The organism is Tateyamaria pelophila (assembly GCF_019966495.1).
Lineage (GTDB): Bacteria > Pseudomonadota > Alphaproteobacteria > Rhodobacterales > Rhodobacteraceae > Tateyamaria > Tateyamaria pelophila.
In genome coordinates this window covers 1-57087 of the sequence record NZ_JAIMIA010000010.1, presented here as the reverse complement: position 1 = coordinate 57087, position 57087 = coordinate 1, and the positions used below count along the sequence as shown (strand labels likewise).

The window sequence follows — 57087 nt, the reverse complement described above, 5'->3', positions numbered from 1 at the left end:
GATAAAAGGGCGTGCCGCTTTTTTCGCATAGTTTGCAATTGTTTGCGAGCATCCTCGGGATCGCGCGGTTTGGATAGCAAGTCGCCCTCAAAGGACAGGACCTGATCGCAGCCGATGACCATTGCCTCGGGATGCTTGTCTGCGACCTTGCGCGCTTTCATCTCTGCAAGGGCATCTGCAATGTCGCGCGGGGGGGCTTCTTCCGCTTGCAAGGCCTGCTTAATGCTTTGTTCATCAATGCGAGCGATGATTTGTTTGAAATCAAGCCCTGCGTTGCGCAACAACACGGCACGGATCTCTGAGCCTGAGGCAAGGATGAGCGGGATAGACATGTGGGTAACCCTGTGAAGTGCTGAGGACGGCAGCCTGTGTGCTTAGGGATAAAAGACGAATTGTACCAAGCCCAGCCATAAACTTGGCAACTCTGGTGACTTTGGCCAAATATATCCTTTGCGGGTAAGGATAACTTTGCTGCCGTGCAAAAAACTGTTTATACAAAACAATCCACCAAGATATTCCAACCCTTTCCTGCATAAGAGTTACGTATGATGTTGTTATATATGGGATTTTTTGATCTATCCTCGGAGTCCGCGGTGATGATCCACGTTTGTCCACAAGGGGGATAACACGCGGTAAAAGTCGATAATCCACAGAAATTGCCGACACTACCAAATCATCATCTTTTCTATCTTATATATTTATTATTAGGGTGGGCCCGAACTTAGGGCCGTCCATCATGTTTGATCTGATCATCTCGCTTTATCCGTGGATCAAGGCATTTCATATTATGTCGGTCATCGCCTGGATGGCTGCGCTGTTCTATCTCCCGCGTCTGTATGTCTACCACGCAGAGCAGGTTGGGCTGGAAGGCCAGACTCATGAGCTGTTTCAGACCATGGAATACAAGCTGCTCAAGGTGATCATGAACCCGGCGATGGTTTCCACATGGCTGTTTGGCATATGGCTTGTCCTGATCCCCGGTGTCGTCGATTGGAGCGCAGTGTGGCCCTGGACGAAGCTTGCAGGGATATTGGCCATGTCAGGCTTCCATGGGTGGTTAGGCGCGCAACGCAAGGCTTTTGCAGCGGGTGGGCCGATCAAGTCCGGGCGCGGCTACCGCATGATGAACGAGGTTCCGACAGTATTGATGGTGCTCATCGTGCTTTCCGTGGTCGTGAAATTCTGAAAACGTTGACTCCTGTGGAATGTACCCCTATCTGCATCCATGCACCCCGTCCGGGGATCGGCATATAGCCAACATACCAGTTTGAACCGCACCGCCCCTCGAGAGGCGGGCTATGAGTATTATCATGACAACAGAACGCCTCGCCCTCGCTGAACTCAAAGCGCAAAGCCCGAAATATCTGCTGGATATGGCCGAAGAGCTTGAGATCGAAAACGCCTCGACCATGCGTAAAGGCGAAATGATGTTCCAGATCCTGCGCGAACGCGCGGACGAGGGATGGGAAGTCTCCGGCGACGGTGTGCTCGAGGTGCTGCAAGATGGGTTCGGATTCCTGCGCTCGCCCGAGGCGAACTACCTGCCCGGGCCGGATGACATTTATGTTTCGCCCGAAATGATTCGCCAATACTCCCTGCGGACCGGGGACACGATCGAGGGTGTTATCAAAGCACCGGACGATGCCGAACGCTATTTCGCCCTGACGAACGCGACGCGTATCAACTTCGAAGATCCTGAAAAGGTGAAACACAAGATCGCGTTTGACAACCTGACGCCGCTTTATCCGGACGAACGGATGACGATGGAGACGGATGACCCTGCGACAAAGGACAGATCGGCGCGGATCATCGATCTGGTGGCGCCGATCGGCAAGGGCCAGCGGTCTTTGATCGTCGCCCCTCCGCGGACGGGTAAAACGGTTTTGCTGCAGAACATTGCCAGCAGCATCGCCAAGAACCACCCTGAATGTTACCTGATTGTCCTGCTGATCGACGAACGACCCGAAGAAGTGACGGACATGCAGCGTTCGGTGAAAGGCGAAGTTGTCAGCTCAACCTTCGACGAACCCGCGACCCGCCACGTTGCCGTATCTGAAATGGTGATCGAAAAAGCAAAGCGGCTGGTGGAGCATAAACGAGATGTTGTTATTCTTTTGGACTCAATCACAAGACTTGGTAGAGCATTCAACACTGTTGTTCCATCGTCGGGTAAAGTTCTGACGGGTGGCGTCGATGCAAATGCACTTCAGCGACCAAAGCGTTTCTTTGGCGCGGCGCGGAATATCGAAGAAGGTGGCTCGCTCACGATCATTGCGACAGCACTGATCGACACGGGCAGTCGGATGGACGAAGTGATCTTTGAAGAATTCAAAGGCACGGGTAACTCTGAAATCGTTTTGGATCGCAAGATTGCGGACAAGCGCGTTTTCCCCGCCATCGATATTCTCAAGTCTGGTACGCGGAAAGAAGACTTGTTGGTCGACAAGGTCGATCTGGCCAAAACATTCGTGCTGCGCCGGATTCTCAACCCGATGGGCACAACGGACGCCATCGAGTTCCTGATCTCGAAGCTCAAACAGACCAAGACGAACTCGGATTTCTTCGATTCAATGAACACCTGACACACTCCTGGAGTGATCGGCATGGATACGATTTTTGCACTTGCCACTGCGCAGGGCAGGGCGGGCGTTGCCGTGATTCGAATTTCTGGGCCACGGGCCTTCGACGCTGCGAAAACTTTGTGTAGTACGCTACCAACGGGTCGGGCTCCGGAACTACGTGCTTTGGTTGGCGTGGATGGGGAGGTACTGGATCGTGCCCTTGTGCTCAAATTTCCCGGCCCAGGCAGTTTCACGGGCGAAGATACGGTCGAGCTACATCTTCACGGAAGCATCGCGGTTGTTGCCATAGTTTTGCGGACCCTTGGTTTGGGTATCGCAAGGTTGGCGGAACCAGGCGAGTTCACCCGTCGGGCACTGGAAAACAACAAGATGGATCTTGCCCAGGTCGAAGGGCTTGCGGATCTGATCGAGGCCGAGACCGAAGCACAGCGCGTTCAAGCGATGCGTGGCATGTCCGGCGACCTGGGGCATCGTATCGAAGAATGGCGATCCAAGCTCATCCGGGCCGCCGCTCTCGTCGAGGCGACGATAGATTTTGCGGATGAAGATGTTCCTGTCGATGTCAGCCCGGAAGTGATCGGACTGCTGCACGCTGTCCGAGATGATATTGCTCAGCAACTGAATGGTTTTTCAGCTGCCGAACGCATCCGTACGGGATTTGAGGTTGCGATTGTTGGCCCACCCAACGCTGGGAAATCGACCTTACTGAATGCGCTGGCGCGCCGGGACGCAGCAATTACCTCGCAGCGCGCGGGAACAACGCGCGATATTATCGAAGTTCGGATGGATATGCGGGGCATTCCCGTGACGCTGCTTGATACAGCTGGACTGCGCGACGGTGAGGATGAGGTGGAGGCCTTGGGAATAGAGAAAGCGATTGCCCGAGCAGAACATGCTGATCTTAGGATATTCCTGAAAGAACCGGGGGAAACGTTGCGCATAGATGTTCAGTCCGGTGACTTGGTTCTCGCTCCGAAGGCGGATCAACGAACAGACGAAGTTCCCGCCATATCTGGTGTGACAGGTCAAGGTATGACTGAGTTGATTGATCATGTGGCCGGAGAGTTGAGTAAACGGACGATGGGCGCAGGATTGGTCACCCATGAACGGCATAGCATTGCAATGCAGCAATCGTTGAACAATCTGCAAATTGCACAAGAGTGGGTTGGCGCTGGACCGGACCACTATGATATTGCTGCGGAAGAAATCCGCTTTGCGATTCGAGCGCTTGAAGCTGTTGTTGGTCGGGTGGATGTAGAAAACCTGCTGGATGAGATTTTCGCCAGTTTTTGTCTTGGCAAGTGATGGAGTGTTTCACGTGAAACAATTCGATGTCATCGTGATCGGGGGCGGGCACGCCGGCTGTGAAGCTGCACATGCGTCCGCGCGCATGGGTGCGTCCACCGCGCTCATCACGATGAAACGCGAAGGTATTGGCGTGATGTCGTGCAATCCCGCCATCGGAGGCTTGGGTAAAGGGCATCTTGTCCGTGAGATTGACGCTTTGGACGGGATCATGGGTCGTGTTGCGGACGCATCTGGTATCCAGTTTCGACTTCTGAACAGACGGAAGGGGCCCGCGGTACAGGGCCCGCGCACACAAGCAGATCGGCGCGTATATCAGCGTGAAATGCAGTATATCATGGAAAACACCGCGAGCCTTTCAGTTATCGTTGGAGAAGTTACTGATTTTCTGATGACAAAAGATCGTGTGAACGGGGTTATATTGGGCGATGGGTCCGAGTTAACGGCAGATTCCGTCATACTGACAACCGGCACATTTTTGCGTGGTGTTATTCATATCGGGGACAAATCCTACTCCGGTGGTCGCATGGGTGATAAGGCGTCTTCAAAACTCGCGGACCGGATGGATAGCTTTGGCCTCCCTCTGGGACGATTGAAAACCGGAACACCGCCGCGGCTGGATGGTCGTACAATTGCATGGGATCAGCTATCAGTTCAGGCAGCTGACGACGAACCGGTTTTGTTTTCTTTCCTTTCTGAGAGCGCGCCGCTGCCACAGGTTGATTGCGGGATCACGCATACAAATTCCCGAACTCATGATATTATCCGTAAAAATCTCGAACGTTCTGCGATGTATGGCGGACATATAGATGGAGTCGGTCCAAGGTACTGCCCGTCCATCGAAGATAAAATTGTCCGGTTTGCCGATAAAGACTCGCACCAGATCTTCCTTGAACCTGAAGGGCTTAATGACCACACGGTCTATCCCAACGGTATTTCTACCTCACTCCCTGAGGATGTGCAGGTGGACTATGTCCGCTCGATTGCGGGTTTAGAAGCAGCTGAGATACTTCAGCCAGGTTATGCAATAGAATATGATTATGTTGATCCACGCGCGCTGGAGGCGACGCTAGGCGTTCGCGCTGTTCCAGGGCTATTTCTAGCCGGACAGATCAATGGAACAACTGGGTATGAAGAGGCTGCCGCCCAAGGGATTGTAGCGGGACTGAACGCTGCAAGGGCGGCGCAAGGCGGTGAACCGGTCTATTTCCGTCGCGACACAAGCTATATTGGCGTGATGATCGACGATCTGACGACGCGCGGCGTGAGCGAACCCTATCGCATGTTTACCTCGCGGGCAGAATTCAGACTGTCTTTGCGCGCGGACAACGCAGACCAGCGGTTGACAGAATTTGGTCTTACACTGGGTTGTGTCGGAGAAGAGCGACGGACAGCCTTTTTGAAAAAGAAATCGTTGCTGGATGCAGGAAGGGCTCTTTTGACAGAACATCTCTATTCTCCAAAGCAAATTCTTGAATCTGGCATCCAGATTAATCAAGATGGCACAAAACGGTCGGCGTTCCAATTGTTGGCCTTCCCGGACGTCGTTTTTGACGACGTGAAAGCATTGAATTCTGATTTCTCGGACATTTCACCACAAATTTCCGAGCAGTTATCGCGTGACGCGTTGTATGCTACCTATATCGACAGACAGAAAAAAGATGTCGCGAAGCTCCGGAAAGATGAAAAACACGCGATACCAGCAGATTTTTCTTATGCGGATGTCTCGGGCTTGTCTTCTGAACTGAAAGGAAAGCTGGAGAAAGTTCGGCCGTCTGATCTCGCCCAAGCAGGTCGAATCGATGGAATGACCCCTGCTGGCTTGGCTCTTGTCTTGGGGCGTATCAAGTTTCTTGAAAAGAAGTCAGCATGATTGAAGTTCCGCAGTGGTTTTCACGCGATGTTTCACGTGAAACATTGGAGAAGTTGGAAACCTACAAAAACTTGTTGGAAAAGTGGACCCGCAAGATCAATTTAATTTCAAAGTCTACGATAGAAGACATTTCTGAGCGCCATATTTGGGATTCCGCACAGATTTACCAACAGACGCAAGGTAAATGGGTTGATCTTGGTAGTGGTGGAGGGCTACCCGGTGTTGTTCTCGCAATTTTGGCCGAAGGTTGGAATGAGCCTTTGAACCTGACCCTCGTCGAAAGCGATCAACGAAAGGCCACCTTTCTGCGCGCATGTGCGCGTGAAATTGAGGTTTCCATCAATGTTTCGGCTAAGCGTATCGAAATGATTGAAGTTCAGAATGCAGATGTCGTGTCTGCCCGAGCGTTGACGGATCTCAACAGCTTGATCGAAATGTCGTTTCGTCATCTTGCGCCGGGGGGCCTTGGGGTGTTTATGAAGGGCGCAAGATGGAAGGCTGAAGTCGAAGATGCGCGTAAGAACTGGCTGTTTTTGTGCGATGCTGTCCTGAGTAAAACCAGTCCTGAAGCAGCTATTCTGAAAATAAGGGATATTCAACGTGTCTGACCCAACGCGGCCACCAGGACCAAAAATCATCTCCATTACAAATCAGAAAGGCGGCGTCGGAAAAACAACAACGGCCGTGAATCTTGCCGCCGGACTGGCGGAAATGGGTTTTTCCGTTCTGGTCATTGATTTGGATCCGCAGGGAAACGCGTCAACCGGCTTTGGAATCGAAACGGATGATCGTACGTTTACCACTTATGATTTGTTGCTCGATGATGTCGCTCTCGAGGATGTAATCGTAAAGACGCGGTTTCGAAATATTTCGATTGTGCCAGCGACGGTCGATCTGAGTTCTGCTGACATTGACTTGATTTCAAACGAAAAACGCAGCTTTTTGCTTCATGACGCATTGCGGCAGCCAAAGATGGATCAATTCAACTTTGATTACGTGTTGATCGACTGTCCTCCGTCGCTGAATTTGCTGACCGTTAATGCAATGATTGCCTCGCATTCTGTTTTGGTTCCGCTTCAAAGCGAGTTTTTCGCGCTTGAGGGCCTGTCACAATTGATGTTGACCATTCGTGAGGTACGCCAGGCTGGGAACCCTGATCTGCGGATCGAAGGCGTGGTTTTGACGATGTACGACGCGCGAAACAACTTGTCACTTCAGGTGGAACAGGACGCCCGGGACAATTTGGGCGATGTTGTGTTCAAAACCCTTATCCCACGGAATGTGCGCGTGAGTGAATCTCCGTCCTTTGCGATGCCGGTTCTGAATTACGATACTGCATCCAAGGGCGCGATGGCGTATCGCCAATTGGCGCAAGAATTGGTTGCGAACAATACGAAAGTAGGGGTGTAGGACATGGTAAGCAATGATAAGAAACGCGGTCTGGGGCGTGGTTTGTCCGCTTTGATGGCCGATGTGAGTGAGCCGCAAACGCGACCGTCGACCGGCACTTCGTGGGATCAAATGATCCCGATCGAGCGGATAAGACCAAACCCTGACCAACCGCGCAAACAGTTTGAAGCTGCGCCTTTGGATGATCTCGTCGCATCAATCCGCGAAAAGGGTGTGTTGCAGCCTTTGATCGTGCGCCCTGTCGGTGAAAGTTTCGAAATCGTTGCAGGGGAACGTCGTTGGCGGGCGGCGCAACAGGCGCAATTGCACGAGCTGCCGGTTATCGTTCGTGATTTTACGGATACCGAAGTTCTGGAAGTTGCGATCATCGAGAATATCCAACGTGCGGACCTGAACCCGATTGAAGAAGCGGCCGGCTTCAAACAGCTTATGGATCGCTTTGGCCATACACAGGAAAAGCTGGCGGAGGCTTTGGGCAAGAGCCGTAGCCATATTGCCAACTTGCTGAGATTGTTGAATTTGCCGCCGTCGATACAGAATAACGTCCTCAAAGGCGAACTGAGTTCGGGCCATGCCCGTGCTTTGATAACGGCAACGGATCCCGAGGCGCTGGCGAAAAAGATTATCGCCGGCGGGCTTTCAGTGCGTCAGACGGAAGCCTTGGTTAAAAAATCTTCCGGTCAAACTGGAGAAGACTCGGGCCGTGCGCGTGCTTCAAACAAGACAACCGAAAAGGATGCAGATACCCGCGCGCTTGAAAGCGACCTGTCTGCCGCGACGGGAGTGAAGGTGTCGTTGACCCATGCGCCGAACGGGGAAGCGGGGCAGCTGACTCTTCATTACACCTCATTGGACGAGTTGGATGATCTGTGCCGGAGATTAAGCAGCTAAGCTCCCAATAGCTCTCTGAGAATGCCGTTTAACACCGTAAACCCTTGATTGGTAACAACAATTCGATCTTTGGTGTTGGAAATCATCCCGAGATCAACGAGATGAGCGATTTTATCCTCGTTCAGGGCGTATCCCGCCAGATTGGTGAACCGCTGTTTGCTCACACCTTCGGTGAGCCGGAGACCCATCAATAGAAACTCGCTGGCCTGGTCTGTGCCGCTCAGGTTTTCGCGAGTTTCACGTGAAACGCCTGACAGCCATGCGCTCGGCATGCGCGTTTGTTCGGTTGCCTGCCTGACGCCCTCTGCGGTTATCCTGCCATGTGCGCCGGGGCCAATTCCCACATAGTCGCCGTATCGCCAATAAACCAGATTATGCCGTGACTCATTCCCGTCCGTTGCGTGGTTGGAGACTTCATACCGCGGCATGTTGTGGGAGGCACATATATCTTGTGTGAGCGCATACATATCTGCCGACAGATCTTCATCCGGTAAACCGCGTAGTTTCCCGGCCTTGTAACGATCGCCAAAGGCTGTCCCGCCCTCGATAGTCAGTTGATACAGCGAGACATGGTCCAAACCCAACGCAAGCGCAGACGACAACTCTGTTTCCCAATCGGAGAGGGATTGGTTTTGCCGTCCATACATCAGATCAAAACTGACGCGCTCAAACGCACGTCGTGCGATATCAAAAGCGGCCAATGCCTCGCGTGCGCTGTGCTGACGTCCTAATGCGCGAAGGTCCGGATCGTTCAGCGCCTGAATGCCCATTGATACGCGGTTGACGCCTGCGTGGTGGAAGTCGGCAAACTTTGAGGCTTCGACGGAGGTTGGGTTGGCTTCCAGCGTGACTTCCAGATCATTGGCTGTTGGCCATACTGCATGAACCGTATCTAGGATGGCACCAACGGTGGCTGGCTCCATCAGGCTGGGCGTGCCCCCGCCAAAAAACACCGAACGCAAAACGCGCCCATGTGTTTCTTTACCCAAACGTTTGACTTCGTCGACAAGCGCGACGCGCCATGCCGCATGGTCGACGCTACGTGTGACATGGCTGTTAAAGTCGCAGTAGGGGCATTTGGCGGCGCAGAACGGCCAGTGCACATAAAGCCCGAACCCTCCGGCTTCCCAATCCTCAGCCAAAACAGCCTGCGATCAGTTTCTTGAAACTGTCGGCCCTGTGGCTGATCGCGTTTTTCTCGTCATGGGTCATTTCGGCAAAGGTGCGATCGTGGCCCACGGGTTGAAACATCGGATCATAGCCGTGGCCGAGGGCGCCACGCACGGGCCAGACCAACGTGCCATCAACGGTGCCTTCGAATATCTCTTCGTGCCCATCCGGCCAGGCCAGAACCAGCGTCGAGCAAAATCGGGCCTGGCGGGGGTGAGCGGCATTGACGGCTTCCAGTTCGGAGTGGGTCCGCTCCATTGCCATCATGAAATCCCGGCCATTGGGCGTCTCGGCCCAGTCGGCGGTATAGACACCGGGCCTGCCGTCCAGTGCGGCAACCTCGATCCCTGAATCGTCCGACAGTGCAGGCATTCCGGTGGCTTTCACTGCGGCAACCGCTTTGATCCGGGCGTTGCCTTCGAATGTGGTTTCCGTCTCATCGGGTTCCGGCAGGTTCATCTCTGCCGCGCCCACGACCGTTACGCCAAAAGGGGCAAACAGTTCCGTCATCTCTTCCAGCTTGCCCGCGTTGTGAGTGGCGACCAAAATCCGGTCGCCATCGAACCGGCGTGTCATGCCGAAGCCGCGTGTTGGGCTGCCACCAGTTCGCCAACGCCTTTTTCAGCCAGATCAAGCAGTTGGTTCATCTGGTCCCGAGAGAATGTGGAGCCTTCCGCACTCATCTGGACTTCGATCTGCTGGCCATTGCCGAGCATGATAAAGTTGCCGTCGACACCCGCTTCGCTGTCTTCGGGATAATCGAGGTCAAGCACCGGTTGGCCCGCATAGATGCCACAGCTCACAGCCGCAACGGGAGAGATCAGTGGGTCACTGACCACATCGCCGGCTTTCATCAGCTTGTTCACGGCAAGGCGCAGGGCGACCCAACCACCGGTGATCGAGGCACAGCGCGTGCCGCCATCGGCTTGCAGCACATCGCAGTCCACGGTGATCTGACGTTCGCCAAGGGCGACGCGATCAACGCCGGCGCGCAGGGATCGCCCGATCAACCGCTGGATTTCAACGGTGCGGCCCCCTTGTTTGCCGGATGTGGCTTCGCGGCGCATCCGCGTGTTTGTTGCACGAGGCAGCATGCCGTATTCGGCTGTAACCCATCCCAGTCCGGATCCCTTGATAAAAGGCGGCACACGATCTTCGATCGTTGCTGTACACAGGACATGCGTATCGCCTATCTTGATCAGGGCGGACCCTTCGGCATGTTTTGTGAACCCGGTTTCGATTGAAACGGGGCGCATTTCACTTAACTGTCTTCCAGAGGGACGCATGAGGTGATCCTTTTCTTGTTGCGTCGGGATACCGCCCGGACGGGTGGCGTTGCAACCCCGATTGACCTTTGATTTTCGCGGCTTTTAAGTGGGTCACATGACCGATACGCAAAAACTACTCGACGAGATGAACGACAGGTCGCGCGAAGTGTTTCGACGTGTCGTCGAAGGCTATCTGTCGACGGGTGATCCGATGGGGTCACGCACGCTCACACGTGACTTCAGCGAGCGTGTCAGTGCGGCGACGATCCGCAATGTCATGCAGGATCTGGAATTCATGGGATTGCTGAACAGCCCCCATGTCAGCGCGGGTCGCATTCCGACGCAACAGGGTTTGCGTATGTTTGTCGATGGCCTGCTTGAGGTCGGCGTACCGGACGAATCAGATCGGGAAAAGATTGATGCGACGCTTGGCTCGAACGAGCGGGATGTGAACAGTCTGCTGGATCGGGTTGGTTCCGCGCTGTCGGGGGTCACACATGGCGCGTCTCTGGTTCTGACGCCGAAATATGAAGCGCCGATCAAGCACCTGGAATTCGTGATGCTGGGTCCGGATCAGTCACTGGTCGTTCTGGTGTTTGGCGATGGGCATGTGGAAAACCGGCTGTTCCAGCCGCCGCCCGGGCAAACCCCTTCATCCATGCGCGAGGCTGCGAATTTTCTGAATGCCATCATCGAAGGACGCACGCTGACCGAGGTGCGTACAATCGTCCAAACAGAGATCGCGCAGCGGCGGCAGGAGATCGATTCGCTGTCGCAGGCCTTGGTTGAAAGTGGTTTGGCATCCTGGGAAGGTGAGGGCGAAACGCCGGATCGTTTGATTGTACGAGGCCGCGCCAATTTGCTCACCGATTCTGCGGAAGCGGAGGAGCTCGACCGTATCAGAAGCCTTTTTGACGATCTGGAACGCAAACGCGACATCGCTGAGTTCCTGAACCTGACCGAAGAAGGCGACGGCGTACGCATTTTTATCGGCTCAGAGAACAAACTTTTCTCACTTTCGGGTTCCTCTTTGGTGGTTTCCCCTTATATGAACGCGGACCGTAAGATTATCGGTGCGGTTGGCGTTATTGGGCCCACGCGGCTCAATTATGGGCGGATCGTTCCGATTGTAGACTACACAGCGCAGCTGGTCGGGCGGATGCTGACGGACCGCAGTGAAAGGTAAAACATGGCAGAGCCTAGGAATGACGATTTTCTGGACGATATTGAAATCGCCGAAGATGAAGAATTTGCGGAAGACATGGCTGAAATCGATGATGAAGCCCTGGAGTTGGATCAACTGCGCGCAGAGCGGGATCAGCTGAAAGACCGCTTCATGCGCGCACTTGCGGATGCGGAAAATGCGCGCAAGCGGTCAGACAAGGACCGGCGAGAAGCCGAGAATTATGGCGGCTCGAAACTGGCCCGCGATATGCTCCCGGTTTACGACAACATGAAGCGCGCCCTTGAGACCACATCCGAAGAGCAACGCGGCGTCGCCGGCCCGCTGCTTGAAGGCATCGAACTGACCATGCGCGAGCTGCTGAACGTGTTCAAAAAGCACGGCATCGAAATCATCGCGCCCGAGGTTGGTGATCGCTTTGATCCGCAACACCACCAGGCCATGTTCGAAGCACCCGTTCCCGGCACCAAGGCAGGCGATATCATTCAGGTCGCAGCCGAAGGGTTCATGCTCCACGATCGGCTGCTGCGTCCGGCGCAAGTCGGGGTGTCGTCTACACCTGCCGGTTAACACGTCTGTACATCTAAAGAACTCGTAGACGCGGTCAGGATTTGGCCGCGTCTTTCAGTTTGTAGATCAGGTTCAGCGCGTCACGGGGGGTCAGTTCGTCCGGATGAATCTCTTGCAGCATATCCAGCGCAGGGGAAGGGGCGTGTTTTGCCACGACCGGGGCGGGGTTCACCGAAAACAGAGGTAGATCATCGATGAACGTTTTCTGAGCGACGCCGCCTTCTCTTTCTCCGGACTCCAGTGCTTCGAGCACGACGCGGGCACGGGCGATAACGGCTGGCGGCAAGCCCGCAAGTTGCGCCACCTGCACGCCGTAGGATCGGTCGGCAGCGCCGCGCCGCACCTCGTGGAGGAAAACAACCTCGCCGTCCCATTCCTTGACGGCCACGGTCGCGTTTTCCACGCCCGCCAATTTCGACGCAAGGGCGGTCATTTCATGATAATGCGTGGCAAAGAGCGCGCGCGATCTGTTGACATCATGCAGGTGTTCGAGCGTGGCCCAAGCGATGGACAGCCCATCATATGTCGCCGTGCCGCGCCCAATTTCATCGAGGATGACAAGCGCGCGATCATCGGCCTGATTCAGGATCGCAGCGGTTTCGACCATCTCGACCATAAAGGTCGATCGCCCGCGCGCCAGATCATCCGATGCTCCGACCCGGCTGAAAATTTGGCTGACCAAACCGATATGCGCGGAAGTTGCCGGCACAAAGCTGCCCATTTGCGCCAATATCGTGATCAATGCGTTTTGCCGCAGGAATGTCGACTTTCCGGCCATGTTCGGCCCGGTCAAAAGCCAGATGGCGGCATCGTTTTCCGCAGACAGGCTACAATCATTTGCGATGAACGCCGCGCCGCCCTGATGGCGGAGCGCTTTTTCGACAACCGGATGCCTGCCGCCCGTAACTTCGAACGCACGGGAGGTGTCGAGGGTCGGCTTGCACCAGTTCTCCGTCGTGGCCAGATGGGCGAGGGCGGTGGCCAGGTCAATCTCGGCCAAAGCGCGCGCAGTTTCGGCAATTTGCGGGGCAAGATCCGTGACAAGGACCCTCAGGTTTTCATAGAGCCGCTTTTCGATCTCCAGCGCCCGTCCGCCTGCGTTCAGGATTTTGGTTTCCAGCTCGGACAGTTCGACTGTGGTGAACCTGACCTGATTGGCTGTGGTTTGGCGATGAATGAACGTGTTGCTGAGCGGTTCAGACAGCATTTTTTCCGCATGGGTTGCCGTGACTTCGATGAAGTACCCAAGGACGTTGTTGTGTTTGATCTTGAGGGATTGGATCCCGCTTTGGGTCGCATAGTTCTGCTGATATTGCGCGATCACCGACCGACCTTCGTCGCGCAGTTGTCGTGCTTCGTCCAGGTCCGGGTCGCATCCGGTTGCGATGAAACCGCCATCGCGCACCAGCAGGGGAGGTTCTGCTACGAGATCATTGTCCAGCCGATCGATGAGGCTCTCATGTCCAGCCAGATCAGCGATGGCCTTGGTCAATAATTCAGGCAGATCGGATGGCGCTGTTTCGTTGAGCACCTGTGCTTGGGTCAGTCCATTGCGCAACGCGACAAGGTCGCGGGGCCCGCCACGGTCAAGCGACAGGCGGGACAAGGCTCGGTTCATGTCCGGGACGCTGCGCAAGTTGGAGCGGGTTGTTTGTGTATAGCTTGCGTTGTTCACGCAGTAGTCCACGGCCTCTATCCGTGCTGATATCGTCTCTAACACACGGGAAGGGGACGAAAGACGCCCCTCAAGCAAGCGTGCGCCAGCGGCTGTGACCGTATGATCCATAACCGCCAGGAGCGATCCGTTTCGCCCACCGGACAGGGCGGATGTCAACTCAAGGTTCCGGCGCGTTGCCGCATCGATCTGAACCGTTCTGGCTTGCGCCTCTTGTTGTGGCGGGCGCAACAGGGGCAGCTTCCCCTTCTGAGTCATGTCGAGATAGTCAATGACGGCACCCATCGCGCCGATTTCGGCCCGGGTGAAGGTGCCGTACCCGTCCAGCGCCGATACCTTGAACAACGCACACAACCGTTCTGTGCCGCCCGTGCTGTCAAACGCCGCGCGGCCAATCGCGGTCAGAGGGATTCCGAAATCTTCGACAACGGGCCTCAGTTCCGTTTCTTTGCTGTCGGCCACAATCAATTCTGACGGGGCCAAACGTGCCAATTCAGGCCCTAACATGACCGAATCCATCGCCATTACGCGAAACTCGCCCGTGGAAATGTCGACCCAGGCCAATGCGCATTCCCCGCGCACCTCCGCAAATGCGGCCAGAAAGTTGTGGCGCCGCGCTTCGAGCAACGAGTCTTCGGTCAGGGTGCCGGGTGTGACCAATCGGACGACGTCGCGTTTGACGACGGATTTGTATCCACGTTTTTTGGCCTCTGCGGGGCTTTCCATCTGTTCGCAAACCGCGACGCGAAATCCCTTGCGGATGAGCGTCAACAAATAGCCTTCGGCGGCGTGAACCGGAACGCCGCACATGGGAATGTCATTGCCGTCATGTTTGCCCCGTTTCGTCAGAGCAATGTCCAGAGCTTCAGCCGCCGCAACTGCGTCGTCAAAAAACATCTCGTAAAAGTCGCCCATTCGATAAAACAAAAGCGCGCCCTCGTGGGCGGCCTTGATCTCGAGATATTGCGCCATCATTGGCGTGACAGTCATGACAGTCCCCGCTTTGGTCGGGTGACCTTACAAACCGTGGCAGGGGAGTAAAAGCCAAAGTCGATTGAGGCACACGGCATGCTGCGCTAAAGGGGGCGGACGCGAGGGAGGGTTTCCGCATATGAGTAAGTCAAAGGTTACGCCAGAAGAGGCGCTTGCGTTCCACATGGAGCCAACGCCTGGTAAATTCGAGATCACGGCGACCGTTCCGATGACGACCCAACGGGATCTGAGTCTTGCCTATTCGCCGGGGGTTGCCGTGCCCTGCGAGGCCATCGCCGCCAATCCCGAACTGGCCTATGATTACACCAACAAGGGCAATCTGGTGGCCGTCATTTCAAACGGGACGGCCGTTCTGGGCCTGGGGAACCTTGGTGCGCTGGGTTCGAAACCCGTGATGGAGGGCAAGGCGGTTCTCTTCAAACGCTTCGCGGATGTAAACTCCATCGATATCGAGCTGGATACCGAAGATCCCGATGCGTTCTGTAACGCGGTCAAGCTGATGGGCCCGACATTCGGCGGCATCAACCTCGAAGACATCAAGGCCCCTGAATGTTTTATCATCGAGCAGCGTCTGAAAGAGGAAATGGATATTCCCGTTTTCCATGACGACCAGCATGGTACCGCGGTCATCTGTGCGGCGGGCCTGATCAATGCGCTGCATATTTCCGGTAAAAAGATCGAAGACGTCAAGATCGTGCTGAATGGCGCGGGCGCGGCTGGAATTGCCTGCATTGAGTTGCTTAAATCCATGGGCGCGCGCCGTGACAACTGTATCATGTGCGATACCAAGGGTGTGGTGTACCAGGGCCGCAGTGAAGGCATGAACCAGTGGAAATCTGCCCATGCGGTCAAAACCGAATTGCGCAGCCTCAAAGAGGCGATGGTCGGTGCGGATGTGTTCCTGGGTGTGTCGGTCAAAGGGGCCGTGACCCCGGAAATGGTGGAAAGCATGGGCGACAACCCGGTGATCTTTGCCATGGCCAACCCCGATCCTGAGATCACACCGGAAGAGGCTCATGACGTGCGGATGGATGCCATCGTCGCCACGGGCCGCAGCGATTATCCCAATCAGGTCAACAATGTTCTGGGCTTCCCCTACCTGTTCCGGGGTGCGCTTGATATCCACGCCCGTGCCATCAACGACGAGATGAAAATTGCCTGCGCCCACGCGCTCGCCGCTTTGGCCCGCGAGGATGTGCCCGATGAGGTTGCGCTGGCCTATGGCAAGAACCTGAGTTTCGGCCGGGATTACATCATTCCGACGCCATTTGACCCCCGCCTGATTTACCGTATCCCCCCGGCGGTTGCCCGGGCGGGCATGGATACCGGTGCGGCCCGCAGGCCCATTATCGATATGGATGCCTACGAGCTCAGCCTGAAATCGCGGATGGACCCGACAGCCAGCATTCTGACCGGGATCAACGCTCGCGCCCGTGCCGCACAGGCGCGTATGATCTTTGCCGAGGGCGATGATCCGCGTGTCTTGCGCGCGGCCGTTATGTATCAGCGATCCGGCTTTGGAACGGCTCTGGTGGTCGGGCGCGCGGATGACGTCAAGACCAAGCTGGAAGCCGCTGGGTTGGGCGATGCCGCGCGGGAGTTGGAAATCGTCAATGCGGCCAACACGACGCATCTGGATGGCTACAAGACTCATCTTTACGAACGGCTGCAACGGCGCGGATTTGATGGCGCCGATGTGCACAGGCTGGCCGCGCGGGATCGGCACGTATTTTCGGCGTTGATGCTGGCCCACGGTCATGGGGATGGTCTGGTGACGGGGGCAACGCGCAAGTCTGCTCACATTCTGGACCGAATCAACCATGTTTTCGATGCGGACGCCAACAGTAAGGCGGCCGGCATTACGGCGCTGGTCCACAAAGGCCGGATCGTGTTTATCGCGGACACATTGGTAAATGAATGGCCGGACGAAGAGAACCTTGCCGATATCGCGGAACAGGCTGCCACCGTCGCCCGTAACATGGGCCTTGAGCCACGTGTTGCTTTTGTCAGCTTTTCGACCTTCGGCTATCCCGTCTCGGAGCGTTCGGAAAAGATGCATCAGGCTCCGCTCGTCTTGGACAGACGTGGCGTGAATTTCGAGTATGAAGGGGAGATGACGGTCGATGTGGCTTTGAACCCAAAGGCCCAACAGGCTTACCCGTTTTCGCGTTTGACCGGACCGGCCAATATTCTGGTGGTCCCCGCGCGCCATTCGGCCAGCATTTCGGTGAAACTGATGCAGGAAATGGGCGGTGCGACTGTCATCGGGCCGATCCTGGCGGGTGTTGGCGGGTCAATCCAGATTTGCTCTTCAAACTCGACCGCCAACGATATTCTGAACATGGCGGTGCTGGCTGCTTGCAAGGTCGGCTGATGGCGGTCTGGAACCTCGGGTCGATCAACATCGACAATGCCTATCGTGTTCCACACCTGCCTGCGGCTGGCGAAACACTGAGTGCGACGTCTTATCAGCAAGGGCTGGGCGGCAAGGGTGCCAACATGTCGGTGGCCATCGCACGCGGCGCGGCGCGGGTAACCCATATCGGGGCCGTGGGTAAGGACGGCGGCTGGACCGTCAACAGGTTACTGGAGTACGGAGTCGACACCAGCCAGATTACGACACTCGCGGGCGAGGCAACGGGTCACGCCAATATTTCGATTGCGGACGATGGTGAAAACCAGATCGTCATTTACCCAGGCGCCAATCGAATGGTTTCGGATGATATGATCGGTGCAGCCTTGTCTGCGGCATCTCCGGGCGACACGCTGGTGATGCAGAATGAAACAAGCGGACAAAACTATGCGGCCCGGATTGCCAGAGAGCTTGGCCTGAAGGTTGTTTACGCGGCCGCACCGTTTGACGCAGGTGCTGTCGAAGCCGTCTTGTCGTTCATCGACCTGTTGGTGTTGAACGAGGTTGAGGCTGCGCAGCTCAAGACGGCGCTGGATCGGGATTTGACGGATTTGGGTATTGCCAACATCGTCGTGACACTCGGCGGTGACGGGAGCCGGTGGATCGACGTTTCCGCCGGAACAGAGACGCATGTTGCCGCAGTTCCCGTCGTTCCTGTCGATACGACCGGGGCTGGTGATACCTTTACGGGCTTCTTGGTGGCGGGGTTGGATCGCGGGCTGCCAATGGTGCAATCGTTGCGGCTTGCGACACAGGCCGGAGCCTTGATGGTAATGCGGCTTGGCACTGCTGACGTAATCCCCGACCTCAAAGACATCGAGGATGCACGGTTTGGCTAGCTGCCTGCGAAAGGTGCAGCGGAGCCCCACAACTCTCTGACACGTTCGTCGCGACCGCAGGCTTCGCGATAGGCCTTGTACGCATTGGCTTTGGACTTGGGACCAAAGCGAGTCAGAACAAGACTCGATTGTTTGTAATAGTCCTGATGACCTGCATCCGCTGGATAGAACTCGGATGCGGTGAGGACAGGTGTCACCACAGTCTGACCAAGATCGGCCTGCGCCCGCGCCTTGGCTGCATTCGCAGCATCAATTTGCGAGGGAGCCGCAAAAATTGCAGTTGTATAGGAATACCCGCGATCACAAAACTGTCCGCCCGCATCTGTCGGATCAACCGAACGAAAGAACATGGAAAGCAAGGTGGCTGTCGTGACGGTGTTTGGGTCATAGGTGATCTGCACCGCTTCGATGTGACCGGTGCCGCCATTGACCACTTGCTTGTAGGTCGGGTTCTCGACAGTTCCGCCGGAGAAGCCTGATACAGCTTCAACCACGCCATCTACCTTTTCAAAATCAGCCTCCACGCACCAGAAGCAGCCACCTGCCACTGTTAGCGTTTCAAACTGTTGCGCATGTATCGATTTGCTCTGAGCGATGAGGCCAACGACGATCATCAGGCCCAGCAGGTAGGTTTTCACGTTATGAAAGTGGGTCATAGAAAAGCTCCTTCCACTTCAACGTGACTCAAGTGGTAGGTGCGCTCAAGTCACAGCACTGCGAGGTCGCGCGTCCGTGAATTTCCGTTTACGAATGTCATCTGCGCGCTTAGCGTCGGCGCCATGACAAAACGTATCGCAATGTGGTCTGGACCACGCAATCTATCGACAGCTATGATGTACAGCTTTGGCGCACGCAGCGATTGCCGCGTCGTGGACGAGCCGTTTTATGCGGCCTATCTGACGGCGACGGGACTGGACCACCCGATGAGAGATGACATCCTCGGGTCCCAGGACACCATTTACGACAATGTGGTGAAATCGCTGGATTCCCCTGTATCAGAGCCTGTTTTTTATCAAAAACACATGACACATCACATGTTGCCGGACTGGCCAATCGACTGGACCCGGCACATGACAAACGTATTTCTGATCCGACACCCGGCGCGCGTCATCGCAAGCTATGCCAAAAAACGCGAAGGGCCGACGCTGGAGGATATCGGCTTTGTTCAGCAGGCCCGGATATTTGACATGGTGGATGCGCCGATTGTCATAGACTCGGCCGATATCAGGCGTGATCCCGCCGGAATGTTACAAAAGCTCTGCGCCCGGATCGGCATAGACTGGGATGAGAAAATGCTGACCTGGCCGAAAGGTGGACATGCTGCGGACGGAATCTGGGCCGCGCATTGGTATGGCGCGGTCCATCGTTCCACGGGATTTGACGCGGCTGAAGGCCCTGTGCCAGAGTTGTCCGGCACCTATGCCCAGATCGTGAGTGCGGCGCTGCCTCATTACGAGGCGCTCGCCGCACATAAGATTACTTGAGGCGACGATCCCGCGCAGCCAGCAGCTTGAGCCGCAATGCGTTTAACTGGATAAATCCCGCTGCGTCTTTTTGATCGTACGCACCTGCATCGTCCTCGAATGTCACATGCGCCTCGGAATAGAGACTGTGCTCGGACCAGCGGCCAACCGTGCGGGCCAGACCTTTGTACAGTTTCAGACGGACTGTTCCGGTCACGTGTTTCTGGCTGTGATCGATCAGGGCTTGTAGCATTTCGCGCTCGGGCGAGAACCAGAAACCGTTATAGATCAGTTCCGCATAGCGGGGCATCATCTCGTCCTTGAGGTGCGCAGCACCACGATCAAGCGTGATCTGCTCGATGCCACGATGCGCCTCAAGCAAGATGGTGCCGCCTGGCGTCTCGTAAATGCCACGCGATTTCATGCCCACGAACCGACCTTCGACCAAGTCAAGACGACCAATCCCGTGCTTGCCGCCAAGCTCGTTCAGCTTGGTCAGAATGGTGGCAGGTGACATCATTTCGCCATTGATAGAGACTGCATCGCCCCGCTCGAACCCAACCTCGATATATTCCGGTTCGTTCGGTGCATCTTCTGGCGCGACCGTGCGCTGATAGACGTAATCGGGCGCGTCGACGGCCGGATCTTCGAGCACTTTGCCTTCGGACGACGTATGCAACAGGTTTGCATCGACGCTGAACGGTGCCTCGCCGCGCTTGTCCTTGGCGATCGGAATCTGGTTTTTTTCCGCAAAGTCGATCAGCTTGGTCCGGCTGGTCAGATCCCATTCACGCCAAGGCGCAATGAGCTTGATGTCAGGGTTCAGGGCATAGGCGGCCAGTTCGAACCGAACCTGGTCGTTGCCTTTGCCCGTGGCACCATGGGCGACTGCATCGGCACCTTCGATGGCGGCGATTTCGACCAGACGTTTGGAAATCAAGGGCCGGGCAATCGACGTTCCCAACAGGTACAATCCCTCATACAGCGCATTGGCCCGAAACATCGGGAACACGAAATCGCGCACGAACTCTTCGCGAACGTCTTCGATATAGATCGACGATGCGCCCATCATTTCTGCCTTGGCGCGGGCGGGTTCTAGTTCTTCGCCTTGACCGAGGTCGGCGGTGAACGTCACAACCTCGCAACCATATTCGGTTTGTAGCCATTTGAGGATGATCGAGGTGTCGAGGCCACCAGAATAGGCCAGCACAACTTTTTTGGGCGCGCTCATCTTGTATTTTCCTTTGACGATTTGGCTGCCGATATCGTTTTTGTTGCACAGGGGCAAGATTGACCGAAACCTGCGGCCCAGTTAGGTCGGGTAAATTGCAGAAAAGGGCCACGATATGAGCTTTCAGGATGATGCGCGCGCAGGCACGCAGGCAATGCGTGACGTTTTTCCGCCGACGCCCCTTATGCGGAACGATTTGCTGTCGGAGCGTTATGACGCGGATATCTGGCTCAAGCGTGAAGATCTGAGCCCGGTTCGATCTTATAAACTGCGCGGCGCCTTCAACGCGATGCGCAAAGTGTCAGAACCGGGCGCGATCTTTGTCTGTGCCAGCGCGGGGAATCATGCCCAGGGCGTTGCCTATATGTGCCGTCATTTTGGCGTGCATGGGGTGATTTTCATGCCAGTCACGACGCCCCAGCAAAAAATCATGAAGACCAAGATGTTTGGAGGTGCGGATGTCGAGGTCCGTCTGACCGGTGACTATTTCGACGATACGCTTGCGTCGGCCCAGTCCTACTGCGCCGATGTCGGCGCGCACTTCCTCTCGCCCTTTGATGATGAGGATGTGATTGAAGGGCAGGCTTCAGTTGCCGTCGAGATTGAAGACCAATTGGGACGTATCCCGGACCGTATCATCCTGCCCGTCGGCGGGGGTGGTCTTTCTGCCGGCACGCGCAGTTATTTCGGAGACAAGACGGCCTATACCTTTGCCGAACCCAGCGGTGCGACCTCGCTCGGTGAAGCCGTAAGGGCGGGCAAGCCGGTCGATGTGTCGCCGATCAATACCTTTGTGGACGGGGCGGCCGTTGCCAAAATCGGCCAGCGTACCTTTGCCCGCCTGTCTACGGTGGATCCGGCGGATGTATTGTCCATTTCCGAAGATCGTATCTGCACGACAATCATCGAATTGTTGAATGTGGAAGGCATCGTTCTGGAACCGGCAGGTGCTTTGTCTATCGAAGCGCTGGCGGACGTTAAGGATCAGATCAAGGGCAAAACCGTTGTATGCATCGCATCCGGCGGCAACTTTGATTTTGAGCGTTTGCCCGAGGTCAAGGAGCGGGCGCAGCGATATTCGGGTGTGAAAAAATACTTCATTCTCCGCCTGCCACAGCGTCCCGGTGCACTGAAGGATTTCCTGAACATTCTTGGGCCGGATGATGACATCGCGCGGTTTGAGTATCTGAAGAAGTCTGCCCGAAACTTTGGGTCGGTCTTGATTGGTATCGAAACAACGCATCCCGATAATTTCGCGCGTTTCTTTAGCGAATTGGATGCTGCCGGGTTCACTTACACGGATATCACGGATGACGAAATGCTGGTGCAGTTTGTGATTTGATCACGCTGCCAGACCGCTGGACAATCCTGCCATGAATACGGACTTTGATTGTTCGTAGCACTCCAGAATTGCAGCGACGTCAACGCAGGAGCCATCTCCTGCGGCGGCCTTTGTTTCGCCTTCGCCGCACATCGTCGAGAAGGCTTCAAAGCCGAGGCTCACGGCGCTGCCTTTGAGAAAATGCATGCGATCTTCGAGTTTGGCGATGTCGGGTTGCGCGCGCAACTGGTCCGTGACTTCCTCAACCTCCTCGAGAAACATTGGCACCACTTCGTCAAAATCTTCGGCCCCTATTTCTTCACGCAGCGTGTTCACGCGTTGCCAGTCAATCATTGCATTGCTCCGGTCTTTTGACGGTGAGTAGCAGCGGTTTGGTTTAAATTTCGTAATCGCTAAAGGTTTAGTAGTTCCAATTTTGTGTTTCACACGCCGTTAAATTTGTTTGCGTAGGTCGGACGGAAGCATTTTCGGAATATCCTTTTTATGAAGAAACCAACCAAAGCCTTTGACGATGTCGCGGCATCTTTTGAAACCGATGTTCCCCATCGGATTCTGATCGTTGACGACAGTCGGTTGCAACGACGGATCCTGTCAAGTTCTGTAAAACGCTGGGGTTTCGACGTGTACGAGGCTGCGTCTGGCGAGGAAGCGCTGGAGATTTGCCAGACTGTCGCTCCGGATCTGGTTTTGAGTGATTGGATGATGCCAGGTATGAATGGCCTGGAGTTCTGCGATGCCTTTCGCAAGAAAACAACCGATCGCTATGGCTATTTTATCCTTCTGACGTCCAAGAGCGAAAAGAACGAGGTCGCGATGGGCCTTGAGGCGGGCGCTGATGATTTTCTCACCAAACCTGTCGACTCGCATGAGCTGCGCGCTCGAATCGCCGCAGGTGAGCGCATTTTGCTCATGCAGCGTGAACTTACCGAAAAGAACCGCCTGATTACTGATACGCTGGATGAATTGCAGCGGCTGTATGATTCGCTGGACAGCGACCTGCTCGAAGCCAAGAAGCTGCAGCAATCTCTGATCCGCGAACGGCACAAGAGTTTCGAAACCGGCGACGTGACCTTGATGCTGCGATCCAGCGGGCATGTCGGCGGTGATCTGGTGGGTTTCTTCCCCGCAGGCGAAGGGCATTTGGGTCTCTATGCGCTCGATGTGTCCGGCCATGGCATCAGCTCTGCCTTGATGACCGCACGGTTGGCGGGATATTTGTCAGCCTCCGCCCCGGACCAGAACGTCGCGCTCGCCCGTGGCGCAGATGGCACGTACAGTTTTCTGCCGCCCGAGCAGGTCATTGAAACGCTCAACAACCTGGTTCTGGATGAGATGGAGACCGAGCATTACTTTACGTTGTTGCTGGCAGATGTGAGCCTGGAAACGGGGCATGTGCGGATGGCGCAGGCAGGACATCCGCACCCGGCGGTTCAGCGTGCCGATGGGCGGATTGAACAGGATGGTCCCGGCGGGTTTCCGGTAGGTCTGATTTCGGGCATCGAGTTTACGCAATTCGAAACGCAGTTGTATCCCGGTGACAGGTTACTGCTGTTATCCGACGGCGTAACGGAATGCCCCGCGGAAGACGGCAAAATGCTGGAAGAAGAAGGGCTTGCCACTTTTATGGCAAGCCTCGCCGATATCAAGGGCCCTGCATTCTTCGAGGCTATGATGTGGCATTTGTCTGAGTTCGCGGGCGGTAAACCCTTTCCTGACGACGTGTCTGGAATCCTGTTTGAATATCGAGGGCCGCCCTAGCTGGCGAATTGGGCAACAAACATTCGGTCACCGTCATTGTACAAGGCTTGCGTCGCACTGTCCGGTGGCATCCACACGACTTCATGGCCGGGTTCCGTCGGGTCGGACAGGCGCAGGGCGGGCCATGCGATATAGATATGGCACAGCTTTTCAGCCCATAGATCGTATTCAGGCATAAAGGTAAAACGCCGGAACGTGCCCAGCTTGCGGGGCCGGGAAATACACCATCCGGTTTCTTCGAACACTTCGCGGTGCAGCGCGCGCAAGGGGCTTTCGCCCGGGTCGATGCCGCCGCCGGGTAATTGAATTTCCGGGTCAGGACAGGTCTGACGCGTCAAAAGCAACCGACCACCCCGAGGCAAGACAGCATATGCGCCGGGGCGCATTGTATACTTTTGGTTCGCGACCGGGGCTCGACCGATACGTCGGATCATGCACCACCTCTTTCAGTTTTTGGCATCGGTCCTATATAGAAGCGCGATATGCCAAGCACTGGCGCTGAAGGAAACCCCAATGACACTTGGTTCGCAGCTCGCGTGGGACGATACAGTCCTGCCTTTCCAACTTGACGCTTCCGATATTCGCGGACGCGTGGCGCGTCTGGACGGCGTGCTGGACGGTATTTTGAAACAACATGACTATCCGCCGCAAGTCGAAGCGCTGGTGGCGGAGATGGCATTGCTGACGGCGATGATCGGCCAGACGATCAAGTTGCGCTGGAAGCTCTCACTGCAAGTGCAGTCCAAAGGGGCGGTGCGGATGATCGCAACGGATTATTACGGCCCAGAGAAAGCAGGCGATATCGCCCGTGTCAGAGCCTACGCGACCTATGATGCGGACCGTTTGACCGATGGTGCCCCCTTTGATCAGGTCGGCGAAGGCTATTTTGCAATCATGATCGATCAAGGTAAGGGCATGACACCGTATCAGGGCATAACGCCGCTTGCCGGTGGATCATTGTCCAATTGTGCCGAGGCGTATTTCGCGCAATCCGAACAGCTGCCGACGCGGTTTCAGCTAAGCTTTGGCAAGTCGACGGAACCGGGTGTGAGCGAGCATTGGCGTGCGGGCGGAGTTATGCTTCAGCATATGCCAAAGGCGTCCCCGCTGATGGCCTCCGGCGAAGGAACCGGCGATGTCTTGTCGGCGAATGACTTGTTGGACGGTGATGCATCCGAAAACTGGGACCGCGTGAATATCCTGCTGGATACGGTCGAAGATCTTGAGTTGATTGGCCCGCAACTTGCTCCGAGCGATCTGTTGGTTCGGCTGTTTCACCAGGAAACGCCCCGCGTTTTCGACACGCAGGCTGTGCGCTTTGGTTGTACCTGCTCCGAGGATCGTGTGCGGCAAAGCCTGTCCATATATTCGGCCAAGGACATCGCAACCATGACCACGGACGCAGGCCGCGTGACGGCGGATTGTCAGTTCTGTGGCGCGCATTACGATCTGGACCCGAAAACGGTCGGCTTTGAGGCGGAAACAGCATCCGGTGAATGATCTGCTCGCCTTGACCCGGGCCGCCCTTGCTCAAAGCGGCGCAGCGTCGTCCGATTTTGATCTGAACAAGGATGTGGTTCTGCCGCCGGATCGCAAATTGCGCCCGGCGGCTGTTCTCGCCCCGATCATCGAGAGCGCGCGGGGCTTCGACCTGATTTTGACCAAACGGTCATCGGCGCTCAAACACCATCCGGGTCAGATCGCCTTTCCGGGGGGAAAACAGGACGACACCGATGCGGACCTGATCGAAACCGCACTGCGCGAAGCCGAGGAAGAAATCGGCTTGCCGCGTCAGCATACGCAGGTTCTTGGCACCTTTGCGTCGCATGAAACCGTAACCGGGTTTTCCGTCACCCCGGTTGTGGCGCTGGTGACGCAGGAGTTCGAAGCCCGCGCCGAAATCGGTGAAGTGGCAGAAGTGTTTCGTGTGCCGCTCGCGCACGTTCTGGATGCTGATCAGTACGTGATCGAATCGCGTCGGTGGCGGGGCCAGCGCAGATCCTATTACGTGGTGCCATATGGCCCCTATTACATCTGGGGCGCGACCGCGCGTATACTTCGTGCATGGACAGAACAGATACCTTCAAATTAAGCGCTGAAACTGCGTTTCTCGCCGACCCGGCGGGTCAGGACCTCTGCGCGGTGCTGGAGCGGGCGGGGCATCAAGCGTTTTTTGTCGGGGGCTGTGTGCGCAATGCTGTTATGGGTCTGGCCGCGTCGGATATTGATGTCTCGACAAGTGCGACGCCCCAGACTGTCATGGAAGTCGCGAAATCAGCAGGACTGCGTGTGGTGCCAACGGGTATTGATCACGGGACGGTGACTGTTGTGGTCCGGGGTTCGTCGTTCGAGGTCACAACATTTCGCCGGGACGTAGCCACTGATGGCAGGCGCGCGGTTGTGGCATTTTCGAATGACATCGCCGAAGACGCGGTGCGCCGGGATTTCACGATGAACGCGCTTTATGCGGATCGCCACGGGGTCGTGCATGATCCTCTGGGTGGTCTGCCGGACGCTCTTGGGCGTCGCGTGCGGTTCATTCAGGACCCGGAGCAACGTATTCGGGAAGATTACCTGCGGATCCTGCGGTTTTTTCGGTTCAGCGCGTTTTATGCGGATCTGACCCAAGGTTGGGCCCCGGATGCATTGGCGGCGATCACATCCAATCTGGACGGTTTAGAGACGCTTTCGGCCGAACGCATCGGTGCTGAAATGTTGAAACTTCTGTCTGCACCGGATCCTGCGCCCGCCCTGGCCGTGATGGAGCGGATTGGCGTGCTCCAGCGCGTTTTGCCCGGCGCGACAACCACAGTCTTTGGCCCCATAGTTCATCTGGAAGCAAGTATCGGAGCAGCCCCCGATCCGATTGTCCGATTGGCAGCACTTGGGGGGCAGGATGCGGCCGAACGCCTTCGATTGTCCCGCCAGCAGCAAAAGACTCTGAAGGCGATTCAAGAAAACAGTACGTCTGTTATGGGTCCGAAAGCGCTGGGCTATATGTCTGGCATTGCCGCAGCCCTCGGAGCGATGTCGTTACGCGCGGCGATGGCGGCGCAACCACTGCCGGAGGACACATTGGGTTTGATCGCAGAGGGATCACGCGCCGTGTGTCCTGTATCCGCGCGGGATTTTCCGGATCTGAAGGGCCCTGAACTGGGGCAACGTTTGAAGGCGCTCAAAGCGTCCTGGCTCGCATCCGAACTCACAAAATCAAAAGAAGACCTTCTGGGGGCGTGACTTTGCCTGAATTCGCGGGTAAGGCAGGGGCACAGCTAGGAGGGTTGCAACATGTTTCGCGGGATCTGGTACGACATCTGAAATTGTCGTTTTTCGTCCCTTTGTGACGATCAGGCGGTCTGCCTGAGGTCACGCACGTGTTGCATTATAGCTAAACGGTCTTTCCAATGTTCAAGTTTTTCGAGTCGCTCGTCGACCCCTACACGCCCTATACCGAAACGGACGAGCCGCCCACAAAACTGTGGCCGTTCCTGCGCTCCTATTCGGAACCTTTCATCGGTGTCTTTGTCCTGGCGGCGATCATGTCCATCGTCGTGGCGGCGATTGAGGTCGGCCTTATCTATTACATGGGCCGCATCGTCGACCTGATGGGGGAATCGCCCGCAGAATTCTGGGCGGCGCACGGCACAGAGGTCATTGTCGTTGCCCTATTGGTTTTGATCGCGCGTCCGTTGCTCCAGATGCTGGACGTTCTGCTGCTCAACAATACGATTTTGCCGAACTTCGGTACTTTGATCCGGTGGCGGGCCCATAAACATGTCTTGCGCCAATCGGTTGGCTGGTTCGAAAACGATTTCGCAGGCCGCATCGCAAATCGTATCATGCAGACGCCACCCGCTGCCGGTGAGGTTGTGTTTCAGGTCTTTGATGCGATTTCGTTCTCGCTCGCCTATCTGGTTGGGGCTGCCGTTTTGCTCAGTGTGGCAGACCCGCGTTTGCTTTTGCCGATGGTGATCTGGTTCGTGCTTTACGGGTGTCTGATCGCATGGACGGTCAAGCGTGTGGGCCCTGCATCAAAGGCAGCTTCGGATGCGCGGTCGACCGTGACGGGGCGCGTCGTGGATGCCTATTCAAACATCCATTCTGTCAAGATGTTCGCGCATCATGATCTTGAACTGAATTACGCAAAAGAAGCCATCGACCGCACCCGCGATACCTTCATGGCCGAGATGCGGCTCTATACGATCATGGATGTGGTGCTTGTTGCCTTGAACGGTTTCCTGATTGTTGGCGTTGTTGGCTGGGCGCTTGTGCTTTGGACGCAAGGCGCGGCCAGCGTTGGTGTGGTTGCTGCGGCGACGGCTTTGACACTGCGCCTGAATGCAATGACAGGCTGGATCATGTGGGCTCTGACCACGTTTTTCCGCGAGTTGGGCGTTGTCGCCGAAGGGATGGAGACAATTGCCCAGCCGATTAAACTGATTGATGCACCCAAGGCCCAACCGCTGAAGCTGGACCAAGGTGCGTTGTCCTTGCATGCGCTCACCCATCACTATGGCCGCGAAAGCGGCGGTCTGAACGCAATCAATGCTGTCATTCAGCCTGGCGAAAAGGTCGGTCTGATCGGGCGGTCCGGAGCGGGTAAATCGACGTTGGTCAAACTGCTCTTGCGGTTTTACGACCCTGAGTCCGGTCGTATTGAAATCGACGGACAAGACATCACCAAGGTGACCCAGGACAGCCTTCGCCTGAACATAGGCATGGTACAGCAGGACAGTTCGTTGCTGCACCGATCCGTGCGCGACAATATCCTTTATGGCCGCCCCGAGGCCACCGAGGCAGAGATGATCGAAGCCGCCAAACAGGCGCAGGCCCATGACTTCATCCTCGACCTTGTCGATCCGGATGGACGCACGGGATATGACGTGCATGTCGGAGAACGGGGCGTCAAGCTGTCTGGCGGCCAGCGTCAGCGGGTCACGCTGGCGCGGGTTATTCTTAAGAATGCGCCGATCCTCGTGCTGGATGAAGCCACCAGCGCGCTCGACAGCGAGGTCGAAGCGGCGATTCAGGATACGCTCTATCGTATGATGGAGGGCAAGACCGTGATTGCGATTGCACACCGTTTGTCCACCATCGCCGAAATGGATCGCATCCTTGTGCTGGATGGCGGTAAAATCGTTGAAGACGGCACCCATGACGCGCTTTTGCAAAACAGAGGCCTATATGCTGAATTCTGGGATCGGCAATCTGGCGGATTCCTGAAGACAGAGGCTGCTGAGTGAATATCGCGAACTGGATAGATGCGTTTCGACATGCCGAAGGTCCGCCGCCGCAAACACTGTGGGCCTTCATGCGCTGGTGTTTGTCGGGGGCTTGGCCCGCGCTGTGGCTTGCCGGGTTGTTTTCCGCGGCTGCCGGAGCATTGGAGGCAGGGACCGCGCTGATCCTCGGCATGGTCATTGATTCGACAGTCTCCCTTGGCCCGGATGGGTTTTTTGCCATCGAGAATGTCGGTCTGATCATTGGTGCCGTGGCATTTTTCCTGATTGCCCGGCCACTCCTCTTTGGCCTGTCCTCGGCGTCGAACTCGATCATCGTGATGCCAAACGTGAACCCGTTGGTTTTGTCGCGTCTGAACCGCTGGACGCTTGGTCAGGCGGTCACGTTTTTTGACGACGATTTCGCGGGGCGTATTGCCCAAAAACAGATGCAGGCATCGCGGGCTGTCACGGATGTGGTGTCCGAGTTCATCAACGTCGTTGCCTTTGCGCTGGCGTCGCTCGTGGGATCGATCATTCTGCTTTTGGCGATTGATTGGCGGGTGGCGATTGGGTTTGCTGTCTGGCTGTTTGCGTATTTCATGCTGATCCGCTGGTTTTTGCCGCGCATCCGCAAGCGGTCTGCCTCGCGGGCTGCGGCGCGGGCCATGGTGTCCGGTCAGGTTGTGGACACGATCACAAATATCAAGACGGTCAAGCTGTTTGCACATGACGATCACGAGGATCGCGCAGCGCTGGGCGCGATGGAGGTCTTTCGTTCGACCGCCGTCAGTTTTGGTGTCTTGTCGGCGTATTTCCGGTTCGCCCTTATGACTCTGGCGGGCTTGCTGCCTGTGCTTTTGCTTGGCGGCACCATCTTCATATGGCAAGCGGGCCAAGCCTCACCCGGTGATATCGTGGCCTCCGGTGCGATTGCGATCCGGATCGCGCAAATGACCGGATGGGTCAGTTTCACGCTGATGGCCATTTACGCAAATGTTGGCGAAATCGAAGACGGGATGCGCACCCTGACCCCCCGAACCCGGCTGGAGGATGCAGGCCATGCGGAGCCGCTTGCGCGCGTCCGGGGCGAGATCACGTTTGATAATCTGGGTTTCAGCTATGGTCGCCGGACCGGTGGCATCAACAAGGTTTCCTTACGGATCGCTGCGGGTGAAAAGATCGGTATTGTTGGCGCATCGGGGGCTGGTAAATCCACGCTCGTGAATCTGCTTTTGCGCCTTTATGCGCCGGAACAGGGTCGTATCCTGATTGATGATGCAGATATTGCGTCGATAACACAGGAAAGCCTTCGGCGCGCGATCGGAATGGTCACACAGGAAACTGCGATGTTCAATCGCTCGGCGCGCGAGAACATTCTGTATGGTCGCCCGGATGCGACGGAGGATGAAATGATCGCCGCCGCCCGCAAGGCCGAGGCCGAAGAATTCATCCTGAACATGCAGGATCACAAGGGTCGCACGGGCTTTGACGCTCATCTCGGGGAACGGGGGGTGAAACTGTCCGGCGGGCAACGCCAGCGTATCGCTCTGGCCCGCGCGATCCTCAAGGATGCTCCGATTCTGGTTTTGGACGAGGCCACCAGTGCCCTCGACAGCGAGGTCGAAGCGTCGATCCAGACAGCGCTCATCCGGGTGATGGAGGGCAAGACCGTGCTGGCCATTGCCCACCGGCTGTCAACGTTGACGGAAATGGACCGGATCATCGTTATGGATTCGGGTCGAATCGCCGAGCAAGGCACCCATGATGCGTTGCTGGCCCAAGGCGGGCTCTATGCCAAATACTGGCGACGGCAGTCCGGCGGATTTATCAGTACAAAAGCCGCCGAATAGGACTGTCGCCAAGGTGCGCGGCCTTGTAAGTCCATCGCTATGACAACAGTGATAATTGAACGGCTGGGCCAACAGGGCGACGGCGTCGCCCCCGGCCCGATCTATGTGCCCATGGCTTTGCCCGGCGAAGAGGTCAGCGGAACGCTGATTGGTAACATGCTTTCTGACATCCGGATTGAACGGCCGTCGGATCAGCGTGTTTCAGCCCCATGCCCGCACTTTCGCTCCTGTGGCGGGTGCCAGTTGCAACATGCCGACGCCGCGTTCGTTGCGGATTTCAAACGGGGAATTGTCGTCACTGCTCTGGACGTGCAGGGTGTCGCAACGCAGGTGCGTCCGACGATCACATCGCCGGACAAGTCACGTCGGCGGGCCAGTTTTGCCGCTCGCCGCACCAAAAAGGGCGCGCTGGTCGGATTTCACGGGCGCAGGTCCGATGCGATTGTGCCTGTCCCGTCCTGCATTCTCGTGACGCCTGCATTGATCGCCGCTCAACCCCTGGCCGAAGCCTTGGCCATGACCGGTGCCAGTCGCAAAGCGGAATTGAGCGTCATGGTCACGAGCAGCATGGATGGGCTCGACGTTGCCGTGTCCGGAGGCAAACCGCTGGATGGTCCGCTTCGGATTGCGCTGGCCGCGCTGTGTGAAACACACAGGCTGGCCCGTCTGACATGGGACGACGAGTTGATCGGCATGCGCCATCCGCCGATGCAACCGATGGGCAAGGCGCGCGTCACGCCGCCTCCGGGGTCGTTTTTGCAGGCGACGGAACATGGGCAGCGGGTTCTCACGGATCTGGTGACCGAGATCGTTGGAGATGCAAAAACCGTCGCCGACCTTTTTGCGGGATGCGGAACGTTTGCCTTGCCACTTGCCGAACATGCAGAGGTTCATGCCTATGAAGGCGCGTCCAGCATGGTTCAGGCGCTGGATGGCGGATGGCGTCAGGCCCAGGGGCTGAAGCGGGTGACCTCAGAAACGCGAGACCTTTTTCAACGTCCATTGATGCCGGATGAACTTGCCCGCTTTGATGCGGTCGTCATTGATCCGCCGCGCGCAGGTGCTATCGCACAAATCGCCGAGCTGGCGCAGGCCCGCGTTCCACGCATCGCCCACGTGTCCTGTAATCCGCAAACCTTTGCGCGCGATGCGAAAACGTTAAGCGATGCGGGTTATATTCTGGACTGGGTGCAGCCGTTGGACCAATTCCGGTGGTCTGCCCATGTTGAACTTGTCGGCGCGTTCCGGCTTTCCCATATCTCCGCCTGAAGGAGTACTTTGATGTCCGTTCGCACCAAACTTGCCGCTTTTTTGGAAAGCTCGAATACCACCAGATTTATCATGGCGGTGATTATCCTGAACGCGATCACGCTGGGGATGGAGACATCCCCTGAGCTGATGAACTTGGCGGGGCCGCTGATCATCATGATCGATCGGATTTGTCTTACGATTTTTGTGATCGAGATTCTGGCCAAGCTTGTAGCCTATCGCTTCAACTTCTTCCGCAACGGGTGGAACCTGTTCGATTTTGTGATCGTTGGCGTCGCTCTCGTACCAGGATCAGGGGGGCTGTCGGTGCTGCGGGCGCTGCGTATCTTGCGGGTTCTGCGGATTATTTCGGTCGCCCCAAGTCTGCGCCGTGTGGTTGAGGGATTCGTGACGGCCTTGCCCGGAATGGGCAGTGTCTTTCTGCTGATGGCGTTGATCTTTTACATCGGAGCCGTGATGGCAACAAAGCTCTTCGCCAGCTCTTTTCCAGTGTGGTTCGGCAATCTGGGCCTGAGCGCCTATTCCCTGTTTCAGATCATGACGCTTGAATCGTGGTCGATGGGCATCGTGCGACCCGTGATGGAGATTTATCCCTATGCCTGGATGTTCTTTGTGCCGTTCATCATGGTCACGACATTCGCCGTCGTGAACCTTTTGGTGGGTCTTATCGTAAATTCGATGCAGGACGCGCATGCAGAGGAATCCAATGCAGCCACGGACAGCTACCGGGATGAAGTTCTCCACCGCCTTGAGGCCATTGAAGCCCGGTTGTCGGAGAAAAATCGATAGAGGACAGGCGGGAAGACGCGGCCGCTGTCCCTATATTTGACCAAAGAAAAATCTGTGCCGCAGGCCAATTGACCCTATTCAATCCTGTTCCCGGACCCTACGAACGACTGGTGGGGTCAGAGTGGGTCCAAAAGCTGTGGTAGAAAATTGATGACGAAGTTTTTCACATCACTCATTTTTGTGATGGCAGCCCTGCTCATCGGTGGCTGTACGGCGGGCCCGCCCCCAACGCAGGGCGGAGTCGATGAACTGGCGCTGGAGATTCAGCGGCTTGGGCCAAGGGTAGACCCTGAAGAAGCCGAACGTGCGGCCCGCATCGCCTTTGACTACCCGCTTCAGCTGGCCAAAGAATATCAGATCACGGACCCGCCCATCGTTCACAACGCGAAGATCTATCAGGGATATCGCGAACGCGGCCTGTGCAATCACTGGACCGAAGACATGAACACGCGTTTGAAACAGGAGAATTTCAAGACGCTGACGATTCATTGGGCTATCTCACCCCCGACAGAGCTCCGAATTATCCACCATTCGGTCATTATCAGTCAGGTCGGAGATTCGATTTATGAAGGGATCATTCTTGATCCCTGGCGCTTTGGCGGTCCGCTGTTCTGGGCAAGAACGGGCGATGACACACGCTACGATTGGCGGCCCCGGTTGGAAGTCCGCGAAGAGTTGCTGACCGCCCGGCAGCTTCCGAACGGGCAGTAACACAGCGATCCTTTCGGGGGGCGGCGGCGCGAGAGCGGTAGCCAAAGGGCTGACCGCTTAGCCAAGGCATCGCAAGTCCCGGTCGTGCGTTTGCAATCCCATTGGGTTGTTGTCATGAAGCGCCACTGCGCGGCTCAATGACGTCCGGACTAAAAAATTTCTATACGGGATTTACGAAAAAGTGGTACTGTTTCGCAAAGAATAAAAAAGACGATGGCAAGGCAGTGATTCAATGAAACGTAGACAGGTAATAGTGGGTGCGGCGGCGGCGTTCAGTCTTGCTGGCTGTGCACAGAAGAGCAAGTTCAAGACCTACAAGGGACCCGAAGTGACCTATCTCGTGGTCAACAAGGAAGCCCGGCAGATGTTCTTGCTTCACCAGAACAAAGTCCTCAAAGGCTACAAGATCGATCTCGGCTTTGCTCCGGTTGGGGACAAGTTTTACGAAGGCGACGGCAAAACGCCCGAAGGGTATTATACGATCAATCGGCGCAACCCGGATAGCAAGTTCCACTTGTCGTTGGGAATCTCGTATCCCAATGCGCAGGACAGGGCAGAGGCAAGAGCGCTTGGAAAAAGCCCTGGCGGCGACATTTTTATTCACGGTAAATCCAAACCCCGCAGAAGAGGTGCGGAGGATTGGACATGGGGCTGCATCGCCTTGCCGGACGACCATATGGAAGATGTCTACGCGATGGTGCGTACCGGAACGCCGATCAAAATCAATCCCTGACCGATCAGGTATTCGGCGCAGCAGACGCTGGTAAGTCTGGAGTTGGGTTGTCGACGCTGCTTGGCACAAGGCGCGTCGCCGACGGATTTGCACTTGGAATCATCGGCGCACGGGTCGGGTCGCCCAAGACCAGCGTCCACCAAATTTTGCCATTGGGTTCCTGATACCAGGAAAAACCCATATCACGCGCTTCGGGCGCAAGAATCGTTCGGCGTGTATCCGGTTGCGTCATCCAGGCTCCGAGCGTTTCCAACTCGCCTTCGTAGGATTCCGAGATGGTTTCGCCCACAAGAGTTCCCGAATAACCGACGCGCGCCAGCCGATCGATCGGGGATGATCCATCAGACCCAAAGTGCCAAGGCCGGTTTTGAACGGACATGTCCCGCGAATGAGTCGCCGCGGCGGCGTTCAACTGTGCATTCAGTTCCACGGGCGCAACGCCTTCAGCGGAGCGCAGTGCGTTGACCGAATCGAGCATCCGGAATTGCAGCTTTGCGGTGTCTCCAGATCGGATCCGGTATATGGATTGTTGCCGCCCATCTGATCCAATGGTTGAAGTTGGCGGCGCGCAGGCGGCCAGGGTCAACGTCGCAAAGATGAGAGCATATATATAGCGCATGATACTGGAATCGCCGTAATTGTTAGATCGCCTCGTTAACCTCTCGCGCCTTGCATTACAAACGCACAAAGACGTGACAGGGTTTGATGACGTCTCTTTGATTTGCGACTGAGGCTTTCAAGCAATATATAGAGTATTAAAGAAAGAAATCACCTTGGAGAGACATCAGATGTCCAAAAAGTTCATTAGTACGCCCAACCGCCGTACATTCCTGGTCGGAACAGCGGCCATGCTCAGCACGCCTGCAATTGCGCAGGACATTCCGGCCGGTCAGGCCGAGCGTGATCCGACCATCTCCGTCCGACGGAATATTTCGAGCTTCCGCTCGTTGTCGTGGGAGCCGTATTTTGACAACCTGCGCCGCGGCGCCATCCTTGTCGATATCGACAGCCGCGCTGTGCATTACTGGAGCGAGGATCAGTCCGTCTACAAACTCTATCCGTCCAGCGTGCCGTTGACGGACGACCTGACGCGTCGTGGGCGGACAAGTGTAACGCAAAAGGTGGATGGGCCAAGCTGGCGTCCGACGCCCTCGATGCTCAAGCGTAACCCTGAATGGCCAAGCTATATCGGTCCGGGCCCCGAGAATCCGCTGGGATCGCACGCGCTATACCTGAGCTGGACCTATTACCGGATCCACGGAACGCATGATACGCGCAAGATTGGCCGAAAATCGTCGAATGGTTGTATCGGCTTGTATAATGAGCATATTGCCGAGTTGTTCGGAATGGCAAACGTCGGAACCCAAGTGTTGCTTATTTGACGACATTCGATCGGAACGGCATCTAACCCTATGAAACATGGTTTGCATTGACCCCCCTTTGATGTTTACACAAGTTCCACGAGGTAAGTCTTGGGTGCGTGTGGCATTTTCTGTCCACGTGCATATTTTGGAGGTTAACATGAAAAAACTCGTTCTCGCCGCTGCTCTGACCGCTGCTGCTTCGACCGCATTCGCCGGCGCTCCTGCCGAGCCAATCATCGAAGCACCTGTGATCGTAGAAGAAACGCAAAGCTCTTCCGCAGGCATCATCGTTCCGCTGATCCTGTTGGCGATTGTTGGCGTTGCTGTTGCATCGTAACTGCGAAAGCTACCAATGAAAAAGGCGGTGCATTTTGTACCGCCTTTTTTTATGTGCTGATCAATCCAGCCATCCTTTGAGGTTTTCCTCAATGACGGTGCTCAGAGCTTCGATATGGGGCGCGTCATCGTTGAGGCAGGGAATGTAGGTAAAGTGCTCGCCGCCTGCTTCTTCAAAGCTCTCCTTGATCTCTTCGTTGATCTCTTCGAGCGTTTCGATGCAATCAGCCGAGAACGCGGGCGCGCAGACGGCGATGTTCTTTTTGCCCTGTTCCGCAAGACGCGCGACTTCTTCAACGGTGTAGGGCTGCAACCATTCTTCCGGTCCGAATTTGGACTGGAACGTGGTCTTGATCTCCGTATCCACCCAGCCCAGCCGTTCTTTCAACAGGCGCGTCGTTTTTTGGCATTGGCAGTGATATGGGTCACCCTCCATCAGATAGCGTTTGGGCACACCGTGATAGCTGCAAACCAGGATATCCGGGCGCGTTTCAAGCTTCTCATATGCCCGCTCGATGGATTGCGCCAAGGCTTCGATATATTTGGGATGGCTGTAGTAGGGTTCGACCGTGCGTGTGGTCGGCTGCCATTTTTCTGCCATGAGTGCGCGAAAAAACTGGTCATTCGCCGTTGCTGAGGTGGCCCCGGCATAATGCGGATACAGCGGGAAGAAGAGGATCTTCTGACATCCGGCCTCTGCCATGGCCCGCACTTTTGACGTTGTCGACGGGTTGCCATAGCGCATGCAAAAATCCACCATGACCTGATCGCCATAGCGTTTGTGCATTGTTTCCTTGATCTTGGCGGTCTGGGCCTTGGTGATCGTCATCAGGGGGCTTTCACCATCTTCATGGTTCCAGATCGACTTATAGGCGGCTCCGGACGAAAACGGCCGTTTCGTCAAAATGATCAGTTGCAGGAGCGGTTGCCAGATCCACGGGCTGTAATCGATGACCCGACGGTCGGACAGAAACTCGTTCAGGTAACGCCGCATGGACCAATAATCGTAGTTGTCGGGCGTACCCAGATTGGCCAGAAGGATGCCCACGCGTGCTGGTGGGATCGCCGGATGATCCTCTGCCGCGTGTTCGGGTCGCGTCGCGATCTTGCTGGTATCAAGCATATTGGGCCGTTTCATGTTACGTAATAGGCGTCAGATAAACGGTTTTGCCTTCAGGTCAATCGGACAGCGACGTTTCGTCCGTTCCGAGAGCGTCAGAAAGCCTTGTTTGCGCAGAACCAGGACGCAGAGGTTTTTGCTGGCTGTCGGCTGGCGCCCATCCTGTCAAAACGATCATTTCGAACGTCGCTTTGATGCCCGCCTGATCGGCCGGGTAGTTTTGCAAATAAAGGTCGGCGGCCAGATCCAGAACCGCACGTCGGGTCGGGTGCCTCAGTCGCGCGGTCATTGCGTTGGCTTCTCCCATAGCGCGCAAATCCCGCATCAGGTGCCAGGCCGATTTGTAAATGACTTCGAACGGGACGGTATCGGCCACCGGCAGCGCAAAACCCGCCCGTTGCAATAGCGCGCCAAGGTCTCGAACTTCCGCCATCGGGGCCACGCGAGGCGACAAACCACCCGTTACGGCGCTTTCGGCCTGTGCCAGACAAGACCGCAATTCGTGCAGAGTTTGCCCGCCCAGCGCAACCGCCAGCAGCAGGCCGTCCGGCTGTAGCGCCCTGCGGCACTGGATCAGTTGCCCGACCAGATCGTTGGCCCAGTGCAGACCGAGGCTGTGGATCACCAAATCGTGTTGGCCCACGCCCAGAGGCAAGGTCTCAACTTCAGGAATCACAACGGTGTCAGCGATTCGATCTGCCCAGATCGTCGGAAAAGCGGTAACGATCGCAGGGGATCGAAAGGGTTTGTTAACCATATTCACGCGATCATCGACTTCGTCGCGTGCGGCTTGTTGCAGGAACAGGGCCTGCGGGTCAGCGCGCTGACGGTTCCGCGCGAGGGCTTCTAGATCGGTGATCGGTTTCGGTTGGGTCATGGCGCGACTTCTAGGATCAATATGGGACTTTTACAAACAGCTCTGAAATCCATTTATCCGCCGCGCTGTTTGGGGTGCGGGGACTTGGTAGACAGTGATTTCGGGTTATGCGGTCCGTGCTGGGCCGATACGCAGTTCATCGGCGGTACGGCGTGCGATATGTGTGGAGTTCCATTGCCCGGGCAAATGGAAAATGGGCCGATCCACTGTGATTCTTGTTTGAAAACAAAAAGATCCTGGTCGCAGGGTCGCGCTGCGCTGATCTATGGCGGGATGGGTCGTAAACTGATCTTGCGGCTCAAACACGGTGACCGGCAGGAGATCGCGCACCCCGCCGCAGGGTGGATGCATCTGTCAACCAAGGACATACTGACCGAAAGTACGCTGATCGCCCCGGTGCCGCTGCATTGGATGCGGCTGGCCAAACGGCGGTACAATCAATCGGCGCTCATCGCCAAAAGTCTTGCGGATGTGTCGGGCCTCGACTGGTGTCCCGATCTGTTGCAGCGCTTCAGGTATACGCCATCCTTGGGCGGAAAAACACGGCAGGAGCGTGCCGAAATTCTGACAGGCACGATCAAGATCAACCCAAAGCGCCGCCACCGGATCATCGGCCGGTCCGTCTTGCTGATCGACGACGTCCTGACCACCGGGGCCACCCTTGAGGCATGTGCGCATGTTTGCCGTGCAGCGGGTGCGGGCGATGTGTGCGTATCTGTACTGGCACGGGCGGCCAAAGGCACCTAAGTGTAGCAGCCAAAGGATGCATGCCGAAAGGAGCACCATCATGACCACGGTAGAGATTTACACATCGCCACTGTGCGGCTTTTGCCACGCGGCGAAGCGCTTGCTGAACGAAAAGGGCATTTCCTTTTCCGAAGTCGACGTGCTGCGTGAACCCGCGCGCAAGGCGGAAATGATCGCGCGCGCAAACGGGGGCCGGACTGTTCCGCAGATTTTCATTGGCGGCACGCATGTGGGCGGCTGTGACGATCTTTATGCGCTTGAACGTTCGGGCAAGCTCGACAGCTTGCTTGCCGCGTAATGAAGGCGGCGATTCTACAACTCAACGTTTCTGACGACCCGGAAGCCAACCTGCCGCATACTCTCGGTCTTGTGCGACAGGCGGCGGATCAGGGTGCCACGTTCGTGTTGACGCCCGAGGTCACCAATTGCCTCAGCACCAGTCGCGCACATCAGAACGAGGTGTTGCGCCACGAAGAAGATGACCCGACGCTTGCCGCACTTTGTGACGTTGCGGCAGAATTGCACATTCACCTGCTCATCGGCTCTCTGGCGCTCAAGACGGATGATGCGGATGGGCGCTTTGCCAACCGGTCCTTTCTGATCGGCCCGGATGGCGAAATTCTAGCGCGCTATGACAAGATACATATGTTTGACGTTGCGATTTCGGAAACGGAAACCTGGGCGGAATCGGATGGCTACCGTCCGGGCTCACGGGCGGTTCTTGCGGAAACGCCGTTCGCGCCGATTGAGATGGCCGTGTGTTACGACATGCGCTTTCCCAGATTGGCGGACGCACTGGTGACGGCGGGGGCACAAATCCTGACTTATCCGGCAGCCTTTTCGCCGGAAACGGGTGCGGCCCATTGGCACAGCTTGCTGCGCGCCCGCGCGATCGAGGCTGGGGCGTGGGTTCTGGCCCCAGCCCAGACAGGGACGCATCCGGGTGGATCTCAAAAGAAACGGTCAACTTACGGGCACAGCCTGGCGGTCGATCCGTGGGGCGAGGTCGTGCTTGACGCAGGCACGGCGCCGGGGGTTTATATCTTTGATCTGGAACTGGAAAAGGTGGCCGAGGCCCGGCGTCGCGTCCCCTCGCGGGAGAATGCGCGCAAATTCGAGGGCCCTTAGAATTGCATGAGCACGGAAAAGAACACTCTGGCCATTTCGCTGTTTAGCGAGATTTTGGCGGCGGACCAGATGGTGCGCAACCGCCTGAGCCGGGTGTTGCCCAAGGGAATGGAAATCTCCCATTTTTCGGTGCTGAATCACCTCGCCTGGCACGAAGGGGAGCGCAGCCCCGCGCAATTGGCCGAAACATTCAATATTACCCGCGGGGCCATGACCAATACGCTCTCGCGGCTGGAATGGGCGGGTTATGTGCATATCCGGCCGGATTGGGACGATGCCCGTCGGAAAATGGTCGCCATCAGCCCGGCGGGTCGGCGCGCCCGCGAGCAGGCCCTGAGTTCCATTGCGCCGCTGGTATCGGATGTCATCGACCAGTTGGGCGAGGACAGCGTGCGCGCGACCCTCCCCATCTTGCGTCAACTGCGGATGCAGCTCAGCCCGAAGGCGAAGCCGGATTGAGGCTGGCCGTAACGTAGTTGACGCTCAGATCGCGATCAGACAGCTTCCAGCCCCACGTGAGCGGGTTGAAAACAAACCCTTGCCGATCCACCGGCTCCAGTCCGGCCTGCCGCATCAGATCAAAAAGCTCGTCCGGCGTGATGAATTTCGACCATTCATGTGTGCCCTTTGGCAGCCACCGCATGATGTGTTCGGCTCCCACAATCGCCATCATAAAGGACTTGGGGTTGCGGTTGATCGTGGAACAGATGTGCAAGCCACCGGGTTTCAGAAGTTGCCGACACGCCGTCAGATAGCCAAGCGGGTCGGCTACATGCTCGACGACCTCCATATTCAGCACTGCGTCGAATTGTTCTCCTGCGGCGGCCATATCTTCGGCCGTGGTGTGTCGGTAGTCGATAGTGAGGCCGGATTGTTCCGCATGCACCTGCGCCACGGGAATGTTGCGTTCGGCGGCATCCGCGCCGACCACATCCGCCCCAAGGCGCGCCATGGGCTCCGCCAGCAACCCGCCACCACATCCGATATCCAAAATGCGCAATCCGGAAAAAGGTGCGGCAGATTTCAGGTCGCGGTCGAATTCGGCGGCGATCTGGCTGGTGATGTAATCCAGCCGACAGGGGTTCAGCATGTGCAGAGGCTTGAATTTTCCGTTAGGATCCCACCATTCTGCGGCCATCGCTTCAAATTTTGCGATCTCCGAGGGATCGACGGTCGTTTGATGCGTTTGCATTTTCGTCTCCGTGTGCTCATGTGCGTTTAAGCCCTATGTAGGTCAGTAATGGACAAACACAGTGATCAAAAGCGCGCGGTGCAATATCTGTACCCGCCAACCGACCCCTACGATCAACGGATGTTGGACGTGGGCCAAGGCCACCGCATCTATGTAGAGCAGTGCGGAAACCCGGATGGCGTGCCCGTTGTGGTGCTGCACGGCGGCCCCGGCGGCGGATGCAGCCCCGCGATGCGCCGCTATTTCGACCCTGCGTATTATCGGATCATCCTGTTTGATCAGCGTGGCTGTGGCCGGTCGCGGCCCCATGCGTCGGTGACCAACAACACGACATGGCATCTGGTCGAAGACATCGAACTGATTCGCAAAACGCTGGAAATCGATGCGTGGATCGTATTTGGTGGCAGTTGGGGCGCAACCCTGTCGCTGATCTATGCCGAAGAGCATCCATCGCGTGTGCGCAATCTTGTGCTGCGTGGTGTGTTCCTGATGACCCAATCCGAACTGGATTGGTTTTATGGCGGTGGGGCGGGCAAATTCTGGCCCGAAGTCTGGTCCCGCTTCGAGGGGCTGGTGCCCGAGGATGAGCGCAGCGACCTCATCGAAGCCTATAACCGCCGTCTGTTTTCCGGTGATGTCGCGCTCGAAACACGATTTGCACGGGCGTGGTCGTCCTGGGAAAATGCGCTGGCGTCCATTCACTCGACAGGTGCGGGGGGCGAAGCGCCTGGTGAATACGCCCGCGCCTTTGCTCGGCTGGAGAATCACTATTTCACCAATGCTGGGTTCCTTGAGTTTGATGGCCAGATCCTGGCCCATGCCGGACGGATCAAGCATATCCCCGGCACGATCGTACAAGGGCGTTACGACATGATCTGCCCACCGGATTCCGCTTATGCCCTGTCACAGGCCTGGCCCGCGGGCGAGTTGAAGATGGTGCGGAATGCTGGACATGCCTTGTCCGAGCCGGGAATTTCGGCTGAACTGGTGCGCACCATGGACAGGATCGCAGGCAAATGACCCGTTTGGACCGCCGCGCCCTATTTGCATCAGGTGCTGCCGCAGCGCTTCTGGCGGCCACGGGCGTGTCGGCGGCCCCCAAACGCGGTGGTCGGTTGCGCGCGGCTTTGTCGGCAGATCTGTTTGATCTGGCGATTTCCAGCACGGTTTATGACAACCTGACCGAGATTGGCGCTGACGGGACGTTGCGCGGCGCCTTGGCGACCGGATGGACCTCGAACCAAGATGCGCGCATCTGGCAGTTTTCCTTGCGTGACGACGTTTTGTTTCATGATGGTGCAGCGTTCGATGCGTCTCATGTCCACCTGCCATTCGATGTGCGGGTTTTGGATGCGCGCAGGTTGCAAATCACACTCGATGCGCCCAACCCCAATCTGCCTTATCTGCTGGCCCACCCGGGTTACGAGCAGCGCTCGGATACCGGCATGGGTACGGGTATCTACCAAGTGCAGAAGCTCGAACCCGGGCGTCATTTCATCGGGACCCGTGTCGCAGAGCATTGGAAGTCTGCCCATGCCGGTTGGTTCGACAGCATCGAGTTTGTTCATTTCAGCGATGCCGCCATTCGCGCAGAGGCCTTGCGCGATGCGATGGTCGATGTGGCCGACATCACCGAATTGGATGCCTATGCCGATCCGCGGGATTACCTGCTTTTGCCGGATGGCCAGACCGTCACGCATATCGCAAGCCAGTCGATTGCCGTGCCTGTCACCGTCGGTAAAGCATGGCCGCTGGATAATTTGCGCATGGCGGAACGGTGGTGGATCGCCTGAGGGCTTGCAGAGTCGGGCGCAGGTGCGTATATGGCTCTCAACAGCGGTGCGCTGGGGTCCAAACCCAACGCTCCACCGGGAAAGATCGACGGGCCGCGCGCCCGTTTTTTTGTGCCGAAAGCACGCGTAGGACTTATGAACACCGACCTTATTGCCAAAGCCGCCATTGACCGCCGCATGGCCGAGATCATCACTCCAGTGATAGAGGATCTTGGCTATGAACTGGTGCGCGTGCGCCTGATGAGCGGCAAAGAGTCGATCTTGCAGATCATGGCGGACAAGGCCGATGGCGGGATCGAAGTCGATGATTGTGCCGTGATCTCTACCGCCGTGAGCGCCACGCTGGATGTCGAGGATCCGATCCTGGATGCATACACGCTTGAAGTGTCCAGCCCGGGCATCGACCGCCCGCTGACACGCCTCAAGGACTTTGACATGTTCGAAGGATATGAGGCCAAGCTGGAGACCGACGAACTGATCGATGGACGCCGCCGTTTCAAGGGCGTGCTTGCCGGGATTGACGGCGACGAAGTGCTGATCAACGTGGCCGAAGGCACGATAGGTTTGAAGTTTGACTGGTTGAGCGACGCCAAGCTGGTCCTGACAGACGAGTTGATCAAGGAGATGCTGCGCCAGCGCAAAGCGGCCGGCGTTCTCAAAGAATCCGATTTTGACGAGATATCCGAAGACGCGCCCGAGGGTGCAGACACAAACGAGACCCAAGGGTCAGAGGAGAACAGCTGATGGCCATTACATCTGCAAACCAGCTTGAGCTTTTGCAAACTGCCGAAGCGGTTGCGCGCGAAAAGATGATCGACCCCGGGCTGGTCATTGAGGCGATGGAAGAATCGCTCGCGCGTGCGGCGAAGTCCCGCTACGGCGCAGAGATGGACATTCGCGTTGCGATTGATCGAAAAACGGGCAGGGCGACGTTCACCCGCGTTCGTACCGTGGTCGAAGATGACGAGTTGGAAAACTATCAGGCTGAGTTCACCGTCGAGCAGGCCAAGCAATACATGGATGCACCCGAGGTCGGGCAGCAACTGATCGAAGAAGTACCCCCCGTGGAAATGGGTCGAATCGCCGCGCAGTCGGCCAAGCAGGTCATCCTGCAAAAGGTTCGCGAAGCCGAGCGTGATCGCCAATACGAAGAGTTCAAGGACCGCGCAGGCACCATCATCAACGCACTGGTCAAACGCGAAGAATACGGCAACGTCATCGTCGATGTGGGCGCAGGCGAAGCGATTTTGCGTCGCAATGAAAAGATCGGTCGCGAATCGTATCGCCCGAATGATCGCATCCGCTGCTACATCAAGGACGTGCGTCGCGAGCAACGCGGCCCGCAGATTTTCCTGAGCCGCACCGCGCCTGAATTCATGGCGGAGTTGTTCAAGATGGAAGTGCCCGAAATCTATGACGGCATCATCGAGATCAAAGCCGTTGCCCGTGACCCGGGTTCGCGCGCCAAGATCGCCGTGATTTCTTATGACAACTCCATTGATCCCGTCGGAGCCTGCGTTGGTATGCGCGGCAGCCGGGTTCAGGCCGTCGTGAACGAATTGCAGGGCGAAAAGATCGACATCATTCCGTGGAATGAAGATCAGCCGACATTCCTCGTGAACGCATTGCAGCCTGCCGAGGTGTCCAAAGTTGTTCTGGACGAAGAAGCCGGCAAGATCGAAGTTGTCGTGCCCGAAGAGCAGCTGAGCCTTGCCATTGGCCGTCGCGGTCAGAACGTGCGTTTGGCCAGCCAGCTGACCGGTCTCGACATCGACATCATGACGGAGGCGGACGAATCGGCCCGCCGTCAGGCAGAGTTCGAATCACGCACCAAGCTGTTCATGGACAATCTGGATCTCGACGAATTCTTTGCCCAGCTTCTGGTGTCCGAAGGTTTCACCAACCTCGAAGAGGTTGCTTATGTCGAGCAGGATGAGCTTCTGGTCATCGACGGTGTCGACGAGGGCACCGCTGAAGAGTTGCAGGCTCGGGCCCGCGACGTGCTGGAAGCCGCTGCCAAAGCCGCGTTGGAAAATGCGCGCGCTCTGGGTGCTGAAGACAGCCTTATTGAATTTGACGGTCTGACACCCCAAATGATTGAGGCATTGGCCAAGGACGATGTCAAAACGCTGGAAGATTTTGCAACCTGCGCGGATTGGGAACTGGCTGGTGGCTGGACGACGGTCGACGGTGAACGCCACAAGGATGATGGCGTACTGGAACCCTTTGACGTATCCTTGGAAGAAGCACAGCATCTGGTTATGACTGCCCGTGTTCTTTTGGGCTGGGTGGATCCGACGGAACTGGAAGCCGAAGAAGAAGATGCAGACGCCGAACTGACCGAGGAGACCGAGGCCTGATCTCAGGCCTCGGGACAGCCTCATGGGACGCGGTGGCGCCTCAAAGGATCGGTCGGATGGACCTGAACGCAAGTGCATTGCCACAGGCGAGGTGCAGCCGAAATACGGGTTGATCCGTTTTGTCGTTGGACCGGATGACCAGATTGTGCCCGATATTGCGGGCAAACTGCCGGGGCGTGGCATTTACGTCGCGGCGCAACGTTCAGCGCTGGAAACGGCGGTTGCGAAAAAACTGTTCGCACGCGGGGCCAAGCAATCCGTGACCGTGCCAGAGGATCTGGTGAACGAGGTTGAGCGGCAACTTGCCCGTCGTGTGGTCGATCTGATTGCGTTGTCACGCAAATCCGGCAGAGCCGTGGCAGGGTACGAAAAGGTAAAGGGCTGGCTTCAAATGGAAGAAGCGCAAGTCCTTATTCAGGCGGTAGATGGTTCGGGCCGTGGCAAGTCCAAGCTGAGCACGCCGCATTTTGGAAGTTACATCGGATGGCTGACATCCCATGAGTTGGGATTGGCGTTCGGTCGCCAAACTGTGATTCACGGGGCGCTGGCCTCTGGCGGACTCACGCAACGTGTTGTAGAGGAAGCCAACCGTTTACGCGGTGTGCGCGAAAATGAAGGCGGCAACGGTCGCCTGGAAGGATAGACGAGCTTTATGAGCGATACAGACGGTAAAAAGACACTGGGGCTGCGCGGCGGCGCGCGTCCGGGCAATGTGAAACAGAGTTTCAGCCACGGGCGGACTAAGAACGTTGTCGTCGAAACCAAGCGCAAGCGGGTCGTGGTTCCCAAGACGGGGGCTCCCAAACCTGTGAGTTCCGGCCCGACGGTAGGGACCCCCAGCCGTCGCCCGGCAGGGATCACAGACGCCGAAATGGAGCGTCGCCTGAAGGCCGTTCAGGCTGCCAAATCGCGTGAAGTCGAAGAGGCCGCGACCCGTGCTGCCGAAGAAAAAGCACGCGAAGAAGAGCGTGAGCGTCGCCGGGCCGAGATGGAGGCCAAGGAACGCGAAGAAAAAGAGCGCGAAGAAAGCCTGCGTCTGAAAGCGGAAGACGAGGCGCGCAAAGCCGCCGAGGCTGTGGCTGCGGCACAGGCCGCATCAGAGCCGACTGAACCCAAACCGGCAAAAGCCGCGCCGCGGCAGACGCAACTGCCCACGGCAACGCCCCGGAAAAACGAGCGTGAACAACAGCAGCGTCCGAAAGGCCGAGGCGACGATAATCGCCGGTCCGGCAAGCTGACGCTTTCCGAAGCTACGGGCGCGGGTGCTGGTCGCCATCGCTCCATGGCGGCGATGAAGCGCAAACAGGAACGCGCACGTCAAAAAGCCATGGGCGGTTCGGTTGAACGCGAAAAGGTCATGCGGACGGTCAACTTGCCAGAGGCGATTGTTGTTTCGGAACTTGCCAACCGTATGTCTGAGCGCGTTGGTGATGTGGTGAAGTCCCTCATGCAGATGGGCATGATGCTGACACAGAACGAAACGATTGACGCCGACACTGCGGAACTGGTCATCGAAGAGTTTGGCCACACGGTTCAACGTGTGTCTGATGCCGACGTTGAAGACGTGATCAAAGAGATCGTCGATGACGAAGCCGATCTGCAACCCCGCCCACCGGTGATTACGATCATGGGTCACGTTGACCACGGTAAAACGTCACTGCTGGATGCCATCCGCGATGCCAAAGTGGTTTCGGGCGAAGCAGGCGGGATCACGCAGCACATCGGCGCCTATCAAGTCGTAACCGATAGCGGCACCAAGCTGTCCTTCCTCGACACACCCGGCCACGCCGCGTTTACGTCGATGCGGTCACGTGGTGCACAGGTCACCGACATCGTCGTTCTGGTGGTCGCGGCGGATGATGCCGTGATGCCGCAGACGATCGAGGCGATCAACCACGCAAAGGCGGCAAAAGTGCCGATGATCGTGGCGATCAACAAGATGGACAAACCCGGAGCGACGCCTGACAAGGTCCGCACCGATCTGTTGCAACATGAGGTCATTGTCGAAAAAATGTCCGGCGATGTGCAGGACGTCGAAGTGTCCGCGATTACCGGTCAGGGTCTGGACGAACTTCTCGAAGCGATTGCGCTGCAATCCGAAATTCTCGAGCTCAAGGCCAACCCCGACCGGGCGGCTCAGGGTGCTGTGATCGAAGCACAGTTGGACGTGGGCCGTGGTCCCGTCGCGACTGTTTTGATCCAGAATGGTACGTTGCGCCAGGGCGACATCTTTGTTGTGGGTGAGCAGTACGGTAAGGTCCGTGCGCTGATCAATGACAAGGGCGAGCGCGTCAAGGAAGCGGGCCCATCGGTGCCTGTCGAGGTGCTTGGTCTGAACGGCACACCCGAAGCGGGTGACGTTCTGAACGTAACGGAGACAGAAGCGCAGGCCCGTGAGATCGCGGAGTATCGCGCGAATGCAGCCAAGGACAAACGTGCGGCTGCCGGTGCGGCAACGACACTCGAGCAACTGATGGCGAATGCCAAGGCGGACGAGGATGTCAGCGAGCTGCCGATTCTGGTGAAAGCGGATGTTCAGGGCTCTGCCGAAGCGATCGTCCAGGCGATGGAGAAGATCGGAAACGACGAAGTACGCGTCCGCGTGCTCCACTCCGGCGTTGGTGCGATTACCGAAACGGACGTGGGTCTGGCCGAAGCATCTGGCGCGCCGATCATGGGCTTTAACGTCCGTGCAAACGCATCAGCACGGAATACGGCAAACCAGAAGGGTGTTGAGATCCGGTACTACTCGGTGATCTACGATCTGGTTGACGACGTGAAAGCGGCGGCATCAGGCTTGCTGAGTGCTGAAATTCGCGAAACCTTCATCGGCTATGCCGAGATCAAAGAGGTCTTCAAAGTGTCACATGTCGGTAAGGTTGCCGGCTGTCTGGTCACAGAAGGCGTCGCGCGCCGCTCTGCGGGTGTGCGTCTGTTGCGCGATAACGTGGTTGTTCACGAAGGCACGCTCAAAACACTCAAGCGCTTCAAGGATGAAGTGGCAGAAGTGCAGTCAGGTCAGGAATGCGGCATGGCCTTCGAAAACTACGATGACATCCGGCCGAAAGATGTGATCGAGATTTTCGAGCGTGAAGAAGTGACACGCACCTTGGCGTGAAGTGACTGATAAAACAAAAAAAGGGACGGTGAAAACCGTCCCCTTTTTATTCGTGAGTGTCTTGCTTAATCAGGCCGCGCGCGTAACCGGTTTTCCCGAATAGTCGGCGCTATCAACGCGGACCGTTATACGACCGTCCGGAAGTGACCGGACGAAGATGCCTTGAATCAAAATCGAAGTACCGAGAGAGATTGTTCGAAGCATTGTAGTTCCTCCCCATCTGTGAGTCTTAAGACTATCTTTCAACTTATTGGTTAATATGTCACCAAAAATATTCAAAACACGCCATTTTTTTTATCGAAATTGAAACTTTAAGACCTTCGGATCTACAGCAAATCACGCAATACAGGGATCAAAGGGAGATCTGCGGCCGGCATCGGGTAGGATTTCAGGTCGTTTGCGCGCACCCATTTTAATGACTGATTCTCGCGGGAATGGGGTGTTCCTTCCCATTTTCTGCACGCAAACAAAGGCATGAGCAGGTGAAAGTCATCGTAGCTGTGGCTGGCGAAGGTCAAGGGCGCCAGGCAGGACTTCCATGTGTTGATTCCCAGCTCTTCTTCAAGTTCTCGCACCAGCGCCGCCTCTGGCGTCTCACCGGTCTCGACCTTGCCACCCGGAAATTCCCAAAGGCCGGCCATTGATTTTCCTTCGGGTCGTTGCGCGAGCAATACTCGCCCGTCGACGTCAATCAACGCGACGGCCGAAACCAGGACAATCGGCTTGTCTGTCATGAGCGATAGTCAGCGTTGATATCAATGTATCCATGCGTCAAATCACAGGTCCAGACCGTCACGTCGGATGAACCCATGCCAATATCGGCACGAATGCGGATGTGATCGGACTTCATGTGCAGGGCTGCGTCCGCTTCGCTATAAGTCGGGCTGACCCAGCCGTTTTCGGCCACCAACACGTCACCAAACCAGATCGATAATGTATCGCGGTCCGCAGCCGCACCGGATTTCCCGACTGCCATAACAATGCGACCCCAGTTGGGATCTTCGCCAGCAATCGCGGTTTTGACGAGAGGTGAATTTGCAATCGACATCGCATGCATTTTGGCCGCCGTCTTGTCGGTAGCACCGGTCACACGAATTTCTACGAATTTCGTGGCGCCTTCACCGTCGCGCACAACTTGATGTGCCAAATCTCGCATGACGGATCCGAGCGCTTCTTCAAAGCCGGGGTGTTCAGACGCATCCGCACCGCTTGCCCCGGTTGCGGCAACGATCAGGCTGTCGGAAGTCGATGTGTCGCTATCCACTGTGATGCAATTGAACGTTTCATCCACCAGCCGCGTTGTCATATCCTGCAGGTGCTCTTGAGCGACGTGCGCATCGGTAAAGATATAGACAAGCATGGTCGCCATATCGGGCGCGATCATGCCGCTGCCTTTGGCGATACCTGCTATTTTGACAATTTTGCCGTCCACGTCGCAGGTGGCCATGGACCCCTTGGCGAAGGTATCCGTCGTCATGATGGCGGCCGCTGCGTCTGCGATCGCATCAGCGGAAAGCTCCGCATTAAGGTCCGCCAGCTTTTCTGTAATCCGCTCAAACGGTAGCGGCTCGCCGATGACTCCTGTGGATGCGGTAAAGATCCGATCAGCCGCAACGCCGGTCGCGTCCGAAGTGGCCTGAACGATAGTGCCGACCGCTGCCACGCCATTGCGCCCGGTGAAGGCATTGGAATTGCCTGAGTTCACCAAAATAGCGGCACCGTCCCGAGATTGTTTTCCGAGTTTGACCTGACAATCCAGAACCGACGCCGAGCGCGTCGCCGAGCGCGTAAACGTGCCCGCGATGGACGTTCCGGGCGCGCATTTGGCCAGCATCACATCCAACCGCCCTTGATATCTGACACCGGCGGAAACGGCGGCGAATTCTACGCCGTCGATCATGGGCAATGCCGGAAAGGCTGCAGGCGCCAAAGGCGATCTGGGCAAGTTGGCAGCCATCGTTATTCAACCAATGTCAGGTCTTGGAGGATCGCCGGGTCTATCCCCTCTGCGGAAGACTCGTCGATTGTTGCTGTTTCCGCGAGGCTTTCCACGCGGCTGGCTACAGCCGAAGCTTGAAGATCGCTCACGATTTCATTGCGAATGGCATCCAGAGTTGGTGCATCTGTTTTGCGTGTATCGATCAGCTTGATGACGTGCCAGCCGAACTGGGTTTGGACCGGGGCCGACACTGCGCCGACTTCCAGTGCGATCACTGCCGCCTCGAACGAAGGCACCATGGCGCCGGGCCCAAACCAGCCCAGATCACCGCCGTTGGGGCCGGAGGGGCCAGTTGACTGATTGCGGGCCGTGGCGGCGAAATCCGCACCGGCTTCCAGCTCGGCGACGACAGCCAGCGCTTCTTCTTCGGTTTCAACCAGAATATGTGCGGCATTGTATTCTTCTGACGCTTCAAACGCTTCAAGTCTCTCCGCATAAGCGGTTTGAATGGCCTCTTCGGTCAGCGCGGTGGTCAACACATTTTCGATCACTTCAGCCGCGGTCAACGAACGTCTTTCGTTTTCGATGGACAGGGTCGTGCGTTTGGGCAGCTCACCTTCGAAGGATTGCGCCAAAAGGGTCTGATCGATCAACTGGCTTAGAATGCCTTCAAACAAAACATCGTTAGGCAGCTGCTGATACTGTTGCGGCAACGTGGATCGCGCGACAATCATATGCCCGATTGTGATTTCAGTTCCGTTAACCGTGGCGACCACCGTATCTGCGTCCTGGGCACTGGCGGGCAACGCCATCGCGGTCAAGAGTCCGAAAATGGGCAATGAAAGGTAATGTTTCGTCATAGATCAGTCCTAAGGCTAGCTGCGCGCAGGGTGCGTGCATTGACACGGTTTGGCGCGACCCTTACATCGCCCTATGGACGCAGTTTGGGTCGGTTTCTTCCACCCGTATCTATGGGCTTGGCGCTTGTCCGGCAAGCAGTTGCTGCACAACATGAATTGATCGGCTGGAGAACGCATGCTCGGTTTCGGAACTCTCACCAAAAAGGTGTTCGGCACCCCAAACGATCGCAAGATCAAAGCTGTTCGGCCATTGGTCGACAAGATCAATGCGCTGGAGCCGGAATTCGAAGCGTTGAGCGACGATGGTTTGAAAGAACGCACAGACGCTTTGGCCAAACGGGCCAACGCGGGTGAAAACCTGGATGATCTGCTGCCCGAAGCTTTCGCCAACTGCCGCGAAGCTGCCAGGCGGGCTCTGGGTCTGCGCGCCTATGACACACAGCTGATGGGGGCGATTTTCCTGCATCAAGGCAATATCGCCGAGCAGAAGACCGGCGAAGGCAAGACCCTGACCGCTACATTTGCCGTTTACCTCAATGCTCTTACCAGCAAGGGTGTGCACGTCGTGACGGTCAACGACTATCTGGTACGGCGTGACGCCGAATGGATGGGCAAGGTTTTTGCCGCCCTTGGTCTTACCACTGGTGTGGCTGTTGCAGGCATGTCCGAAGACGAAAAACGAGAGGCTTATGCCTGCGACGTGACCTATGCGACCAATAACGAGCTTGGGTTCGATTATCTGCGTGACAACATGAAACCGTCTATCGACCAAATGGTGCAACGCGGGCACAATTACGCCATCGTAGACGAAGTCGACAGTATCCTGATCGACGAGGCGCGGACGCCGCTGGTCATTTCCGGCCATATGGCTGATCGGTCTGAGCTCTATGTCACCATCAATGCCATCATTCCGCTGATTCAGCCCGAGCATTACACTCTGGATGAAAAACAACGGAACGTGACCTTTACCGACGAAGGCATTGAATTTCTCGAAGAACAGTTGCGTGTGCGCGATCTGATCGAAGCTGACGCAACGCTTTACGATCCCGAAAGCACCACGATCGTACACCACGTGAACCAAGGTCTGCGGGCGCATATTCTGTTCAAGAAGGACAAGGATTATATCGTGCGGGAAGATCAGGTTGTTCTGATCGACGAATTCACCGGTCGCATGATGTCGGGCCGTCGCCTGTCCGAAGGTCTGCACCAAGCGCTTGAAGCCAAGGAAGGCGTCAAGATCCAGCCGGAAAACCAGACGCTGGCTTCGGTGACGTTCCAGAACTATTTCCGCCTCTATAACAAACTGGCCGGCATGACGGGCACGGCCGCCACCGAAGCCGAGGAATTCGGCGAGATTTACGGTCTGGGCGTTGTTGAAGTTCCGACGAACCGGGCGATTACCCGCATCGACGAAGATGATCAGGTGTTCCGGACAGGGACCGAAAAATACGGTGCTATGGTCAAGGAGATCAAGGCCGCCCACGAAAAAGGGCAGCCCGTTCTGGTCGGCACCACGTCAATCGATAAATCCGAGATGTTCAGTGCCTTGCTGAAAGAAGAAAACATCCCACACAACGTTCTGAACGCGCGCCAACACGAGCAGGAGGCGCAGATCATCGCGGATGCCGGCAAATTTGGGGCGGTGACCATCGCCACCAATATGGCGGGCCGCGGCACCGACATTCAGCTGGGCGGCAACGTCGAGCTGAAAGTGCTTGAAGCGATTGTAGCGGATCCGAACATCGACCCCGATGATGTGCGCAAGCGCATCGAGGCCGAGCACGAAGATGAAAAGCAAAGAGTGCTGGCGGCAGGTGGCCTGTTTGTTCTGGCCTCTGAACGCCACGAAAGCCGCCGGATCGATAACCAGTTGCGTGGCCGTTCAGGCCGTCAGGGCGACCCCGGCCGCACGTCCTTCTATCTGTCGCTCGAAGACGACCTGATGCGCATTTTCGGCTCGGACCGTTTGGATAAGGTATTGAAAACCCTTGGTTTGGAAGAGGGTGAGGCGATTGTGCACCCGTGGGTCAACAAGTCCCTGGAACGCGCACAGGCAAAGGTCGAAGGCCGTAACTTCGATATCCGCAAGCAGTTGCTCAAATTCGATGACGTGATGAACGAACAGCGCAAGGTCGTTTTTGGCCAGCGCCGCGAAATCATGGAAGCGGACGATCTGTCCGAGATGACATCGGATATGCGGGATCAGGTCGTGGACGATTTGATCGACCAGTACATGCCCGCCAATTCCTATGCGGATCAATGGGACACCCATGGTCTTTATGCCGCCGTGATCGAGCGTTTGGGCCTGAATGTACCAATCATCGAATGGTGCGAAGAAGAAGGCGTGGATGATGAGCAAATCCGCGAGCGTCTGATCGAAGCCAGTAACAAGCTTTTGGAAGAAAAGACCGAGTCCTTTGGTCCGGAGAATATGCGAACCATCGAAAAGCAGTTGATCCTGCAAGCCATCGACACCAAATGGCGCGAGCATTTGCTGACGCTTGAACACCTGCGTTCGGTTGTCGGCTTCCGCAGCTACGCACAGCGTGATCCACTGAACGAATACAAGAACGAAGCGTTTCAACTGTTCGAAGCCATGCTGGATAGCCTGCGGAACGAGGTGACCCAGAAGCTCGCCCTGATCCGACCCATGACCGAACAAGAGCGTCAGGCGATGATGGCGGAGATCGCCGCACAGCAACCGCAAGCTCCGGCCGAAGTGACAAATGAAACGCCTGCGCCCACGCCCGAAGCGAAAAATGCGGGCTTTGATGAAAATGATCAGTCCACGTGGGGCAGCCCCGGCCGCAACGAGCCTTGCCCCTGCGGATCAGGAAAAAAGTTCAAGCATTGTCACGGGCGTCTGGTCTGACGCCGTCGCCGCAATCCTGACGCAAAGAGTTCATTTCCCGGTCATGACCCGGCCCTTTTGATTTGGGAGTTACTCCGCGAACCAATCCGTGGAAGGGACGCATGACCATGTTTCACCTTAAAGAGGTCATTACCGCCGTTGGTACACTCGGCATCGCCGCGGGCCTTGGGGTTGCAATGCAGGTCGGGGCGGCGGCCAAGGAACGATATGGTGTCGAGGGGCGCCCGACCGCGGCTTTTACCGGATCAACCGCAACACCGATCATCGACAAAACGCACTCAGGCCTCTTTTTGGAAGTGGACGAGATCGAACAGATCTCGTCCAGTGATGTCATCATTCTGACAACCCCCGCCGAAGAGGACGGAATTTCGCGCATCTCAGCGCCAGAACCGTCCAGCCTCCCTGACTTGGACCGGGATACGCTCCCCACCGCGGAAGTCAGAGCGGAAGATTGCGTGATGACCGCTACCGCGAAAACACTGCCGGGAGCCATGGTAAACCTGACCATGTCGGCACCCTGCGCGGTCAATGAACGTCTGACCGTGCACCACCACGGCATGATGTTTACCTTGGCCACCGATGCGGAAGGGTCGTTGAAAGTGACCGTGCCGGCACTGAAGGAACAAGCTGTTTTCATCCTCGCCTTTTCAAATGGCGATGGTGCCGTTGCGCATACGCAAGTGACCGATCTGGACGATTACGATCGCGTGGCGGTGCACTGGCGGGGCCAGGCCGGATTTCAGCTGCATGCGCGCGAATTCGGTGCAGGCTACGGAGAGCCCGGCCATATCTGGTCCGGCGGCGCCTCGGATATCGACAGCCTGATACGCGGTGAACACGGATTTCTGATGCCACTTGGTGACATCAGCGTCGCAGAGCCCCGGTTGGCAGAAATCTACACATTCCCTTCCCGCAAAACACAGCGGGACGGCCCGGTCTATCTCAGCGTGGAGGCTGAGGTGACCCCGAAAAACTGCGGACTGGAAATTGAAGCGGAAACGATCGAGATCACCGACGGCGGCAAGCTGATAACACAGGATTTGATCCTTGCCGTCCCGGGTTGCGATGCCGTTGGTAGCTTTCTGGTGTTGAACAATCTCGTTTCAGACCTGAAAGTCGCAAGCAACTGAACACCGTTGCGACGAAGGGCATCTTATGGCTTGGGCACGTGTGGCGATTTTCGCTGCACTTTTCATATGGGGCACATCGGCCCATGCGCAGGATGTAACGCTCACCTCGCCCGATGGCGCGGTCGAGCTGAGCGGGACATTGCTTGGTTTCGACGGTGAGTTCTATCGCCTTGAAACGGTTTACGGCGAGTTGACTGTCGATGGGTCCGGCGTCTTGTGCGATGGGCCTGCTTGCCCCAATCTGCAGAATTTCGTGGCTGAAGTGAACATTTCCGGATCTGCCACAATGGGTCTGGTTTTGATGCCTGCGCTGATCGAAGGCTTTGCGCTACGCAATGACTTCACCGCAGAACGGGTCGCAACAGGTGACTCGACCTTTGTCTATATCTTGCGCAACCAATCCGATGGCGCACCTGCCGCGCGGTTCTACTTCCGTGTCTCCACGACAGACGAAGGCTTTGCAGACCTGTTGGTGAACGAAGCGGATCTCGTCATGGCGCTGCGCGAAATCCGACCCGATGAACGCCTGCGTGCCCGTACGGCGGGGCTGGGGGATATGACACAGGTCAACCGCAGTCGTGTTCTGGCGCTGGATGCCATGGTGCCGATTGTTGCTCCGTCCAATCCGGTGGACAGGTTGTCACCGCAAGATCTGGCTGAAGTATTTGCCGGCCGGATCACCAACTGGCAGGACCTTGGCGGCGCAAATGCAGAGATAGTGCTGCACCTGCCGGATGCCTCGACCGGTCTGGGGCAATCCGTCGAAGACCATGTAATGGGCCCGGCCGGTCTTGCCTTTGCAGAAGGAATTATCCGCCATCCCCGTCCGGATGAACTTGTTGCGGCGGTTCTGCGTGATCCGTTTGCCTTTGGGATCGTCAGTTATTCAGAGGTTGGCAGTACACGGGCGTTGACCCTGACGGGGCCTTGCGGATTTTCGATGTCCGCAGATCGCGGGACCATCAAGACCGAAGACTACCCGCTGACAGCGCCTATGTTCCGGTATATGCCTGCCCGGCGCTTGCCCAAAGTGGCGCGTGAGTTACTGGCGTTCACGCGTTCACCCGCGGCACAAATCATGATCCGCCGGGCTGGTTTCGTAGATCAATCTCCCGAAGAGGTCAGTATCGACGCGCAAGGTTACCGCTTTGCCAATGCGATCACCTCAGCGGGGCCGGAAGTGTCGCTGGAAGAGTTACAACGCATGACGCGCACCCTCTACGGCATGGAGCGGTTGACAACGTCTTTTCGGTTTGAGGCGGGGTCGGTGCGTCTGGACGCGCAATCACGATCAAATGTGCAGCAATTGGCGCTTGCGATGGAGCAGGGCAAATACGATGCACGCCAGGTCTTGCTGGTGGGTTTCAGCGATGGGGATGGCCCGGCAGACGTCAATCGCACCATTGCATTGCGGCGGGCCGAGGCTGTGCGCCGTGCCATTATCTCCGCCGCCGAGACCGCGAACTTCGACCGTATTCAATTGGATGTGGATGCATTCGGAGAAGCCTTGCCGATGGCCTGTGATGACAGCGCTTGGGGGCGGCAGGCCAACCGACGGGTCGAGGTCTGGGTGCGCTAAAGCGTTTTGTGTTTGATCTGAATCGAAAGGGATTCACAGGAAGCTTTTTGTCTGATTCACTTCCGTTGGGAGGTGGATCATGGGCAAACCATATTCTTTGGACCTTCGGGAACGGATTTGCACGTATGTGGC

54 protein-coding genes and 1 pseudogene (1 of these 55 only partly in view) are annotated in these 57087 nt (G+C 56.7%); 39 read left to right on the top strand and 16 right to left on the bottom strand.

The features are described from left to right. Window positions 1–332, bottom strand: partial view of a Maf family protein gene (locus LC354_RS05510; protein WP_223421852.1) — the 5' portion only. The gene continues 268 nt to the left of window position 1, outside the view; the window shows 332 of its 600 coding nt (coding positions 1–332); its start codon is at window positions 330–332; its stop codon lies beyond the left edge, outside the window. Window positions 333–736: 404 nt separating this feature from the next. Between LC354_RS05510 and hemJ the strand changes: the two genes are divergently transcribed. The 7 genes from hemJ to LC354_RS05475 all read left to right on the top strand — a co-directional run bounded on the left by hemJ (window position 737) and on the right by LC354_RS05475 (window position 8061). After that, window positions 737–1186, top strand: a complete 450-nt coding sequence (gene hemJ / locus LC354_RS05505) for a protoporphyrinogen oxidase HemJ (RefSeq protein ID WP_223421851.1) — start codon at window positions 737–739, stop codon at window positions 1184–1186. Window positions 1187–1310: 124 nt separating this feature from the next. Continuing rightward, on the top strand, window positions 1311–2582 hold the full coding sequence (rho, locus tag LC354_RS05500) for a transcription termination factor Rho (protein ID WP_223421850.1): 1272 nt from the start codon (window positions 1311–1313) through the stop codon (window positions 2580–2582). Window positions 2583–2603: 21 nt separating this feature from the next. Beyond that, entirely contained in the window at window positions 2604–3887 is a 1284-nt protein-coding gene (gene mnmE / locus LC354_RS05495; protein WP_223421849.1) for a tRNA uridine-5-carboxymethylaminomethyl(34) synthesis GTPase MnmE, read from the top strand. A 4-nt stretch (window positions 3888–3891) separates the two neighbouring features. Further along, entirely contained in the window at window positions 3892–5760 is a 1869-nt protein-coding gene (mnmG, locus tag LC354_RS05490) for a tRNA uridine-5-carboxymethylaminomethyl(34) synthesis enzyme MnmG (RefSeq protein WP_223421848.1), read from the top strand. Then, window positions 5757–6368: a 16S rRNA (guanine(527)-N(7))-methyltransferase RsmG gene (rsmG, locus tag LC354_RS05485; RefSeq protein ID WP_223421847.1), complete on the top strand. Its 612-nt coding sequence runs from the start codon at window positions 5757–5759 to the stop codon at window positions 6366–6368. Before mnmG ends, rsmG begins: the two co-directional genes overlap by 4 nt. Then, a complete protein-coding gene (locus tag LC354_RS05480) occupies window positions 6361–7170 on the top strand; it encodes a ParA family protein (protein ID WP_223421846.1) in 810 nt (269 codons plus the stop codon). The genes rsmG and LC354_RS05480 overlap by 8 nt, the downstream gene beginning before the upstream one ends. 3 nt (window positions 7171–7173) lie before the next feature. Next, a complete protein-coding gene (locus tag LC354_RS05475) occupies window positions 7174–8061 on the top strand; it encodes a ParB/RepB/Spo0J family partition protein (protein WP_223421845.1) in 888 nt (295 codons plus the stop codon). Here the strand turns inward: LC354_RS05475 and hemW are convergent. Genes hemW through rph form a run of 3 tightly spaced genes read right to left on the bottom strand, consistent with a single transcriptional unit; the run spans window position 8058 to window position 10517 of the window. Then, window positions 8058–9203 carry a radical SAM family heme chaperone HemW gene (gene hemW / locus LC354_RS05470; protein ID WP_223421844.1) on the bottom strand — a complete coding sequence of 382 codons (1146 nt, stop codon included), beginning with the start codon at window positions 9201–9203 and terminating at the stop codon, window positions 8058–8060. The genes LC354_RS05475 and hemW overlap by 4 nt on opposite strands. Further along, a complete protein-coding gene (gene rdgB, locus LC354_RS05465) occupies window positions 9196–9807 on the bottom strand; it encodes an RdgB/HAM1 family non-canonical purine NTP pyrophosphatase (protein ID WP_223421843.1) in 612 nt (203 codons plus the stop codon). Before rdgB ends, hemW begins: the two co-directional genes overlap by 8 nt. Beyond that, a complete protein-coding gene (gene rph, locus LC354_RS05460; RefSeq protein WP_223421842.1) occupies window positions 9804–10517 on the bottom strand; it encodes a ribonuclease PH in 714 nt (237 codons plus the stop codon). Before rph ends, rdgB begins: the two co-directional genes overlap by 4 nt. 97 nt (window positions 10518–10614) lie before the next feature. Here rph and hrcA point away from each other — a divergent pair, with 97 nt between their 5' ends. Both hrcA and LC354_RS05450 read left to right on the top strand, forming a co-directional pair. Further along, window positions 10615–11685, top strand: coding sequence for a heat-inducible transcriptional repressor HrcA (gene hrcA / locus LC354_RS05455; RefSeq protein WP_223421841.1), 1071 nt, complete (start codon window positions 10615–10617; stop codon window positions 11683–11685). A 3-nt stretch (window positions 11686–11688) separates the two neighbouring features. After that, the gene (locus LC354_RS05450; RefSeq protein ID WP_223421840.1) at window positions 11689–12252 is read left to right on the top strand and encodes a nucleotide exchange factor GrpE; all 564 of its coding nucleotides are present in this window, start codon (window positions 11689–11691) and stop codon (window positions 12250–12252) included. Between the two features lie 34 nt (window positions 12253–12286). Here the strand turns inward: LC354_RS05450 and mutS are convergent, their stop codons facing one another. Further along, window positions 12287–14917 (bottom strand): DNA mismatch repair protein MutS, encoded by a 2631-nt coding sequence (gene mutS / locus LC354_RS05445; RefSeq protein ID WP_223421839.1) that lies wholly within the window; start codon window positions 14915–14917, stop codon window positions 12287–12289. 121 nt (window positions 14918–15038) lie between these two features. Between mutS and LC354_RS05440 the strand changes: the two genes are divergently transcribed. Both LC354_RS05440 and LC354_RS05435 read left to right on the top strand, forming a co-directional pair. Next, a complete protein-coding gene (locus tag LC354_RS05440; protein WP_223421838.1) occupies window positions 15039–17294 on the top strand; it encodes an NADP-dependent malic enzyme in 2256 nt (751 codons plus the stop codon). After that, window positions 17294–18172: a ribokinase gene (locus tag LC354_RS05435; RefSeq protein ID WP_223421837.1), complete on the top strand. Its 879-nt coding sequence runs from the start codon at window positions 17294–17296 to the stop codon at window positions 18170–18172. The genes LC354_RS05440 and LC354_RS05435 overlap by 1 nt, the downstream gene beginning before the upstream one ends. Here the strand turns inward: LC354_RS05435 and msrA are convergent. Continuing rightward, window positions 18169–18828, bottom strand: coding sequence for a peptide-methionine (S)-S-oxide reductase MsrA (gene msrA / locus LC354_RS05430; protein WP_223421836.1), 660 nt, complete (start codon window positions 18826–18828; stop codon window positions 18169–18171). The genes LC354_RS05435 and msrA overlap by 4 nt on opposite strands. A gap of 123 nt (window positions 18829–18951) precedes the next feature. On the opposite strand from msrA, the gene LC354_RS05425 reads away from it, so the two are divergent. After that, on the top strand, window positions 18952–19656 hold the full coding sequence (locus LC354_RS05425) for a sulfotransferase-like domain-containing protein (protein ID WP_223421835.1): 705 nt from the start codon (window positions 18952–18954) through the stop codon (window positions 19654–19656). On the opposite strand, the gene LC354_RS05420 is transcribed toward LC354_RS05425, so the two are convergent. Further along, window positions 19649–20866, bottom strand: coding sequence for an argininosuccinate synthase (locus LC354_RS05420; protein WP_223421834.1), 1218 nt, complete (start codon window positions 20864–20866; stop codon window positions 19649–19651). The genes LC354_RS05425 and LC354_RS05420 overlap by 8 nt on opposite strands. Before the next feature lie 115 nt (window positions 20867–20981). Between LC354_RS05420 and ilvA the strand changes: the two genes are divergently transcribed. Next, window positions 20982–22208, top strand: a complete 1227-nt coding sequence (gene ilvA / locus LC354_RS05415) for a threonine ammonia-lyase IlvA (protein ID WP_223421833.1) — start codon at window positions 20982–20984, stop codon at window positions 22206–22208. On the opposite strand, the gene LC354_RS05410 is transcribed toward ilvA, so the two are convergent. Next, on the bottom strand, window positions 22209–22541 hold the full coding sequence (locus LC354_RS05410) for an Hpt domain-containing protein (RefSeq protein WP_223421832.1): 333 nt from the start codon (window positions 22539–22541) through the stop codon (window positions 22209–22211). A gap of 150 nt (window positions 22542–22691) precedes the next feature. Between LC354_RS05410 and LC354_RS05405 the strand changes: the two genes are divergently transcribed. Beyond that, window positions 22692–23966, top strand: a complete 1275-nt coding sequence (locus LC354_RS05405) for a PP2C family protein-serine/threonine phosphatase (protein WP_223421831.1) — start codon at window positions 22692–22694, stop codon at window positions 23964–23966. Here LC354_RS05405 and LC354_RS05400 read toward each other — a convergent pair. Then, window positions 23963–24400, bottom strand: a complete 438-nt coding sequence (locus tag LC354_RS05400; RefSeq protein ID WP_223421830.1) for an NUDIX hydrolase — start codon at window positions 24398–24400, stop codon at window positions 23963–23965. The genes LC354_RS05405 and LC354_RS05400 overlap by 4 nt on opposite strands. A 79-nt stretch (window positions 24401–24479) precedes the next feature. Between LC354_RS05400 and hslO the strand changes: the two genes are divergently transcribed. The 9 genes from hslO to LC354_RS05355 all read left to right on the top strand — a co-directional run bounded on the left by hslO (window position 24480) and on the right by LC354_RS05355 (window position 34540). Then, window positions 24480–25466, top strand: coding sequence for an Hsp33 family molecular chaperone HslO (gene hslO / locus LC354_RS05395; protein ID WP_223421829.1), 987 nt, complete (start codon window positions 24480–24482; stop codon window positions 25464–25466). Next, window positions 25459–26058 carry a CoA pyrophosphatase gene (locus tag LC354_RS05390; protein WP_223421828.1) on the top strand — a complete coding sequence of 200 codons (600 nt, stop codon included), beginning with the start codon at window positions 25459–25461 and terminating at the stop codon, window positions 26056–26058. Before hslO ends, LC354_RS05390 begins: the two co-directional genes overlap by 8 nt. After that, window positions 26031–27203, top strand: coding sequence for a CCA tRNA nucleotidyltransferase (locus LC354_RS05385; protein WP_223421827.1), 1173 nt, complete (start codon window positions 26031–26033; stop codon window positions 27201–27203). Before LC354_RS05390 ends, LC354_RS05385 begins: the two co-directional genes overlap by 28 nt. A gap of 167 nt (window positions 27204–27370) precedes the next feature. Beyond that, window positions 27371–29209 carry an ABC transporter ATP-binding protein gene (locus tag LC354_RS05380; RefSeq protein ID WP_223421826.1) on the top strand — a complete coding sequence of 613 codons (1839 nt, stop codon included), beginning with the start codon at window positions 27371–27373 and terminating at the stop codon, window positions 29207–29209. Further along, the gene (locus tag LC354_RS05375) at window positions 29206–31038 is read left to right on the top strand and encodes an ABC transporter ATP-binding protein (protein WP_223421825.1); all 1833 of its coding nucleotides are present in this window, start codon (window positions 29206–29208) and stop codon (window positions 31036–31038) included. Before LC354_RS05380 ends, LC354_RS05375 begins: the two co-directional genes overlap by 4 nt. A 39-nt stretch (window positions 31039–31077) precedes the next feature. Further along, window positions 31078–32307, top strand: a complete 1230-nt coding sequence (locus tag LC354_RS05370; RefSeq protein WP_223421824.1) for a class I SAM-dependent RNA methyltransferase — start codon at window positions 31078–31080, stop codon at window positions 32305–32307. 12 nt (window positions 32308–32319) lie between these two features. Next, a complete protein-coding gene (locus tag LC354_RS05365) occupies window positions 32320–33096 on the top strand; it encodes an ion transporter (protein ID WP_223421823.1) in 777 nt (258 codons plus the stop codon). 150 nt (window positions 33097–33246) lie between these two features. Further along, entirely contained in the window at window positions 33247–33807 is a 561-nt protein-coding gene (locus LC354_RS05360; protein WP_223421822.1) for a hypothetical protein, read from the top strand. A 232-nt stretch (window positions 33808–34039) separates the two neighbouring features. After that, window positions 34040–34540, top strand: coding sequence for a L,D-transpeptidase family protein (locus LC354_RS05355; protein ID WP_223421821.1), 501 nt, complete (start codon window positions 34040–34042; stop codon window positions 34538–34540). A 4-nt stretch (window positions 34541–34544) separates the two neighbouring features. On the opposite strand, the gene LC354_RS05350 is transcribed toward LC354_RS05355, so the two are convergent. Further along, window positions 34545–35159 (bottom strand): CAP domain-containing protein, encoded by a 615-nt coding sequence (locus LC354_RS05350; RefSeq protein WP_317849270.1) that lies wholly within the window; start codon window positions 35157–35159, stop codon window positions 34545–34547. 169 nt (window positions 35160–35328) lie between these two features. Here LC354_RS05350 and LC354_RS05345 point away from each other — a divergent pair, with 169 nt between their 5' ends. Both LC354_RS05345 and LC354_RS05340 read left to right on the top strand, forming a co-directional pair. Beyond that, on the top strand, window positions 35329–35922 hold the full coding sequence (locus LC354_RS05345; protein WP_223421820.1) for a L,D-transpeptidase: 594 nt from the start codon (window positions 35329–35331) through the stop codon (window positions 35920–35922). A gap of 139 nt (window positions 35923–36061) precedes the next feature. Beyond that, a complete protein-coding gene (locus tag LC354_RS05340; RefSeq protein WP_223421819.1) occupies window positions 36062–36241 on the top strand; it encodes a hypothetical protein in 180 nt (59 codons plus the stop codon). Between the two features lie 60 nt (window positions 36242–36301). Here the strand turns inward: LC354_RS05340 and hemH are convergent, their stop codons facing one another. Together hemH and LC354_RS05330 are read right to left on the bottom strand one after the other, a co-directional pair. Beyond that, window positions 36302–37363 (bottom strand): ferrochelatase, encoded by a 1062-nt coding sequence (gene hemH / locus LC354_RS05335; protein WP_223421818.1) that lies wholly within the window; start codon window positions 37361–37363, stop codon window positions 36302–36304. Between the two features lie 55 nt (window positions 37364–37418). Continuing rightward, the gene (locus LC354_RS05330) at window positions 37419–38237 is read right to left on the bottom strand and encodes a methyltransferase domain-containing protein (RefSeq protein ID WP_223421817.1); all 819 of its coding nucleotides are present in this window, start codon (window positions 38235–38237) and stop codon (window positions 37419–37421) included. A gap of 21 nt (window positions 38238–38258) precedes the next feature. Here LC354_RS05330 and LC354_RS27875 point away from each other — a divergent pair. From LC354_RS27875 to LC354_RS05310, 5 genes and pseudogenes are all read left to right on the top strand, one after another. Next, window positions 38259–38447: pseudogene (locus LC354_RS27875) on the top strand (double zinc ribbon domain-containing protein); the annotation flags it as partial. Window positions 38448–38456: 9 nt separating this feature from the next. After that, window positions 38457–38984, top strand: coding sequence for a ComF family protein (locus LC354_RS05325; protein ID WP_317849271.1), 528 nt, complete (start codon window positions 38457–38459; stop codon window positions 38982–38984). Between the two features lie 40 nt (window positions 38985–39024). Next, window positions 39025–39282: a glutaredoxin 3 gene (gene grxC / locus LC354_RS05320; protein WP_223421815.1), complete on the top strand. Its 258-nt coding sequence runs from the start codon at window positions 39025–39027 to the stop codon at window positions 39280–39282. Beyond that, a complete protein-coding gene (locus tag LC354_RS05315; protein ID WP_223421814.1) occupies window positions 39282–40112 on the top strand; it encodes a carbon-nitrogen hydrolase family protein in 831 nt (276 codons plus the stop codon). Before grxC ends, LC354_RS05315 begins: the two co-directional genes overlap by 1 nt. Window positions 40113–40118: 6 nt before the next feature. Next, window positions 40119–40571 carry a MarR family winged helix-turn-helix transcriptional regulator gene (locus LC354_RS05310; protein ID WP_223421813.1) on the top strand — a complete coding sequence of 151 codons (453 nt, stop codon included), beginning with the start codon at window positions 40119–40121 and terminating at the stop codon, window positions 40569–40571. Here the strand turns inward: LC354_RS05310 and ubiG are convergent. Beyond that, window positions 40546–41304 carry a bifunctional 2-polyprenyl-6-hydroxyphenol methylase/3-demethylubiquinol 3-O-methyltransferase UbiG gene (gene ubiG, locus LC354_RS05305; RefSeq protein ID WP_223421812.1) on the bottom strand — a complete coding sequence of 253 codons (759 nt, stop codon included), beginning with the start codon at window positions 41302–41304 and terminating at the stop codon, window positions 40546–40548. The genes LC354_RS05310 and ubiG overlap by 26 nt on opposite strands. A 48-nt stretch (window positions 41305–41352) precedes the next feature. Between ubiG and pip the strand changes: the two genes are divergently transcribed. The 6 genes from pip to infB all read left to right on the top strand — a co-directional run bounded on the left by pip (window position 41353) and on the right by infB (window position 48575). Further along, the gene (gene pip / locus LC354_RS05300) at window positions 41353–42324 is read left to right on the top strand and encodes a prolyl aminopeptidase (RefSeq protein WP_223421811.1); all 972 of its coding nucleotides are present in this window, start codon (window positions 41353–41355) and stop codon (window positions 42322–42324) included. After that, complete coding sequence (locus tag LC354_RS05295; protein WP_223421810.1) at window positions 42321–43097, top strand: ABC transporter substrate-binding protein; 777 nt, start codon at window positions 42321–42323, stop codon at window positions 43095–43097. Before pip ends, LC354_RS05295 begins: the two co-directional genes overlap by 4 nt. Before the next feature lie 135 nt (window positions 43098–43232). Then, window positions 43233–43841 (top strand): ribosome maturation factor RimP, encoded by a 609-nt coding sequence (rimP, locus tag LC354_RS05290; RefSeq protein ID WP_223421899.1) that lies wholly within the window; start codon window positions 43233–43235, stop codon window positions 43839–43841. Further along, window positions 43841–45457 (top strand): transcription termination factor NusA, encoded by a 1617-nt coding sequence (gene nusA, locus LC354_RS05285; RefSeq protein WP_223421809.1) that lies wholly within the window; start codon window positions 43841–43843, stop codon window positions 45455–45457. The genes rimP and nusA overlap by 1 nt, the downstream gene beginning before the upstream one ends. 22 nt (window positions 45458–45479) lie before the next feature. Continuing rightward, a complete protein-coding gene (locus LC354_RS05280; protein WP_223421808.1) occupies window positions 45480–46100 on the top strand; it encodes an RNA-binding protein in 621 nt (206 codons plus the stop codon). 9 nt (window positions 46101–46109) lie between these two features. Continuing rightward, window positions 46110–48575, top strand: a complete 2466-nt coding sequence (gene infB, locus LC354_RS05275; protein ID WP_223421807.1) for a translation initiation factor IF-2 — start codon at window positions 46110–46112, stop codon at window positions 48573–48575. A 326-nt stretch (window positions 48576–48901) separates the two neighbouring features. On the opposite strand, the gene LC354_RS05270 is transcribed toward infB, so the two are convergent. Genes LC354_RS05270 through LC354_RS05260 form a run of 3 tightly spaced genes read right to left on the bottom strand, consistent with a single transcriptional unit; the run spans window position 48902 to window position 51374 of the window. Beyond that, window positions 48902–49309, bottom strand: a complete 408-nt coding sequence (locus LC354_RS05270; protein WP_223421806.1) for a (deoxy)nucleoside triphosphate pyrophosphohydrolase — start codon at window positions 49307–49309, stop codon at window positions 48902–48904. After that, on the bottom strand, window positions 49306–50532 hold the full coding sequence (argJ, locus tag LC354_RS05265; protein WP_223421805.1) for a bifunctional glutamate N-acetyltransferase/amino-acid acetyltransferase ArgJ: 1227 nt from the start codon (window positions 50530–50532) through the stop codon (window positions 49306–49308). Before argJ ends, LC354_RS05270 begins: the two co-directional genes overlap by 4 nt. A gap of 2 nt (window positions 50533–50534) precedes the next feature. Then, on the bottom strand, window positions 50535–51374 hold the full coding sequence (locus tag LC354_RS05260; protein ID WP_223421804.1) for a peptidylprolyl isomerase: 840 nt from the start codon (window positions 51372–51374) through the stop codon (window positions 50535–50537). Between the two features lie 175 nt (window positions 51375–51549). Here LC354_RS05260 and secA point away from each other — a divergent pair, with 175 nt between their 5' ends. From secA to LC354_RS05245, 3 genes are all read left to right on the top strand, one after another. After that, a complete protein-coding gene (secA, locus tag LC354_RS05255; protein ID WP_223421803.1) occupies window positions 51550–54246 on the top strand; it encodes a preprotein translocase subunit SecA in 2697 nt (898 codons plus the stop codon). 107 nt (window positions 54247–54353) lie between these two features. Continuing rightward, complete coding sequence (locus LC354_RS05250; protein WP_223421802.1) at window positions 54354–55376, top strand: hypothetical protein; 1023 nt, start codon at window positions 54354–54356, stop codon at window positions 55374–55376. Between the two features lie 25 nt (window positions 55377–55401). After that, entirely contained in the window at window positions 55402–56955 is a 1554-nt protein-coding gene (locus tag LC354_RS05245; RefSeq protein WP_223421801.1) for a phosphate ABC transporter substrate-binding/OmpA family protein, read from the top strand. Window positions 56956–57087: the final 132 nt, after the last annotated feature.

What these genes read in the sequence shown, in the direction of transcription:
- hemJ (WP_223421851.1), top strand. Translation starts at nt 737, where the DNA reads ATGTTTGATCTGATCATCTCGCTTTATCCGTGGATCAAGGCATTTCAT.
- rho (WP_223421850.1), top strand. Translation starts at nt 1,311, where the DNA reads ATGACAACAGAACGCCTCGCCCTCGCTGAACTCAAAGCGCAAAGCCCG.
- mnmE (WP_223421849.1), top strand. Translation starts at nt 2,604, where the DNA reads ATGGATACGATTTTTGCACTTGCCACTGCGCAGGGCAGGGCGGGCGTT.
- rsmG (WP_223421847.1), top strand. Translation starts at nt 5,757, where the DNA reads ATGATTGAAGTTCCGCAGTGGTTTTCACGCGATGTTTCACGTGAAACA.
- LC354_RS05475 (WP_223421845.1), top strand. Translation starts at nt 7,174, where the DNA reads ATGGTAAGCAATGATAAGAAACGCGGTCTGGGGCGTGGTTTGTCCGCT.
- rdgB (WP_223421843.1), bottom strand. Translation starts at nt 9,807, where the DNA reads ATGACACGCCGGTTCGATGGCGACCGGATTTTGGTCGCCACTCACAAC.
- rph (WP_223421842.1), bottom strand. Translation starts at nt 10,517, where the DNA reads ATGCGTCCCTCTGGAAGACAGTTAAGTGAAATGCGCCCCGTTTCAATC.
- hrcA (WP_223421841.1), top strand. Translation starts at nt 10,615, where the DNA reads ATGACCGATACGCAAAAACTACTCGACGAGATGAACGACAGGTCGCGC.
- LC354_RS05450 (WP_223421840.1), top strand. Translation starts at nt 11,689, where the DNA reads ATGGCAGAGCCTAGGAATGACGATTTTCTGGACGATATTGAAATCGCC.
- mutS (WP_223421839.1), bottom strand. Translation starts at nt 14,917, where the DNA reads ATGACTGTCACGCCAATGATGGCGCAATATCTCGAGATCAAGGCCGCC.
- LC354_RS05440 (WP_223421838.1), top strand. Translation starts at nt 15,039, where the DNA reads ATGAGTAAGTCAAAGGTTACGCCAGAAGAGGCGCTTGCGTTCCACATG.
- LC354_RS05435 (WP_223421837.1), top strand. Translation starts at nt 17,294, where the DNA reads ATGGCGGTCTGGAACCTCGGGTCGATCAACATCGACAATGCCTATCGT.
- msrA (WP_223421836.1), bottom strand. Translation starts at nt 18,828, where the DNA reads ATGACCCACTTTCATAACGTGAAAACCTACCTGCTGGGCCTGATGATC.
- LC354_RS05425 (WP_223421835.1), top strand. Translation starts at nt 18,952, where the DNA reads ATGACAAAACGTATCGCAATGTGGTCTGGACCACGCAATCTATCGACA.
- LC354_RS05420 (WP_223421834.1), bottom strand. Translation starts at nt 20,866, where the DNA reads ATGAGCGCGCCCAAAAAAGTTGTGCTGGCCTATTCTGGTGGCCTCGAC.
- ilvA (WP_223421833.1), top strand. Translation starts at nt 20,982, where the DNA reads ATGAGCTTTCAGGATGATGCGCGCGCAGGCACGCAGGCAATGCGTGAC.
- LC354_RS05410 (WP_223421832.1), bottom strand. Translation starts at nt 22,541, where the DNA reads ATGATTGACTGGCAACGCGTGAACACGCTGCGTGAAGAAATAGGGGCC.
- LC354_RS05405 (WP_223421831.1), top strand. Translation starts at nt 22,692, where the DNA reads ATGAAGAAACCAACCAAAGCCTTTGACGATGTCGCGGCATCTTTTGAA.
- LC354_RS05400 (WP_223421830.1), bottom strand. Translation starts at nt 24,400, where the DNA reads ATGATCCGACGTATCGGTCGAGCCCCGGTCGCGAACCAAAAGTATACA.
- hslO (WP_223421829.1), top strand. Translation starts at nt 24,480, where the DNA reads ATGACACTTGGTTCGCAGCTCGCGTGGGACGATACAGTCCTGCCTTTC.
- LC354_RS05385 (WP_223421827.1), top strand. Translation starts at nt 26,031, where the DNA reads ATGGACAGAACAGATACCTTCAAATTAAGCGCTGAAACTGCGTTTCTC.
- LC354_RS05380 (WP_223421826.1), top strand. Translation starts at nt 27,371, where the DNA reads ATGTTCAAGTTTTTCGAGTCGCTCGTCGACCCCTACACGCCCTATACC.
- LC354_RS05370 (WP_223421824.1), top strand. Translation starts at nt 31,078, where the DNA reads ATGACAACAGTGATAATTGAACGGCTGGGCCAACAGGGCGACGGCGTC.
- LC354_RS05365 (WP_223421823.1), top strand. Translation starts at nt 32,320, where the DNA reads ATGTCCGTTCGCACCAAACTTGCCGCTTTTTTGGAAAGCTCGAATACC.
- LC354_RS05360 (WP_223421822.1), top strand. Translation starts at nt 33,247, where the DNA reads ATGACGAAGTTTTTCACATCACTCATTTTTGTGATGGCAGCCCTGCTC.
- LC354_RS05355 (WP_223421821.1), top strand. Translation starts at nt 34,040, where the DNA reads ATGAAACGTAGACAGGTAATAGTGGGTGCGGCGGCGGCGTTCAGTCTT.
- LC354_RS05350 (WP_317849270.1), bottom strand. Translation starts at nt 35,159, where the DNA reads ATGCGCTATATATATGCTCTCATCTTTGCGACGTTGACCCTGGCCGCC.
- LC354_RS05345 (WP_223421820.1), top strand. Translation starts at nt 35,329, where the DNA reads ATGTCCAAAAAGTTCATTAGTACGCCCAACCGCCGTACATTCCTGGTC.
- LC354_RS05340 (WP_223421819.1), top strand. Translation starts at nt 36,062, where the DNA reads ATGAAAAAACTCGTTCTCGCCGCTGCTCTGACCGCTGCTGCTTCGACC.
- hemH (WP_223421818.1), bottom strand. Translation starts at nt 37,363, where the DNA reads ATGCTTGATACCAGCAAGATCGCGACGCGACCCGAACACGCGGCAGAG.
- LC354_RS05330 (WP_223421817.1), bottom strand. Translation starts at nt 38,237, where the DNA reads ATGACCCAACCGAAACCGATCACCGATCTAGAAGCCCTCGCGCGGAAC.
- grxC (WP_223421815.1), top strand. Translation starts at nt 39,025, where the DNA reads ATGACCACGGTAGAGATTTACACATCGCCACTGTGCGGCTTTTGCCAC.
- LC354_RS05315 (WP_223421814.1), top strand. Translation starts at nt 39,282, where the DNA reads ATGAAGGCGGCGATTCTACAACTCAACGTTTCTGACGACCCGGAAGCC.
- LC354_RS05310 (WP_223421813.1), top strand. Translation starts at nt 40,119, where the DNA reads ATGAGCACGGAAAAGAACACTCTGGCCATTTCGCTGTTTAGCGAGATT.
- ubiG (WP_223421812.1), bottom strand. Translation starts at nt 41,304, where the DNA reads ATGCAAACGCATCAAACGACCGTCGATCCCTCGGAGATCGCAAAATTT.
- pip (WP_223421811.1), top strand. Translation starts at nt 41,353, where the DNA reads ATGGACAAACACAGTGATCAAAAGCGCGCGGTGCAATATCTGTACCCG.
- LC354_RS05295 (WP_223421810.1), top strand. Translation starts at nt 42,321, where the DNA reads ATGACCCGTTTGGACCGCCGCGCCCTATTTGCATCAGGTGCTGCCGCA.
- rimP (WP_223421899.1), top strand. Translation starts at nt 43,233, where the DNA reads ATGAACACCGACCTTATTGCCAAAGCCGCCATTGACCGCCGCATGGCC.
- nusA (WP_223421809.1), top strand. Translation starts at nt 43,841, where the DNA reads ATGGCCATTACATCTGCAAACCAGCTTGAGCTTTTGCAAACTGCCGAA.
- LC354_RS05280 (WP_223421808.1), top strand. Translation starts at nt 45,480, where the DNA reads ATGGGACGCGGTGGCGCCTCAAAGGATCGGTCGGATGGACCTGAACGC.
- infB (WP_223421807.1), top strand. Translation starts at nt 46,110, where the DNA reads ATGAGCGATACAGACGGTAAAAAGACACTGGGGCTGCGCGGCGGCGCG.
- LC354_RS05270 (WP_223421806.1), bottom strand. Translation starts at nt 49,309, where the DNA reads ATGACAGACAAGCCGATTGTCCTGGTTTCGGCCGTCGCGTTGATTGAC.
- argJ (WP_223421805.1), bottom strand. Translation starts at nt 50,532, where the DNA reads ATGGCTGCCAACTTGCCCAGATCGCCTTTGGCGCCTGCAGCCTTTCCG.
- LC354_RS05260 (WP_223421804.1), bottom strand. Translation starts at nt 51,374, where the DNA reads ATGACGAAACATTACCTTTCATTGCCCATTTTCGGACTCTTGACCGCG.
- secA (WP_223421803.1), top strand. Translation starts at nt 51,550, where the DNA reads ATGCTCGGTTTCGGAACTCTCACCAAAAAGGTGTTCGGCACCCCAAAC.
- LC354_RS05250 (WP_223421802.1), top strand. Translation starts at nt 54,354, where the DNA reads ATGTTTCACCTTAAAGAGGTCATTACCGCCGTTGGTACACTCGGCATC.
- LC354_RS05245 (WP_223421801.1), top strand. Translation starts at nt 55,402, where the DNA reads ATGGCTTGGGCACGTGTGGCGATTTTCGCTGCACTTTTCATATGGGGC.